The organism is Streptomyces malaysiense, from assembly GCF_000980885.2.
Lineage (GTDB): Bacteria > Actinomycetota > Actinomycetes > Streptomycetales > Streptomycetaceae > Streptomyces > Streptomyces malaysiense.
In genome coordinates this window covers 1-57,441 of record NZ_LBDA02000007.1, presented here as the reverse complement: position 1 = coordinate 57,441, position 57,441 = coordinate 1, and the positions used below count along the sequence as shown (strand labels likewise).

At 74.0% G+C, this 57,441-nt stretch carries 49 protein-coding genes (1 of these 49 only partly in view); 28 read left to right on the top strand and 21 right to left on the bottom strand.

Annotated elements, in window-relative coordinates; genetic code table 11:
- From VT52_RS03915 to VT52_RS03905, 3 genes are all read left to right on the top strand, one after another.
- Positions 1-323 carry the 3' portion of a PH domain-containing protein gene (locus VT52_RS03915; protein ID WP_046421913.1) on the top strand. Its footprint begins 142 nt before the window's first position, so the window shows 323 of its 465 coding nt (coding positions 143-465); the start codon falls outside the window, past its left edge; its stop codon occupies positions 321-323.
- A gap of 216 nt (positions 324-539) precedes the next feature.
- Positions 540-1,874: a hemolysin family protein gene (locus VT52_RS03910; protein WP_046421914.1), complete on the top strand. Its 1,335-nt coding sequence runs from the start codon at positions 540-542 to the stop codon at positions 1,872-1,874.
- Positions 1,871-2,959, top strand: a complete 1,089-nt coding sequence (locus VT52_RS03905; RefSeq protein WP_046421915.1) for a hemolysin family protein — start codon at positions 1,871-1,873, stop codon at positions 2,957-2,959. The genes VT52_RS03910 and VT52_RS03905 overlap by 4 nt, the downstream gene beginning before the upstream one ends.
- A 76-nt stretch (positions 2,960-3,035) precedes the next feature.
- On the opposite strand, the gene VT52_RS03900 is transcribed toward VT52_RS03905, so the two are convergent.
- Positions 3,036-4,898 (bottom strand): AAA family ATPase, encoded by a 1,863-nt coding sequence (locus VT52_RS03900; RefSeq protein WP_046421916.1) that lies wholly within the window; start codon positions 4,896-4,898, stop codon positions 3,036-3,038.
- Positions 4,899-5,326: 428 nt separating this feature from the next.
- Positions 5,327-5,947 carry a uridine kinase family protein gene (locus VT52_RS03895; RefSeq protein WP_079174816.1) on the bottom strand — a complete coding sequence of 207 codons (621 nt, stop codon included), beginning with the start codon at positions 5,945-5,947 and terminating at the stop codon, positions 5,327-5,329.
- 285 nt (positions 5,948-6,232) lie between these two features.
- On the opposite strand from VT52_RS03895, the gene VT52_RS03890 reads away from it, so the two are divergent.
- The 4 genes from VT52_RS03890 to VT52_RS36710 all read left to right on the top strand — a co-directional run bounded on the left by VT52_RS03890 (position 6,233) and on the right by VT52_RS36710 (position 10,694).
- A complete protein-coding gene (locus VT52_RS03890) occupies positions 6,233-7,189 on the top strand; it encodes a hypothetical protein (protein WP_206306432.1) in 957 nt (318 codons plus the stop codon).
- A gap of 78 nt (positions 7,190-7,267) precedes the next feature.
- Positions 7,268-8,809, top strand: coding sequence for an amino acid permease (locus VT52_RS03885; protein ID WP_046421919.1), 1,542 nt, complete (start codon positions 7,268-7,270; stop codon positions 8,807-8,809).
- Between the two features lie 256 nt (positions 8,810-9,065).
- Entirely contained in the window at positions 9,066-10,451 is a 1,386-nt protein-coding gene (locus VT52_RS03880) for a peptidase C39 family protein (protein ID WP_107481234.1), read from the top strand.
- Positions 10,452-10,553: 102 nt separating this feature from the next.
- Positions 10,554-10,694 carry an SCO1431 family membrane protein gene (locus VT52_RS36710; RefSeq protein ID WP_107481233.1) on the top strand — a complete coding sequence of 47 codons (141 nt, stop codon included), beginning with the start codon at positions 10,554-10,556 and terminating at the stop codon, positions 10,692-10,694.
- A 9-nt stretch (positions 10,695-10,703) separates the two neighbouring features.
- Here VT52_RS36710 and VT52_RS37775 read toward each other — a convergent pair whose 3' ends face one another.
- Positions 10,704-10,865, bottom strand: a complete 162-nt coding sequence (locus VT52_RS37775) for a hypothetical protein (protein WP_167377651.1) — start codon at positions 10,863-10,865, stop codon at positions 10,704-10,706.
- Between the two features lie 612 nt (positions 10,866-11,477).
- Between VT52_RS37775 and VT52_RS03875 the strand changes: the two genes are divergently transcribed.
- Complete coding sequence (locus VT52_RS03875; protein WP_046421920.1) at positions 11,478-12,650, top strand: acyl-CoA dehydrogenase family protein; 1,173 nt, start codon at positions 11,478-11,480, stop codon at positions 12,648-12,650.
- Here the strand turns inward: VT52_RS03875 and VT52_RS03870 are convergent.
- Both VT52_RS03870 and VT52_RS03865 read right to left on the bottom strand, forming a co-directional pair.
- Positions 12,613-12,870: a hypothetical protein gene (locus tag VT52_RS03870; RefSeq protein WP_071387355.1), complete on the bottom strand. Its 258-nt coding sequence runs from the start codon at positions 12,868-12,870 to the stop codon at positions 12,613-12,615. The two genes, VT52_RS03875 and VT52_RS03870, sit on opposite strands and share 38 nt — an antisense overlap.
- Positions 12,871-12,970: 100 nt before the next feature.
- Positions 12,971-13,405 carry a uroporphyrinogen-III synthase gene (locus tag VT52_RS03865; protein ID WP_046421921.1) on the bottom strand — a complete coding sequence of 145 codons (435 nt, stop codon included), beginning with the start codon at positions 13,403-13,405 and terminating at the stop codon, positions 12,971-12,973.
- Between the two features lie 215 nt (positions 13,406-13,620).
- Here VT52_RS03865 and VT52_RS03860 point away from each other — a divergent pair, with 215 nt between their 5' ends.
- The 4 genes from VT52_RS03860 (at position 13,621) to fxsA (ending at position 17,752) form a co-directional block, all read left to right on the top strand.
- Entirely contained in the window at positions 13,621-14,061 is a 441-nt protein-coding gene (locus VT52_RS03860; RefSeq protein ID WP_031174425.1) for an Lrp/AsnC family transcriptional regulator, read from the top strand.
- A 92-nt stretch (positions 14,062-14,153) separates the two neighbouring features.
- Positions 14,154-15,743 (top strand): amidohydrolase, encoded by a 1,590-nt coding sequence (locus VT52_RS03855; protein ID WP_046421922.1) that lies wholly within the window; start codon positions 14,154-14,156, stop codon positions 15,741-15,743.
- 608 nt (positions 15,744-16,351) lie between these two features.
- Positions 16,352-17,149: a polyprenol monophosphomannose synthase gene (locus VT52_RS03850; RefSeq protein WP_046421923.1), complete on the top strand. Its 798-nt coding sequence runs from the start codon at positions 16,352-16,354 to the stop codon at positions 17,147-17,149.
- 42 nt (positions 17,150-17,191) lie between these two features.
- Complete coding sequence (gene fxsA, locus VT52_RS03845; protein WP_046421924.1) at positions 17,192-17,752, top strand: FxsA family membrane protein; 561 nt, start codon at positions 17,192-17,194, stop codon at positions 17,750-17,752.
- Positions 17,753-17,867: 115 nt separating this feature from the next.
- Here the strand turns inward: fxsA and VT52_RS03840 are convergent, their stop codons facing one another.
- From VT52_RS03840 to yczE, 4 genes are all read right to left on the bottom strand, one after another.
- Positions 17,868-18,242 (bottom strand): RNA polymerase-binding protein RbpA, encoded by a 375-nt coding sequence (locus VT52_RS03840; RefSeq protein ID WP_003977404.1) that lies wholly within the window; start codon positions 18,240-18,242, stop codon positions 17,868-17,870.
- Positions 18,243-18,508: 266 nt separating this feature from the next.
- Positions 18,509-19,873: an MFS transporter gene (locus VT52_RS03835; protein ID WP_046421926.1), complete on the bottom strand. Its 1,365-nt coding sequence runs from the start codon at positions 19,871-19,873 to the stop codon at positions 18,509-18,511.
- Positions 19,874-19,928: 55 nt separating this feature from the next.
- Positions 19,929-20,696 carry a glycerophosphodiester phosphodiesterase family protein gene (locus VT52_RS03830; protein WP_046421927.1) on the bottom strand — a complete coding sequence of 256 codons (768 nt, stop codon included), beginning with the start codon at positions 20,694-20,696 and terminating at the stop codon, positions 19,929-19,931.
- A complete protein-coding gene (gene yczE / locus VT52_RS03825) occupies positions 20,693-21,316 on the bottom strand; it encodes a membrane protein YczE (RefSeq protein ID WP_420856256.1) in 624 nt (207 codons plus the stop codon). The genes VT52_RS03830 and yczE overlap by 4 nt, the downstream gene beginning before the upstream one ends.
- Positions 21,317-21,447: 131 nt before the next feature.
- On the opposite strand from yczE, the gene VT52_RS03820 reads away from it, so the two are divergent.
- Positions 21,448-22,959 carry an SCO1417 family PLP biosynthesis transcription factor gene (locus VT52_RS03820; protein ID WP_046421929.1) on the top strand — a complete coding sequence of 504 codons (1,512 nt, stop codon included), beginning with the start codon at positions 21,448-21,450 and terminating at the stop codon, positions 22,957-22,959.
- A gap of 60 nt (positions 22,960-23,019) precedes the next feature.
- Here VT52_RS03820 and VT52_RS03815 read toward each other — a convergent pair whose 3' ends face one another.
- Both VT52_RS03815 and VT52_RS03810 read right to left on the bottom strand, forming a co-directional pair.
- Positions 23,020-24,630, bottom strand: coding sequence for a membrane protein (locus tag VT52_RS03815; protein WP_046421930.1), 1,611 nt, complete (start codon positions 24,628-24,630; stop codon positions 23,020-23,022).
- Between the two features lie 49 nt (positions 24,631-24,679).
- A complete protein-coding gene (locus tag VT52_RS03810; RefSeq protein WP_046421931.1) occupies positions 24,680-24,874 on the bottom strand; it encodes a hypothetical protein in 195 nt (64 codons plus the stop codon).
- A gap of 264 nt (positions 24,875-25,138) precedes the next feature.
- Here VT52_RS03810 and VT52_RS03805 point away from each other — a divergent pair, with 264 nt between their 5' ends.
- The 5 genes from VT52_RS03805 to VT52_RS03785 all read left to right on the top strand — a co-directional run bounded on the left by VT52_RS03805 (position 25,139) and on the right by VT52_RS03785 (position 30,638).
- A complete protein-coding gene (locus VT52_RS03805) occupies positions 25,139-25,531 on the top strand; it encodes an ankyrin repeat domain-containing protein (protein ID WP_046421932.1) in 393 nt (130 codons plus the stop codon).
- A gap of 300 nt (positions 25,532-25,831) precedes the next feature.
- On the top strand, positions 25,832-27,250 hold the full coding sequence (locus VT52_RS03800; protein ID WP_046421933.1) for a hypothetical protein: 1,419 nt from the start codon (positions 25,832-25,834) through the stop codon (positions 27,248-27,250).
- A 147-nt stretch (positions 27,251-27,397) separates the two neighbouring features.
- Positions 27,398-28,558 carry a glycosyltransferase family 4 protein gene (locus tag VT52_RS03795; protein WP_046421934.1) on the top strand — a complete coding sequence of 387 codons (1,161 nt, stop codon included), beginning with the start codon at positions 27,398-27,400 and terminating at the stop codon, positions 28,556-28,558.
- Complete coding sequence (locus VT52_RS03790; RefSeq protein ID WP_046421935.1) at positions 28,555-29,754, top strand: glycosyltransferase; 1,200 nt, start codon at positions 28,555-28,557, stop codon at positions 29,752-29,754. Before VT52_RS03795 ends, VT52_RS03790 begins: the two co-directional genes overlap by 4 nt.
- Positions 29,751-30,638 (top strand): SGNH/GDSL hydrolase family protein, encoded by an 888-nt coding sequence (locus VT52_RS03785; protein ID WP_079174815.1) that lies wholly within the window; start codon positions 29,751-29,753, stop codon positions 30,636-30,638. The genes VT52_RS03790 and VT52_RS03785 overlap by 4 nt, the downstream gene beginning before the upstream one ends.
- Before the next feature lie 144 nt (positions 30,639-30,782).
- On the opposite strand, the gene VT52_RS03780 is transcribed toward VT52_RS03785, so the two are convergent.
- The 5 genes from VT52_RS03780 to VT52_RS03760 form a co-directional block, all read right to left on the bottom strand.
- The gene (locus VT52_RS03780) at positions 30,783-31,652 is read right to left on the bottom strand and encodes a 5-oxoprolinase subunit C family protein (RefSeq protein WP_046421936.1); all 870 of its coding nucleotides are present in this window, start codon (positions 31,650-31,652) and stop codon (positions 30,783-30,785) included.
- Entirely contained in the window at positions 31,649-32,266 is a 618-nt protein-coding gene (locus VT52_RS03775; protein WP_046421937.1) for a 5-oxoprolinase subunit B family protein, read from the bottom strand. The genes VT52_RS03780 and VT52_RS03775 overlap by 4 nt, the downstream gene beginning before the upstream one ends.
- Positions 32,263-33,021 (bottom strand): LamB/YcsF family protein, encoded by a 759-nt coding sequence (locus tag VT52_RS03770; protein WP_046421938.1) that lies wholly within the window; start codon positions 33,019-33,021, stop codon positions 32,263-32,265. The genes VT52_RS03775 and VT52_RS03770 overlap by 4 nt, the downstream gene beginning before the upstream one ends.
- Before the next feature lie 95 nt (positions 33,022-33,116).
- The gene (locus VT52_RS03765; protein WP_206306431.1) at positions 33,117-33,956 is read right to left on the bottom strand and encodes a putative hydro-lyase; all 840 of its coding nucleotides are present in this window, start codon (positions 33,954-33,956) and stop codon (positions 33,117-33,119) included.
- Complete coding sequence (locus VT52_RS03760; protein WP_046421949.1) at positions 33,953-35,257, bottom strand: MFS transporter; 1,305 nt, start codon at positions 35,255-35,257, stop codon at positions 33,953-33,955. The genes VT52_RS03765 and VT52_RS03760 overlap by 4 nt, the downstream gene beginning before the upstream one ends.
- A gap of 126 nt (positions 35,258-35,383) precedes the next feature.
- Here VT52_RS03760 and VT52_RS03755 point away from each other — a divergent pair, with 126 nt between their 5' ends.
- From VT52_RS03755 to VT52_RS03740, 4 genes are all read left to right on the top strand, one after another.
- Entirely contained in the window at positions 35,384-36,085 is a 702-nt protein-coding gene (locus tag VT52_RS03755) for a GntR family transcriptional regulator (RefSeq protein ID WP_046421939.1), read from the top strand.
- 135 nt (positions 36,086-36,220) lie between these two features.
- Positions 36,221-37,732 carry a hypothetical protein gene (locus VT52_RS03750; RefSeq protein WP_420856255.1) on the top strand — a complete coding sequence of 504 codons (1,512 nt, stop codon included), beginning with the start codon at positions 36,221-36,223 and terminating at the stop codon, positions 37,730-37,732.
- A 66-nt stretch (positions 37,733-37,798) separates the two neighbouring features.
- Complete coding sequence (locus tag VT52_RS03745; RefSeq protein ID WP_046421942.1) at positions 37,799-38,677, top strand: hypothetical protein; 879 nt, start codon at positions 37,799-37,801, stop codon at positions 38,675-38,677.
- A gap of 55 nt (positions 38,678-38,732) precedes the next feature.
- Positions 38,733-43,376, top strand: a complete 4,644-nt coding sequence (locus VT52_RS03740; protein ID WP_046421943.1) for a hypothetical protein — start codon at positions 38,733-38,735, stop codon at positions 43,374-43,376.
- Positions 43,377-43,433: 57 nt separating this feature from the next.
- Here VT52_RS03740 and VT52_RS03735 read toward each other — a convergent pair whose 3' ends face one another.
- Complete coding sequence (locus VT52_RS03735; RefSeq protein ID WP_206306430.1) at positions 43,434-44,213, bottom strand: IclR family transcriptional regulator; 780 nt, start codon at positions 44,211-44,213, stop codon at positions 43,434-43,436.
- A gap of 163 nt (positions 44,214-44,376) precedes the next feature.
- On the bottom strand, positions 44,377-44,817 hold the full coding sequence (locus VT52_RS03730; protein ID WP_063888350.1) for a hypothetical protein: 441 nt from the start codon (positions 44,815-44,817) through the stop codon (positions 44,377-44,379).
- A 407-nt stretch (positions 44,818-45,224) separates the two neighbouring features.
- Between VT52_RS03730 and VT52_RS03725 the strand changes: the two genes are divergently transcribed.
- Genes VT52_RS03725 through VT52_RS03705 form a run of 5 tightly spaced genes read left to right on the top strand, consistent with a single transcriptional unit; the run spans position 45,225 to position 53,270 of the window.
- Positions 45,225-48,128, top strand: a complete 2,904-nt coding sequence (locus tag VT52_RS03725) for a nitrate- and nitrite sensing domain-containing protein (protein ID WP_071387354.1) — start codon at positions 45,225-45,227, stop codon at positions 48,126-48,128.
- Complete coding sequence (locus tag VT52_RS03720; RefSeq protein WP_046428414.1) at positions 48,125-48,559, top strand: roadblock/LC7 domain-containing protein; 435 nt, start codon at positions 48,125-48,127, stop codon at positions 48,557-48,559. Before VT52_RS03725 ends, VT52_RS03720 begins: the two co-directional genes overlap by 4 nt.
- 9 nt (positions 48,560-48,568) lie before the next feature.
- Positions 48,569-48,964 (top strand): DUF742 domain-containing protein, encoded by a 396-nt coding sequence (locus VT52_RS03715; protein ID WP_046428417.1) that lies wholly within the window; start codon positions 48,569-48,571, stop codon positions 48,962-48,964.
- A 24-nt stretch (positions 48,965-48,988) separates the two neighbouring features.
- Positions 48,989-52,684 (top strand): hydantoinase B/oxoprolinase family protein, encoded by a 3,696-nt coding sequence (locus VT52_RS03710; RefSeq protein WP_046428420.1) that lies wholly within the window; start codon positions 48,989-48,991, stop codon positions 52,682-52,684.
- Entirely contained in the window at positions 52,665-53,270 is a 606-nt protein-coding gene (locus VT52_RS03705) for a GTP-binding protein (RefSeq protein ID WP_046428423.1), read from the top strand. The genes VT52_RS03710 and VT52_RS03705 overlap by 20 nt, the downstream gene beginning before the upstream one ends.
- A gap of 41 nt (positions 53,271-53,311) precedes the next feature.
- Here the strand turns inward: VT52_RS03705 and VT52_RS03700 are convergent, their stop codons facing one another.
- The 3 genes from VT52_RS03700 to VT52_RS03690 all read right to left on the bottom strand — a co-directional run bounded on the left by VT52_RS03700 (position 53,312) and on the right by VT52_RS03690 (position 56,701).
- Entirely contained in the window at positions 53,312-54,967 is a 1,656-nt protein-coding gene (locus tag VT52_RS03700) for a GGDEF domain-containing protein (protein WP_046428425.1), read from the bottom strand.
- 118 nt (positions 54,968-55,085) lie between these two features.
- A complete protein-coding gene (locus VT52_RS03695; protein ID WP_046428432.1) occupies positions 55,086-56,276 on the bottom strand; it encodes a lipid-transfer protein in 1,191 nt (396 codons plus the stop codon).
- Positions 56,273-56,701: a Zn-ribbon domain-containing OB-fold protein gene (locus VT52_RS03690; RefSeq protein WP_046428427.1), complete on the bottom strand. Its 429-nt coding sequence runs from the start codon at positions 56,699-56,701 to the stop codon at positions 56,273-56,275. The genes VT52_RS03695 and VT52_RS03690 overlap by 4 nt, the downstream gene beginning before the upstream one ends.
- A 165-nt stretch (positions 56,702-56,866) precedes the next feature.
- Between VT52_RS03690 and VT52_RS03685 the strand changes: the two genes are divergently transcribed.
- On the top strand, positions 56,867-57,400 hold the full coding sequence (locus VT52_RS03685; protein ID WP_046428435.1) for an NUDIX domain-containing protein: 534 nt from the start codon (positions 56,867-56,869) through the stop codon (positions 57,398-57,400).
- Positions 57,401-57,441 lie beyond the last annotated feature (41 nt).

The window sequence follows — 57,441 nt, the reverse complement described above, 5'->3', positions numbered from 1 at the left end:
AGCGGATGAGCTTCGTGGTCACGGGGGCGCTGATCTTCTGGGTGCTCGCCCGGCTGGCCCGGGTCAGGGTCGTGGCCGACGAGAGCGGCGTCACCGTCGTGAACATCGCCGGCAAGCGGCGCCTGGACTGGGCGGAGATCCTCCAGGTGAACCTCCGTCCGGGCGATCCCTGGGTGTTCCTCAACCTCAGCGACGGCACCAGCCTGCCCGCGCTCGGCATCCAGCCGGGCATCGCCAGGAAGCGGGCGATCGCCGACGCCAGGGCGCTGCGGGCGCTCGCCGAGGCCCGCTCGGCCGTTCGCCCGGGGGCGGATCAGGGCTGACTCGGGGCCGACTCCGGGTCTCCCACCCTGCCCGTCCGGCCCTCGTCTTGATTAACCTGGTGGGCGGAGGCCGAGCCGATCGCGCCTTCCGCCCCTGTGCGCCGCCCGGTGCCAGGGGTTCCTGCAACCCGAGGAGTGAATCCCTCCGGCGATGGACGGATCGTCCTGTAGTACCTGCGCCGCCCCCACCCGACATATCGGGGAGGCGGCGGCATCGTGACCACCCCCCTGCTGCTCCTCGCAGCCGCGTTCGTGCTGATTCTGGCCAACGGATTCTTCGTGGCGGCCGAATTCGGCCTGGTGACGGTCGAGCGCCCCGAGGCCGAGAAGGCCGCCGCCGACGGCGACAAGCGCGCCCGTACGGTCGTGGACGCGCTGAAGGAACTCTCCTTCCAGCTCTCCGGCACCCAGCTCGGCATCACCATCACCTCCCTGGTCGTCGGCATGCTCGCCGAACCGGCCCTGGGCCGGCTGCTGAGCGTCCCGTTCGGGGCGCTCGGCCTTCCGGACGGTGTCGCCTCCGGCGCCGCCGTGCTGGTCGGCATGCTGCTGGCCTCCGCGATCCAGATGGTGATCGGCGAACTGGTGCCCAAGAACTGGGCGGTCTCCCGGCCGCTCCAGGTCGCGCGCTTCGTCGCCGGACCCCAGCACCACTTCTCCCGCCTGTTCCGGCCGGTGATCGCCGCGCTCAACACGGTCGCCAACCGGCTGGTGCGCGCCCTCGGCGTCGAACCCGCCGACGAACTGGCCTCCGCCCGCACCCCCGGCGAACTGGTCTCCCTGGCCCGGCACTCCGCGCGGGCCGGTGCCCTGGAACAGGACACCGCCGACCTGTTCGTGCGCACCCTCTCGCTGGGCGAGCTGACCGCACAGCACGTCATGACCCCGCGCGTGAAGGTCAGCGCGCTCCAGGACTCGGCCACCGCCGAGGACGTGGTCAACCTCACCCGGGCCACCGGGCTGTCCCGCTTCCCCGTCTACCGCGAGAAGATCGACGAGATCGTCGGCATGGCCCACCTCAAGGACGCCCTCGCCGTCCCGGCGCGCGACCGGCTGCGTACCCCGGTCGGCCGCATCGCCCGCCCCGCGCTGCTGGTCCCCGAGACCCTGCCCGTCCAGCCCATGCTGGCCCGGCTGCGCAGCGAACAGCCCATCGCGGTCGTGGTGGACGAGTACGGCGGCACGGCCGGCGTGGTCACCCTGGAGGACATCGTCGAGGAACTGGTCGGCGAGGTCCGCGACGAGCACGACGCCAAGGACGTGCCCCAGCTGACCGCCGCCCCGCCCGAGGACGGCAGGCCCGCCTGGGACGTGGCCGGCAGCTGCCGGGTCGACGTCCTCCAGCGCATAGGCCTGGACGTGCCCGAGGGGCCGTACGAGACCGTCGCGGGACTGGTCGCCGACCTGCTCGGCCGGATCCCCGTCCCCGGCGACCGGGCCGAACTGCCCGGCTGGCGGCTCGCGGTCCGCCAGGTCGGCCACTACCGCGCCGAACGGGTCCGCCTGGTCAGGACGGCCCCGGCGGCGAACATCGCGGAGGCCGTCCGATGAGCGTGCTCCAACTGGTCCTCGCCGCGCTCCTGGTGCTGGCCAACGGCTTCTTCGTGGGCGCCGAGTTCGCGCTCGTGTCCGTGCGCCGCAGCCAGATCGAACCGCTCGGCACCGCCCAGGCCCGGCAGGTGCTGTACGGCCTGGAGCGGCTGCCGCAGATGATGGCCGCCGCGCAGTTCGGGATCACCCTGTGCTCCCTGACGCTCGGCGCGGTCGCCGAGCCGACCGTCGCGCACCTGCTGGAGCCGGTGTTCGAGGCGCTCCACCTCCCCGACGGCGTGATCCATCCGCTCGGCTACGTCATCGCGCTGGCCGCGGTGGTCTTCTTCCACCTGGTCATCGGCGAGATGGTGCCGAAGAACCTCGCGATGGCGGCGCCCGAGAAGGCGGCGCTGTGGCTCAGCCCCGGTCTGGTCTGGTTCGCCCGGGTGTGCAAGCCGATCACCGTGTCGCTGGGCGCCGTCGCCCAGGCCGTGCTGCGGCTGTTCCGGGTGGAACCCAGGGACGAGGTCGAGGCGGTCGTCACCAGCGAGCAGCTCAACCGGCTCCTGGAGGACTCCGGACAGGCGGGCCTGCTCGACCCGGAGGAGATGGAACGCCTGGAGGACGCCCTGGAACTGGGCTCCCGCCCGGTCACCGACGTCCTGCTGCGCCGTGAGTCCCTGGTCACGGTGACGCCCGCGGTCACCTCCGGGGAGATCGTGCGGCTCACCGCGCGCACCGGGTACTCCCGCTTCCCGGTCGCGGCGACGGAGCAGGGCGCCTTCATGGGGTACGTCCACGTCAAGGACGTACTCGACCTGGAGGACTCGGAGCGGGCGGTGCCGCAGAACATCTGGCGCCCGATGACGACCCTGCGGGCCGAGCTCCCCCTGGACGACGCCCTCACGGTCATGCGCCGCGCCGCCACGCACCTGGCCCAGGTCGCCGACGCGTCCGGCAAGGTGCTGGGGCTGGTGGCGCTGGAGGACGTCCTGGAGATGCTGGTGGGCGAGGTGCGCGATCCCGCGCACCGGGAGATCGCCGACATGCGGCTGACGGAACCGAGGGTCAGCGGCGATTCGGAGCAGGCGCTCGCCACGTAGCGGTGGTGCGGGGAGCCGCGCGGCCGCGGCCCGGCGGCGGGCCGCCCGCTCGGCTCCCCGCGCTCCCTCGAGGCGCCTACGTGGGCGACGGGTCCTGCGGCCCCCGTCCCGACAGCACCTCCCCGTACGCCTGCATCAGGTCGGCCAGCCGCAGCGTCGCCAGGTCGTCCCGGGACAGCGACCCGGCGTAGGTGGACAGCCGCAGATCACGGTAGGCGCAGCTCTTCTCGTACAGCGTGCGCAGGAACCGCCCGTTGCCCAGCTCGTCGATCCACCCCTGCTCGACCACGTGCCCGGCGATCGACCGCAGCTCCTCCAGCGCCTCCTCGTCCCACTGGTCCCCGTTCTCCGCGGCCAGCACCTTCCCGATCTCGGTGAGTTCCCCGGGCCGGTACGAGGGGAAGTCGACGCGGCTGGTGAAGCGGGACGACAGTCCGGGGTTGGCCGCGAGCAGCCGGTCCATTCCCTCGGGATACCCCGCGAGGATCACCACGAGGTGGTCCCGGTTGTCCTCGGCCCGCTTCAGCAGCACCTGGAGCGCCTCGTCCCCGTACGCGTCCCCCTTGCCGTACCCGGAGTTGGAGAGCGAGTACGCCTCGTCCACGAACAGCACCCCGCCGATCGCGGAGTCGATCAGCTCGTTGGCCTTCACCGCCGTCTGCCCGAGGTACTCGCCGACCAGATCGGCCCGCTGCGCCTCCACGAGGTGGTCCCCGCCGAGCAGCCCGAGGGCGTAGAAGACCCGGCCGAGGATGCGCGCCACCGTCGTCTTGCCGGTCCCGGACGGCCCGGAGAAGACGAAGTGCCGCTTCGGCGGCTGCACGGGCAGCCCCTGCCCGGCCCGCAACCGTGCCATGTTCAGCTGTGCGGACAGCGCCTTCACCTGGCGCTTGACCGGTTCGAGCCCGACCATCCGCTCCAGCTCGGCGAGCGCCTGTTCGAGCAGCGCGGGATCGGTGGGCCCGGTGGGCAGGGGCGAGCCGGGCGTCCCGCCCCGGTCACGGACCCCCGGCTCGGAGACGGCCGGCAGCGGGCCGGTCGGCAGCTCCGGCTCCGGCAGCCGCAGGTCCCGCCCCTCGGAGCCGAGGAACGGATCGAACCCGTCGGTCCCGTCCACCGCGTCCTGCCCGGCGCCGGTCAGCGTGATCGCGGCGAGGCCGGCCGCGTCGTCGTACCCGTCCCCCTCGGCGATCGCCGCGAGCCGCGCCGAGGTGTCCATGAAGGCGGGGTCCACCCGGTGCACGGCCCGGTAGAGGGGGAGCGCGGCGGCGGAGCGGCCGGTGCCCTCGTGCGCCCGCGCGAGCCAGTAGCGCAGTTCTTTGCGCTGCGGCTGCTCGCTGCGGCATCGCATCAGCGCCGCCGACAGCAGCGGTTCGGCCTGGCCGTACATCTCCAGGCGGACCCTGGCCATGCCGCCGAACAGCCCGGCCTCTATGCCGAGCAGGGGATCGTCCAGCAGCGGATCGGTGTGCCGTACCAGCTGCTCCCAGTCCTTGACCAGGTAGGAGCGGCAGGCGTGCAGAAAGCGGACCTGGGGATCGGTGTCGACCGGGGGCAGCCCGGCCAGCGCCCGGTCCAGCTCGGGCACGTGCCGTCCGTCCAGCCAGTGCGAGGCGTGCGCCAGCAGCAGATCGCGCGGGCTCTCCAGCACCGGCTGCACCCACCAGCCCAGCCAGTACCAGGAGTTGATCGTACGGCGGTGCCGGGTGCGCTGTTCGCCGAAGCGCTCGCGGTGCCGGAACATCCGCAGCAGCGCGGTGGTGGTGTCGACCCGGAGCGCGTGCAGTCCGAGCCAGCCGTCCGCCATGCCCGGGTCCATCCGCACCGCGGCCCGGAACTCCTCCTCCGCCTGCGGATAGGCGCCCATGGTGTAGGCGTCGACCCCGCGCAGCCAGGCGAGGTCGGCCGGGGCCTCGGGGCCCTGCGTGCCGAAGTCCATCACGTCCCCCACAGACCGTGCCCCCGTGGTTCACCGCCGGACGGTCGCCCGGCGGCCGCCGCGGCCGAACCGCCGTGCCGCGGACCGGAGTTGCAGGTGCGCGAGGCTGTTGCCGAAGGTCGCACCAAGGGCATCGTACCCGCGCGGGTACCGCGTGCCGAAGGGTGCGGCACCAGCCGTTCGGCGAGGTGGGGGCGGAAGGGTTCCGGACGCTTCGGTGACCGAAAGTGATCGGATCGGCGCGCAACGGGCCCGGAAATCGGTGCGCGGGCAGAACGAAGCCCCCGATCACGGGGGAACAACCGGGGGCTTCGCGTCTTCGGGCGGCTTCGAATCGCCGCACATTGAGAACGTAAGACCTGTACGACCCCCGGGTCAAGCGAAGTTGGGGCACTTCGGGAAGTTGGCCGACAAGAGCCTTCACATTTTCACCACATGGGAGTGGAGCCATCACTATGGGTCACTCCTTGGCCCGATCCCCGGTGTCGCGCGGGCCCCGGCAGCACCTCGTACCCCTGGTCGGCCTGGCGCACCAGAAGCCCGGCGTGGGGGCGGGTGGGGTCATCGGCGAAGTGCGCGCGCTCGGCCTCGACCCAGCCGTCCCAGAACTCCCGCTGGGCGGCACCGTCCCGCAGCCGGCCGCGCGCCCAGGACTCCTCGCGGGGCAGTTCCATCCACAGCAGTTCGGCCAGGAACGGCCGCAGTGCGCGGCGGCCCGCGCCGACGCCCTCCAGCAGGATCACCGGCTCGGGCGGCAGTGGGAGCGCCGGTCCGAACGCGCGGGCGTTCCAGTCGTAGGGGAGGTAGGCGGCGGCCTCGCCCCGGGACAGCGGCTCGATCACCTGCGCCGTCAGCCGGTCGGTCCACGCGAACAGCCGCTCATGGCTGGCGATGTCGTCGAGATGGAGCACCGGCGCCCCGCCCAGCGCGGCGGCCAGCCGCCCGGCGAAGGTGGACTTCCCGGAGCCCGCGTGCCCGTCGACGCCGATCAGCCGGACCGGCCCGAGGGAGGGCGGGAGCCCGCGAAGGTGGTCGGCGAGGTGCTGAATGACGATTCCCGAAGGTGTGACGCGGTGCGGGGGTTTTCCGGAATGAGTCTAGTAGTGGCGCATGACGGCCGGGCCGCCGAGGGTGCCCCGCGAAAGAAAGTTACCTCTTGAACCATCGCTCGTCCGGGCCCTCCGGCGCACTTCCATAAACATTCTCGAATCGCTGACCGATATGTCGAATTCGGCGTTCCGGGGGTCCGCCGTGCTGAGTAAGGTGCCTCCTGCGCTACCGCGAGAAGCGGCGGCCGGGGACACGGGACACGGTACGGGGACAAGGCAGGGGACATGGCCGCGGAGTTATTCGAAGGGCAGTATGTGTGGCATCCGGCGGCCGACGACCGAGTCCTGGCCGGCGTTTGCGTCGATGTCCGCGCGGGCCGATATCGGCACGCGTACGAGGCGCTGGCCGAGACGCGTCAGGACTTCGCCCTGCGTGCCCACCGCTCCCTGGTCCTCGCCTCCGAGGCGGCCGGCACCGACCTGGTCGAACGCTGGCTGGACGAGGAGCCCTCGCCCGAGGCAGCCCTCATGTGGGCCCGGGTCGCCGTCCAGCGCGCCCTGCGCGCCGCCGACGGCCACGACGACCGTGCCGAGGCCCTGGAACGCATAGCGCTCGCGGCCTGTGAGCGGGCCGCCGCCCTGGCCCCGCGGGACCCCACCCCCTGGGTCGCCAAGCTCGCCATGGCCCGGCTGCACCGGCTGCGCGACCCCGCCCCGCAGGGCCTGCTCACCGCACCGCCCGGCCCCTGGCGCCTGTTCGCGCACATCCTCACCCTGGACCCGTGGCACCGCGAGGCCCACCACCGCTTCCTCTCCGCCTTCTTCGCCCGGCACGGCGGCTCGGTCAACGCCGCCTGGGACGTGGCCGCCTTCCTCAGCCAGCGTGCGCCCGCCGACTCCGCGCTGCGCCTGCTGCCCCTGGTCGCCCTGGTGGAGGGCTACAACCCGACCCAGCTGCTCGCCGACCGTGTCTGGGAGCAGCCCCAGTGGCGCGCCACCGCGATCGCGATCTACCACAACTGGCTTCCGGCGGTGCCCGGTTACCGCTTCACACCGGTGCTCGACCTGGCCTACCTCGCGCACGCGCTGGTCATGGGCCAGCGCGAGTTCGAGGCCCGCGCGGTCTTCACGGCGATGGGCCCGTACGCCTCACGCATGCCCTGGAGCGCCTTCGGTGACCCCGCCGAGCAGCTCTCCCGGGCGCGCCGCGCCTGCGGACTGCCCGTACCCGGGCCCGCCTGACCCCCTTTGCTCGTCACCCGTCCCCCCTCATCGAGAGCCGCCCCGAGCGCTCGAGAGGCACGAGAGAAAGGCCGATCTGTGTCAGAACGGATGTCCGCTCCCCGGGCCAGAGCCCGCGCCGGAGAAGACGCGGTCGTGCTCGACGACGACGCGACCCTGCACGCGATGGGTTATCCGCGGAAACTCACCCGCCGGTTCAAGGCGTTCGACAATTTCGCGATCTCCTTCACCATCATCAATATTCTTTCGGGTATCTTCTCGTCCTTCGGATTCGGTATGAACGCGGGTGGCCCCCGCATTCTCGTGTTCGGCTGGATCGGTGTCTCGATCATGGTGCTGCTCATCGGCGCGGCCATGGGCGAGGTCGCCTCCGCCTATCCGACGAGCGGTGCCCTCTATTTCTCCGCCGGTAAACTCGCCAAGCGGCACAAGGGCGCTTGGTCCTGGTACACGGGCTGGTTGAACTTCGTCGGACAGATCGGCGGCACCGCCGCCACCGGCTACGCGGCGGCCACCTTCATCCAGGCCTTCGTGCAGCTCCAGTGGCCCTCCTACCAGCCGACCGTCCACCAGACGGTGCTGATCACAGCCTTGATCATCGTGCTCCAGGGGCTCGCCAACACCTACACGGTCCAGCTCGTCGCCGTCCTCAACCGTATTTCGGTGTGGTGGCTGCTGATCGGACTCGTCGTGATCGTGGGCGCACTCATAGTGATACCGGATCACCACCAGTCCGCGTCGTTCGTCACGCATTTCGAGAACAACACCGGCTTCACGAGCGGACTTTACGGTGGCATGCTCGGTCTGCTGGTCACCAGCTGGACGTTCACCGGCTTCGACGGCAGCTTCCACATGTCCGAGGAAACGGTGCGGGCCACGGTCAACGCGCCCAAGGGGATCACCCGCGCGATCGGCTATTCGGCGATCACCGGTCTCATCCTGATGCTGGCACTGGTCTACAGCATTAGGGACTACGCCGAGGAGGCCGCGGGCGGCGCGCCGCCCGTCCAGATCCTGATCGACGGCCTCGGCCTGACCACCGCCAAGGTCATGCTCCTCATCGTCATCGGCGCGATGCTCTTCTGCGGCCTCGCCAACCTCACCAGCAACACCCGGCAGATCTTCGCCTTCTCCCGCGACGGCGCGATGCCCGGCTCCCGGCTGTGGCACTCGGTCTCGCCGCGCACCCGTACTCCCGTCAAGGCGGTCTGGCTCGCGGTGGCCTGCTCGCTCGCCCTCATCGTGCCCGGCTGGTGGTCGCACACCGCCTTCACCGCGATCGTCAGCGTCAACGTGGTCGGTCTGTTCCTCGCCTACGCCGTCCCGATCTTCCTGCGGCTGCGGCTCGGTGACGCCTTCGAGCCCGGCCCGTGGAACCTGGGCCGCTGGAGCAAGCCGGTCGGCTGGCTCGCCGTGATCTGGATCGCGCTCAGCAGCGTCCTGTTCATGCTGCCGCAGGCGTCCCCGATCACCGTGGACTCCTTCAACTACGCCCCGATCGCGCTCGCCGTCGTCCTGCTCGTGGCCACGGTCTGGTGGTTCGCCACCGCCCGCCGCCGTTTCCAGGGCCCGATCAGCTACGGCCGTCCCGACGAGATCGCCGCCATGGACCTCGTCTGACCTGGTCCGGTCCGGTCCGGTCCACCGGTCCGTTCCGGCCCGCACGCGTCCAGGCCCCGGCCCCGGCACCGCTTCCGCGGTACCGGGGCCGGGGCCCTCGTCCCTCCCGCGCCCGTACCGCCACCGGACGAGACCAATATTCATTGGCGCGGCATCCGCCCAAGTGCTGGCCGGGGCCCCGCGGCTGCTCCATAGTTGGCGCACGACGTGCACATGATCCAGCCATGACTCCGGACACCTGGGGGTAATCGCGCCCATGAGCAGAGCCCAACAGCCGTCCCGCAGGACCGTACTGACCGTCGCGGTGGCCGCCGCGATGGCCGGCGCCGCCACGCCCGCCGCGGCCGCCGCCCAGCGGGGGACCGCCACCGCGCGGGCGCTCGTCGCCGGGGAGCACGGTCCGACCGGGGCCCGTCCCATCGACTACCACGCCTGGACCACCTACAGCGAGTGGCGTACGGGCACCGCCCAGGGCGCCCGCGCGGTCTCCGGCCCCCGCCCCGGCGTGGTCATGGGCGCCCCCGCGGGCACCGTCGACTACACCGACCCGCACACCGGCACCACCGCGGCCTGGGAGTACGCCACCTGGACCTCCCCGCGGTACCGGCTCACGGTCCCCGCCACCGAGGTCGTCTCCTCCTGGAACGCGCACACCCCCGACGGCACCTGGCTCCAGGTGGAGCTCAGCGGGACGTACTCGGACGGTGGCGACACGCCCTGGTACGTGATGGGCCGCTGGGCGGCCGGCGACCAGGACATCAAGCGGACCTCGGTGGACGGCCAGAGCGACGGCAGGAGCAGCATCTGGACCGACACCTTCGCCATCGACGACGCGAGCACCGGGCTGCGCCTCGTGTCCTACCGGCTGCGCCTGACCCTCTACCGCAGGCCGGGCACGCTGCTCACGCCGACGGTGTGGCGGCTCGGCGCGATGGGCTCCGACATCCCCGACCGCTTCACCGTCCCGGCCTCCACGCCCGGCCTCGCGCAGGAACTGGTGGTGCCGCGCTACTCGCAGGAGATCCACAAGGGCCAGTACCCGCAGTACGACAACGGCGGCGAGGCGTGGTGCAGCCCGACCTCCTCGCAGATGATCGTGGAGTACTGGGGCGGCCGGCTCACGGCCGACCAGCTGTCCTGGGTCGACCCGTCCTACGCCGACCCGCAGGTCGACGCGGCCGCGCGCTTCACGTACGACTACCAGTACGAGGGCTGCGGCAACTGGCCGTTCAACGCGGCCTACGCGGCGACCTTCGAGGAGCTCCAGGGCGTCGTCACCCGGCTCGCCTCGCTCACCGACCTGGAGACGCTGGTCGCGGCCGGCATCCCGGCCATAACGTCCCAGTCGTTCCTGAAGACGGAGCTGACCGGGGCGGGTTACGGCACGTCCGGACACCTCATGACGGTGATCGGCTTCACCGCGGACGGCGACGTGATCGCCAACGATCCGGCCTCGCCGGGGGACGACGCGGTACGGCGGGTGTACCGGCGCCGGGAGTTCGAGAACATCTGGCTGAGGACGAAGCGGTACAACGCCACCGGCGGGGTGTCCTCCGGTACCGGCGGGGTCTGTTACCTCTACTTCCCGGCCCGTCCGAGCGCCCACCAGCGCAAGGCCCTGGCCGCGGTGGGTGTGAGCTGACCGTGTGAGCAAGCTCATCGCCGCGTACGCCGTCGCGGGTGGCAAGGTGGACGGACGGGTGGGGGAGACCGCTCTGCACGTCCGACCTCTGTGAGTACCAGCATGACCGCACACTCCGCCACCGCCACCCGCGTCCGCACCGGCGGTCCCCGCGACGACAGGCCCGAGATCCTCGAACACGTGCTGGGCTGGGTGCTGGTCGTGGTCACCGCGATGCTGGTCACCCGGCTGGGCCTGCTCTGAACCCGGCGCCTACTCCAGGGACTTGATCAACCCCGGTGCGTTGCCGTGCTGGAGGGCCCCGTCCCGGCCCCCGCTGACGGCCCCCGCCCCGACGAGCAGCGCCGCACCGATCACGGCCGCACACACAGCCGAGACCAGCGTCCGCACCCGGAACCCCTGGGAATGCCGCATCGTGCCTCCTCGCATCCGTGGGAGAAACACCCGCACGCGCCTGACGCGCCGGTCCAGCACCGTAGGAGGACTAGACCAGTAGGTCAATGTCCGGGGAGCTGTTTCCGGCCGCCGGGCTGTCCCATGATCGCGGACCCGCCTCCTTCCTCCCGCGCCCGGCCGCGGCCGGGCCGGGCGTTCGGCTGTCCGGGCGTCGCGGGCTCCGCCGGCTCCCGGGTACGGCCGTCCGGGGTCCGGGCCGGGTGCTCCCGCGCCCCGGCTCCCGCCGGACTCCTCACACCCCGGCTCGGCCGCCGGGGTCCCGTGGTGCCCCCGGCCGCCCCGGGCCCCGGGTTCGTTCCCGGCCCTCCGCGCCACCGGCCCCGCCGGTGTCCCCATCCGCCCCGGAGGGCGCGCCGCGGCACCCCCGTCCGGCGCCCGGCTGGAATGTTCGAGTGAGCGGTCGTTAACTGGTGACGGGAGTCCGATGTTCGGGCATACTCAGCGCAGCCGCTGGTCAGCGGGCTTCCGTGATCCGGAGTGCGCACCGTGGCCGTAACGGAACGATCAGGCGGAGCCGCCCTGACCCGTGGGCCGTGCCGCCGGTTCCCCACCAGGGAGGAGACCGACGCCATGTCCGACCGCGACCCGCAGCCCGTGGAGCGTCATCTGCCGACGGACGAGGCGAGGGACCTGCTCGCCCTCGTCCGGGAGATAGCCCGGCGTGAGATCGCCCCGAAGGCCGCCGAGGAGGAGGACGCGGGCCGCTTCCCACGCGAGGTCTTCACCCTGCTCTCGGAGTCGGGCCTGCTCGGCCTGCCGTACGAGGCGGAGCACGGCGGCGGTGACCAGCCCTACGAGGTCTACCTCCAGGTGCTGGAAGAGCTCGCCGCGGCCCGTCTCACCGTCGGTCTCGGCGTCAGCGTGCACACCCTCGCCTGCTACGCGCTCGCCACCTACGGCACCAAGCAGCAGCAGGTCGAGCACCTCCCGGCGATGCTCGGCGGCGGACTCCTCGGCGCCTACTGCCTGTCCGAACCCGCCTCCGGTTCCGACGCCGCGTCCCTGCGCACCAGGGCCGTGAAGGACGGCGACGACTGGGTGATCACCGGTACCAAGGCATGGATCACCCACGGCGGCATCGCCGACTTCTGCACCGTGATGGCCCGCACCGGCGAGGACGGCCCGCGCGGCATCACCGCCTTCCTGGTGCCCGGTGACGCCCCGGGCCTCGGCGCGGCCGCCCCCGAGAAGAAGATGGGCATGAAGGGCTCGCCCACCGCCCAGGTCCACCTCGACGGCGTCCGCGTCGGAGACGACCGCCGCATCGGCGAGGAGGGCCAGGGCTTCGGCATCGCCCTGTCGGCCCTCGACTCCGGCCGCCTCGGCATCGCCGCCTGCGCCATCGGAGTGGCCCAGGCCGCACTGGACGAGGCCGTCGCCTACGCCGCCGGACGGCAGCAGTTCGGCCACCCCATCGCCGACTTCCAGGGCCTGCGCTTCATGATCGCCGACATGGCCACCCAGATCGAGGCGGGCCGTGCCCTCTACCTCGCCGCGGCCCGGCTGCGCGACGCCGGCGAGCCGTTCGCCAAGCAGGCCGCCATGGCCAAGCTGCACTGCACCGACACCGCCATGAAGGTCACCACGGACGCCGTGCAGATCCTCGGCGGCTACGGCTACACCGCCGACTTCCCGGCCGAGCGCTACATGCGCGAGGCCAAGGTGCTCCAGATCGTCGAGGGCACCAACCAGATCCAGCGGATGGTCATCGCCCGTCACGTGGTGGGACCCGAAGCCCGCTGAACCAGTCCGTGCTGAACTGACCCGTACGCACCGTCGGCGCCGCCAGCCGCACCCACTCGGGGTCCTGGCGGCCCGGCAGGGTACGGCCGTGAGCCGCCCAGGCGCGCAGCAGTTCGCGGTAGATGGGCGGGTCCTGCGGAGCGGCGGACCGGTCCGGCACCGCGGGGCGCGGCACGAAGACGCGGAGCCCGCGCCCGGTGGCCGGGTACAGGGGTGTCATACCCGTGAGAACGCGGCATCCGGCGGGCAGGTCACCGCACGCCCGAATCGGGCGTCAGTCCAGGGCCGTCCGGCGCCGGACCCGGTCCGGCGCGCGGGTCTCAGGCGGCCCGGCGGCGCATCTCCGGCACCCGCATCGGGCGCGAGCCCGGACCGCCGACGTGCGAGAAGGGCTGCGTCCGCCAGTCGAGGCCCTGGGGGAGCGTCAGCAGCAGGGCGGTGTCCTGCTCCTGCGGAGTGACCGACTCGTCCGCGGGGCGGGCCTCGGCGGCCGTACGGCCCGTACCCGCGCACACGGTGAGCCCGAACGGGTTCCACGGCGAGGCGCACAGCGCGTGCTCCGGCAGGATCTCCTCGTCCGCCAGCAGCGCGATCGGCTGCGCGCAGTCCGGGCAGATCACCCGGTACATCTCCAAGGTGTCGTAGGCGTCCAGCTCGTCCTCGAAGGCGTCGGGTCCGACGCCCTCCGGCTCGGGCTCGACCACCGGCTGCTGCCGCTTGGACGCGGATCGACCAGGGCGCTTGACACTCTGCATGGGATTCTCCCCCTAAGGCTGGGCCGTGAAAGGCTCGGCGGCCACGACCACAGCAAGCACTTCCCGTCCGCTCTCGGCGGTAATCACGAGAACATCACGGAGCCTGTTCGAACGGTGTGGCGTTCGTCACATGTCGTGGGCGGATGACCATACTGCCGTCCATGGAAGGCCGTCGGCTGTCCGAGGAGATCGAACGCCCTGTAGGTTTTGGCGCCATGGAGGAGCTGGACCGTCAGATCGTGCAGCTGCTCGTCAAGGACGGGCGGATGAGCTACACAGACCTGGGCAAGGCCACGGGCCTGTCCACGTCGGCCGTGCACCAGCGGGTGCGCCGGCTCGAACAGCGCGGTGTCATCCGCGGCTACGCCGCGGTGGTCGACCCGGAGGCCGTCGGGCTGCCCCTCACCGCGTTCATCTCGGTGAAACCGTTCGACCCCAGCGCCCCCGACGACATCGCCGACCGCCTCGCCGGCGTTCCCGAGATCGAGGCCTGCCACAGCGTCGCCGGCGACGAGAACTACATCCTCAAGGTCCGCGTGGCGACCCCGCACGAACTGGAGGAGCTGCTGGCCAGGCTCCGCAGCCTGGCCGGGGTGTCCACCCGTACGACGGTGGTCCTCTCGACACCGTACGAGGCCCGTCCGCCGCGCGTCTGACGGCGCCCCGCCCGCGGCGGGCGCCCCTCCCGGCGGCGGTGCCCGCCGCCCCAGGTGCGGGACCGCCCGCCGTCCGGGAGAAACTGTCGCCTATGAGCGACCGCACCCTCCTTCTCCGCAACGGCGACGTACACAGTCCCGCCGATCCCTTCGCCACCGCGATGGTCGTGGAGGCCGGCCATATCGCCTGGGTCGGCTCGGAGGGCGCAGCGGACGCGTTCGCCGACGGGGTGGGGGAGGTGATCGACCTCGACGGCGCGCTGGTGACCCCGGCCTTCACGGATGCCCATGTGCACACCACGGCCACCGGCCTCGCGCTGACCGGTCTCGATCTGAGCGCCGCACCCTCCCTGGCGGCCGCGCTGGCCCTGGTCCGGGAGTTCGCCGCCGCCCGGCCCGGGGACCGCGTGCTGCTGGGCCACGGCTGGGACGCCGCCCGCTGGCCCGGCGGCCGGCCGCCGACGCGCGCGGAACTGGACGAGGCCACCGGCGGGCGCCCGCTGTACCTCTCCCGTATCGACGTGCACTCGGCCGTCGTCACCACCGCTCTGCTGGACATGGTGGGCGGCGACCTGCCCCGCACCGACGCGCCCCTCACCCGGGACGCCCATCACGCCGTACGCGGCGCCGCCTTCGCCGCCGTCACCCCCGCCCAGCGCGAGGAGGCCCAGCGTGCCGCGCTGGCGCACGCCGCCTCCCTCGGGATCGGCTCGGTGCACGAGTGCGGCGGGCCGCAGATCTCCTCCGAGGACGACTTCACCGGCCTGCTGGAACTCGCCGCCGGACTGCCCGGACCCCGGGTCCTCGGCTACTGGGCCGAACGGGACGTCGACAAGGCCCGCGAGCTGGGCGCGATCGGCGCCGCGGGCGACCTCTTCGCCGACGGCGCCCTCGGCTCGCACACCGCGTGCCTGCACGAGCCGTACGCCGACGCGGACCACACGGGCACCGCCTACCTGGACACCGACGCCGTCGCCGCCCATGTGATCGCCTGCACCGAGGCGGGCCTCCAGGCGGGCTTCCACGCGATCGGCGACGCCGCCGTGTCCTTCGTGGTCGACGGGGTGCGCGCCGCCGCGGAGAAGGTCGGCCTGGCCCGGATCCGGGCCGCCCGGCACCGCGTCGAGCACGCCGAGATGCTCAGCCCGCAGACCGTGGCCGGCTTCGCCGAGCTGGGCCTGATCGCCTCCGTGCAGCCCGCCTTCGACGCGCTGTGGGGCGGCGAGGACGGCATGTACGCCCGCCGGCTCGGCGCCGGCCGGGCCCGCACCCTCAACCCCTACGCCGCCCTGCTGCGCTCCGGCGTCCCGCTGGCTTTCGGCTCCGACAGCCCCGTCACCCCACTGGACCCCTGGGGCACGGTCCGCGCCGCCGCCTTCCACCACACCCCCGAGCACCGGGTCTCCGTGCGCGCCGCCTTCACCGCGCACACCCGGGGCGGCTGGCGGGCGATCGGCCGGGACGACGCGGGCGTCCTGGTGCCCGGTGCGCCCGCCGACTTCGCCGTCTGGCGCACCGGCGAGCTGGTGGTGCAGGCCCCCGACGACCGGGTGGCCCGCTGGTCGACCGACCCGCGCTCGGGTACCCCCGGGCTGCCCGACCTCACCCCGGGCGGCGAGCTGCCGCGCTGCCTGCGCACGGTGGTGGCCGGCCGGACGGTCTTCGTACGGCCGGGCGAGTGATCTCCGGGGGTGGCGCGGCGGCCGCCCTGCGCCCCGGCCGCCTCGCGCGACCTGCACATCCTCCGCATCGCTGCCAGGTGGCGCGAAGGATACGCAGGTCAGGGGCCTGTTGACAGTCGGGCGCGGAGGGCCGGTAGGTTCGTCCGAGTCCACCACCGGACGCCCGACCGGGAAGCGTTCGCGCACCTCCCCGCCGCGCCGCTGGGTCAGGGACGGAGCCCCGCACCGGGGCACCGCCACTGGCAGCCAGGCTCAGCGCCCGCGCCGGCGGGGAAGCGTTCCAGCCGGTCGGCCAGGTGTGACCCCGGGTGGGGCCCGGCCTCAGTAGACAACGGCTCTCGGTCGATCCGCAGCCAGCGGGTCCCAGGTCGGCCCGAAGGGCGCCGGGCCCCCATCCGCAGCCCGGGGGAGGCAACCCATCCGGGTTCGGAATCATCCGAACAGTCGTAAGAGGAAGGGAACGTGTCGCAAACAGGCCGGGAACATCCCGAAAAGCACGTTCTTACCCCACTCTTGTGCAATCGACACCACCATACGTACGAGCTGTCACGTCCACCCAGGCGGCGGCCACTATGGTGGACGCCTGCGTACGACCAGAAGGGGCAGCAGTGAACGACGGCGACGGGACCCTCGCGGCCAAGGCCCAGGGGAGGCAGTTCGGTCCGCTCGGCACGGCCTTGGTGATCATCCCGACCTACAACGAGGCGGAGAACATCAAGACCATCGTCGGCCGGGTGCGCAAGGCCGTCCCCGAGGCGCACGTGCTGATCGCGGACGACAACAGCCCCGACGGAACCGGCAAGCTCGCCGACGAGCTGGCCGCCGAGGACGAGCACGTCCAGGTGATGCACCGCAAGGGCAAGGAGGGCCTCGGCGCCGCCTACCTCGCGGGCTTCCGCTGGGGTCTGGAGCACGACTACGGCGTGCTGATCGAGATGGACGCCGACGGCTCCCACCAGCCCGAGGAACTGCCCCGGCTGCTCACCGCCCTCAAGAACGCCGACCTGGTGCTCGGCTCCCGCTGGGTGCCCGGCGGCCGGGTGGTCAACTGGCCCAAGTCCCGCGAGTTCATCTCCCGCGGCGGCAGCCTCTACTCCCGGCTCGCCCTCGATCTGCCGCTGCGCGACATCACCGGCGGTTACCGCGCCTTCCGCGCCGAGACCCTCAAGGGGCTCGGCCTGGAGGAGGTCGCCTCGCAGGGCTACTGCTTCCAGGTCGACCTCGCCCGCCGTGCGGTCAAGGCCGGCTATCACGTGATCGAGGTCCCGATCACCTTCGTGGAGCGCGAGCTGGGCGACTCCAAGATGAGCAAGGACATCCTGGTCGAGGCGCTGTGGCGGGTCACCGCCTGGGGCGCGGGGGACCGCGTCGCCAAGCTCACCGGCAAGGACAGGCACACCCCGTAGCCCCTTATCCGGCGCTGAGCCGGAGCCAGGCACACTGGGGGTATGACGACTGGCGCTCCGACCTCCCCGTACACCGCCCGGCCCCGGCGCTCCCGGCTGCGCAGGTATCTGCCGCTGGGCCTCGCCGTGTGGCTGGTGCTGGAGATCTGGCTGCTCACCCTGGTCGCGGGCGCGGCGGGCGGCATGACCGTGTTCCTGCTGCTCGTGGCCGGTGCGGTGGCCGGCTCCGTGGTGATCAAGCGGGCGGGCCGGCGGGCCTTCGAGAACCTCAACGAGGCGCTCCAGCGGGGCGGCTCCCCCAAGCGCGGCGAGGGCAACGGACTGACGATGCTCGGCGGCCTGCTGCTGATCATCCCGGGCATGATCTCCGACCTCCTGGGCCTGCTCCTGCTGCTGCCGCCGGTCCAGAAGGCCGTGAGCCGGATCGCGGAGAACACGGTCGGGAAGCGGCTGCGCGCCGCCGCCCCGGGCAGCCTGGGCGACGCCTTCCAGCAGGCCCGTATGCACCGCCCCGACGGCAAGGTCGTGCAGGGCGAGGTCGTCCGTGAGGAGCGCGCCGAGCGTCCCGGACCGGACGAGCGGCGGCCGCCGCTGACCCGCTGACGACCCCGCGGGCCCGCCCCGGCCTCCACGGAACACAGCAGACCGCGGGCGCCGTACGTCCTTGAAGGACGTACGGCGCCCACGGTCTCGTGTTTGTGCGCTCGCGGCTTGCCCGCTATGCCGACTTGCGGCTGTCCCGGGGATGCACGGCGATGTTCATCGCCCCCGAACGCAGCACCGCCAGGCGCTCCTCGAGGACCTCTTCGAGCTCCTCGCGGGTGCGCCGCTCCATCAGCATGTCCCAATGGGTGCGCGCGGGCTTGGCCTTCTTCTCCTCCGGGCCGTCACCGTCCACCAGGAGTGCCTGGGCCCCGCAGACCTTGCACTCCCACTCCGGCGGGATCTCCGCCTCGACCGAGAAGGGCATCTCGAACCGGTGCCCCTTCTCACATGCGTACTCCACGGCCTGGCGCGGGGCCAGGTCGATGCCGCGGTCCGTCTCGTAGCTGGTCACCACGAGGCGCGTACCGCGAAGAGCTCGCTCACTCATGAATCGTGCCTCCCGGGCTTGTCGCCCACAGGACAGGTGTCGCTGTCGTCGTCATCCGGTCAACGTCCGGTCGGCGGTAAAGATTCCCGTTCCGGGTCATGCGTCGCCGTCGTAGCCGCCCCTTGTTCTACCCACAGGCGCCCGGTTTGTCACATCTACTAGCAGATGTCACCCAGCGTTTCGGCATCTTTGACGCGCAGTAACGGTACGCCTGGCAGGCCAAACGCGTACACTACCGCCCTTTCGCGCCGAGTGCTAAATCGGCACTAGACCTTGTCGGGTACCGGGTTCCCCGCCGCGGCGATCGCACGCCGCACCGGGACCCGGGCGAGCAGCGCGAACCCGATGACGAAGAAGGCCACCAGGGAGATGATCGCGGAGCGGTAGCTACCGGTCAGCTGGTACGTCACGCCGAACAGCATCGGGCCGAGCCAGCTCATCCCGCGGTCGCTGAGCTCGTACGCCGAGAAGTACTCGGCCTCCTTGCCCGGCGGCACCAGGTGGGAGAAGAGCGAGCGGGACAGCGCCTGGCTGCCGCCGAGCACCATGCCGATGCCGGCGGCCAGCAGGAAGAAGAACACCGGCGCCTTCGCGGGCAGGAAGTACCCGGCGGCGAGCGTGATCGTCCAGGCCACCAGCGAGCCGAGGATGGTGCGCTGGGCGCCGTACGTCCGCGCCAGGCGGCCCATCGCCAGGGCGCCCGCCACGGCCAGCACCTGCACCAGCAGCACGGCCACGATCAGCGTGGACTGCCCGAGCCCCAGCTCCTGGGAGCCGTAGACCGAGGCCTGGGAGATGACGGTCTGGATGCCGTCGTTGTAGATCAGGTACGCCAGCAGGAAGGACAGCGTCAGCGGATGCCGGCGCATGTCCCGCGCCGTCGCCGCCAGCTGCCGCAGCCCCGTCGAGGGGACCCCGTCCGCCGGGGCCCCGCCCGCCGCCCGCGCCCGCCGGTCGCGCAGCAGCCGCAGCGGTACGAGGGTGAAGGCACCCCACCACAGGCCCGCCGAGGCCAGGCAGATGCGCACGGCCTGGCCCTGGCTCAGGCCGAAGGAGTCGTGCGCCGAGTACAGGACCAGGTTGGCGACGAGGACCATGGAACCCGAGCCGTAGCCGAAGGCCCAGCCGCGGGAGGAGACCGCGTCGCGTTCCTCGGGCGGGGCGATCTGCGGCAGGTAGGAGTTGTAGAGCATCGCGCCGACGGCCGCCGAGGCGTTGGCCACGACGAGCAGCACCCCGCCCAGCAGATACCGGTCTCCGTCCAGGAAGAACATGCCCGTGGTCGCCGCCGCGCCGGTGTACGCCGCCGCCGCGAGCAGCGGCTTCTTGCGGCCCGTGCGGTCGGCCGCGCTGCCCGCCAGCGGCATCGCCACGACGGCCAGGATCACCGACAGGGACACCGAGTAGGCGAAGTACGACCCCGCCCGTACCGGTATGCCCAGCGGGTGCACATAGCCGCCGGAGTCCGCCGCGCGCTCGGCGACCGAGGTGAGATAGGGGCCGATGAACACGGTCAGGACGCTCGCCGAATAGACGGAGCACGCCCAGTCGTAGAAATACCAGCCTCTTTGCTGGCGCCGGAGGTCGGCGGTCTCGTCCGCCACCCCCGCGCGCACGGTGTCGATCCCCATCGTGCCCTCGCTTCCGCTCCCCTGCGAAGGCAAGGGCGGGCGGTGCCGGGTCGGTTCAGACCCAGACCCCGCGCTCCTCCATGACCTCGCGCAATGTGTCGATGTGATCGGTCATGATGCCATCCACGCCGAGGTCCAGCAGCCGGTGCATACGTGCCGGTTCGTTGATCGTCCAGACGTGGACGTGCAGCCCGCGCGCGTGGGCGGCGCGGACGAAGCGGGCGTCGACCACCGGGACGCCCGACTGGGTCTGCGGCACCTGCGCGGCCACCGCGGAGCGGCGCGGCGCGGCCGGCAGTCCCCAGGAGCGGAGCCGCAGGCTCAGCACCCCGCCGGTGCCCAGGGAGGTGGCCAGGCGGGGGCCCGCCAGCCGCTGGGCGCGCAGCACCCGCGCCTCGGAGAACGAGCCCAAACAGACCCGGTCCCAGGCGCCGGTGCGCTCCAGCAGGTCCAGCAGCGGCCGCAGCGCGGGCTCCGCCTTGACGTCGATGTTCCAGCGGACCTCGGGGAAGGTCTCCAGCAACTCCTCGAACAGCGGCACCGGTTCACGGCCGCCCACCCGAGCCCGCCGGACCTCGGCCCAGGGCAGGTCGGCGATGCGGCCCGCACCGTCGGTGACCCGGTCCAGGGTCGTGTCGTGGAAGGCCACGAGCCGGCCGTCGGCCGTGGCGTGCACATCGGTCTCGATGTAGCGGTAGCCCAGCTCCACGGCGCGGCGGAACTGCGCCGTGGTGTTCTCCACCCCGTCGGCGGCTCCGCCGCGATGGGCGAAGGCGATGGGGCCCGGGTGGTCGAGGTAGGGGTGGCGTATCGCGGTGGTCACCGACGCAGTATCGCTCCGCGGGGTGTCCTTTCGGCAACGATCGTGCTGCCGCTCGATGCCGGGGGCAGCGCGAACACCCGCAGGAAGAACTGGGCCAGCGGGCCGATGGACAGCGCGTACAGCACGGTGCCCACGCCGATGGTGCCGCCCAGCGCGAACCCGGTGGCCACGACCGTCACCTCGATCACCGTGCGCATCAGCCTGATCGAGCGCCCGGTGCGCTGGTGCAGGCCCGTCATCAGCCCGTCGCGCGGGCCCGGTCCGAAGCGCGCCGCGATGTACAGGCCGGTGGCCGCGCCGTTGAGCAGGACGCCGGCGAGCATCAGCGGGACGCGGACGAGCGGCGAGTGCGCCGGGGGCAGCAGCGCGAGCGTGCCGTCGAGGGCCAGGCCGATGAGGAAGACATTGGACACGGTGCCGAGGCCGGGGCGCAGGCGCAGCGGGATCCAGAGCAGCAGCACCGCCGCGCCCACGGCGATCGACACCTCGCCGATGCTCAGCCCGGTCCGCCGCGCGAGCCCCTGGTGCAGCACCCCCCAGGGCTCCAGGCCCAGCCCCGAGGCGACGAGCAGCGCGGAGCTCACGCCGTAGAGCGTCAGTCCGGCGTAGAGCTGGACCAATCGGCGTCCTGTATGTCCGGGAGCGGACACGGCATACCCCCCTGGGTAGTGGTAGTGGCCTGACGCGTGTCACTCTGTGGCTTGGAAGGAAACTCCATCCATGGCCAATCTGGGGAAGGTGGACTGATCTCATGGCGCAGTGGACCTCGGCAGTGGGGGCCGCGCAGCTCGCCCGGCTGCTCAACTCCCAGCAGGAACGGCCGGCCGGGCCCGGCAGCCGCCGTCCGCCCGCCTACCGGGCGCTCGCCGACGGCATCCGGCTGCTGGTTCTGGAGGGGCGCGTCCCGGTCGCCGCCCGGCTGCCCGCCGAACGCGAACTGGCCCTCTCCCTCTCGGTGAGCCGCACCACGGTCGCGGCCGCCTACGAGGCGCTGCGCGGCGAGGGCTTCCTGGAGTCCCGGCGCGGCGCGGGCAGCTGGACCGCGGTCCCGGCCGGCAACCCGGTGCCCGCGCGCGGCCTGGAGCCGCTGCCCCCGGAGGCCCTCGGCTCGGTGATCGACCTGGGCTGCGCCTCCCTGCCCGCGCCCGAGCCCTGGCTCACCCGCGCCGTGCAGGGCGCGCTGGAGGAACTACCGCCCTACGCGCACACGCACGGCGACTACCCGGCCGGGCTGCCCGCCCTGCGCGCGATGATCGCCGAGCGCTACACCGCGCGCGGGATCCCCACGATGCCCGAGCAGATCATGGTGACGACCGGCGCGATGGGCGCCATCGACGCGATCTGCCACCTCTTCGCGGGCCGCGGCGAGCGCATCGCGGTGGAGTCCCCGTCCTACGCGAACATCCTCCAGTTGATGCGCGAGGCCGGCGCGCGGCTGGTGCCGGTCGCGATGGCGGAGGGGCTCGCCGGGTGGGACATGGACCGCTGGCGCCAGGTCCTGCGGGAGGCCGCGCCCCGACTCGCCTATGTGGTCGCCGACTTCCACAACCCCACGGGCGCGCTGGCCGACGAGGACCAGCGGCGCCGTCTCGTGGACGCGGCCCGCGCGGCCGGCACGGTGCTCGTCGCCGACGAGACGATGAGCGAGCTGTGGCTGGAGGAGGAGCTGGGGGAGGGGCGGATGCCCCGCCGGGTCTGCGCCTTCGACACCGCGGGCTCCACGGTGATCACGGTCGGCTCGGCCAGCAAGGCGTTCTGGGCCGGCATGCGGATCGGGTGGGTGCGGGCGGCACCCGACATCGTCCGCAGCCTGGTCGCGGCGCGGGCGTACGCCGACCTGGGGACGCCGGTGCTGGAGCAGCTGGCCGTCAACTGGCTGTTCAGCACGGGGGGCTGGGAGCAGGCGGTCGCGCTGCGGCGGGCGCAGGCACGGGAGAACCGGGACGCCCTCGTCGCCGCGCTGCGCCGGGAGCTGCCGGACTGGGAGTTCGAGGTTCCCCGAGGCGGCCTGACCCTCTGGGTCCGCGCGGGCGGCCTGTCCGGCTCCCGTCTCGCGGAGATGGGCGAACGCACGGGCGTCCGCGTCCCCTCCGGCCCGCGCTTCGGCGTCGACGGCGCGTTCGAGGGGTACGTCCGGCTGCCGTTCACCGTTGGGGGAGCGGTGGCGGAGGAGGCGGCGGTACGGCTCGCCGCGGCGGCGCGGCTGGTGGAGACCGGAGGGACGGGGGCGGCGGCGGAGTCGCCGCGGACGTTCGTGGCGTAGCGGGCCCCGGAGGGCGCGGGTGAGCCGTGCGATCAGCGGTGCCGCACCCGCGCCTGCGGACTACTCCGCCGCCACCGGCTCCGCGGGAACCCGCTCGGGCTTGCTCAGGTCGATCGGCTCGGGCGGCCGCGCGGCCCTCGGCGGCAGCAGATCCAGCACCGCCCGCCGGTCGCCCTCGCTCGTCGCGTCGTCGTACGGATCCGGTGTCCTCGGCACCTGGAGCCGGTGCACCGGCCCCTGGCCCAGCCGCGCGTACCCGCGCCCCGGCGGCATCTGCGCCGGCGGAGTCGTCCGCGGCTCTGCCCCCAGCACCGCCGCCGCCTGCCGCGCGGACGCGGGGCCGAGGGCGACCCGGGCCCGGGTGTGCTGCCGTACCGTGTCGCTCAGCGCGTCGAGGCCGTCGTACTGCTCGGCGACGACGACGGTCACGTTCGCCGCCCGCCCGTGCCGCAGGGGCACCTGGAGCAGGTCCTGCGGGTCCTCGCGGTCGTCCACCCGCGCGAGGTGCGCGAAGACGCTCGGCCGGTCGAGGAGGATCCACAGGGGGCGCCGGGTGTCGGCCGGGGGCGGGTCACCCGCCTGCCGGGCGAGGTTGATCGCCACCAGCCGCCGTTCCGTCTCCCGCGTGGCCCACTCCAGGCTCGCCAGCGCCCCCGGCAGCGCGCACTCCACGGCCGGCACCCCGTCCCGGCCGGTCAGGCACGCGTACTCGCCGGTGCCCCCGCCGTCCACGATGAGGACGTCGCCGTGCTGGAGCGCCTGGAGGGCGAGGGAGCGCAGCAGCGTGGACGTGCCGCTGCCGGGCTGGCCGACCGCCAGCAGGTGCGGCTCGGTGGAGCGGGTGCCGGTGCGCCAGACGACCGGCGGCACGTCGCGCTGCTCCTCGTAGGGGTCCCCGTAGTCCCCGAAGGAGAGGGGGAGGGTGCGCTGAACCTCGCTCGGGTCGGTGAAGCCGAGCACGCTCTCGCCGGGCGCGGTCACGAACCGCTGGGCCACGATGTCGGCGGGCAGCGGCGGCAGGACGGTCACGGCGAGCTGGTTGGCCTCCTCGTCCCACCCGAAGCGGTACTCGCGCCCGCGCCCCGCCTTCGCGGTGAGCACCTGCTCGACCCGCGCGCGGGCCTCGGGCTCGCCGTCCGGGAAGTACGCGGGATAGCGGAGCACCAGCTGCCCGACGCGCCCCGCGTCGTCGAACTCGTGCGCGGTGAAGGCCTTCTCCCACTCCCCGCCGTGCGCGTAGAGCGGCGCGGGGTCCTCGGGGACGGAGAAGTAGGGCACCAGCGCGTCGTACAGCACCTGGAGCCGCTCGGTCCGGGATTCGTCGGGCCTCTCGGGGGCGGGCGGGGTGCGGTCGCGGCCCAGCCAGGCCGCCGCCGCCATCACGGTGACGACGGCGAGCAGCGGTCCGTACGGGGCCAGCGCCACCACCAGGACCACGCAGGCCACCAGGAAGAGCAGTGGCCCGCGCCGGTCCTTGGGGGTGGCGGCCCACCTGCCGCGCCCCGCCGAGGCCAGCAGGCGCAGCCCGCGGGACAGGGTGATCAGCGGATGGAGGACGTCGGTGGCGCTGTCGGCCGCCGTCCGGGCCAGCTCCCGGCTCCGGGCCAGCTGCGTCCGCGCGAGCTGCGCGCCGTCCTTGCTCAGAATGCGGGGGAGTGGGCGCCGGGCCACTGCTGTCTCCTGGTGGTGCGTGCGGGCGGGGCGTCGTGCCGGACCGGCGTCAGAACTTGATCCCGCCCAGGAGGCTGGCCAGGCTCTCCCCGCCGGCCTTGATGCTCGGCGCGATGGCCGTGTTCGACAGGTAGAACCCGAACAGCGTCGAGATGCACGCGTGCGATCCCTTGAGGCCGTCCTTGCGGAAGTAGAGGAACACGACGGTGCCGAGCAGGACGACGCCTGACATGGAGAGGATCATTTGGGTGCCTCCTGGTGTCGAAGGGGACAGTCACCATCAGTACTTCCAGGATCACAGCATGTGTCTATACGACAAAGAGCGCAACTGGGTGAATATCGTGACTATTCGCCCGTATGGTGGAGCCAATGCGGGGCTGTTGAGCAGGGCACTTGCGGACGGGCCCGCCCGTAGCGATCTTTACGTCGGGCACAACGGGTGATGTGAGGCACGAGCCAGTACCCTTGCGGTTCACCTGAACGGTTGTAATGAGAGGCGGTCCGGCCGATGAGCGAAGCCCCCGACCCCGAGGTCGTGGAGCTGGCGACCAAGATCTTCGATCTGGCCCGGCAGGGGCGGACCGAGGCACTCGTGGCGTACGTCGACGCGGGCGTTCCGGCCAACCTCACCAACGACCGCGGGGACTCCCTCGTGATGCTCGCCGCGTACCACGGGCACGCCGCCGCGGTGCGCGCGCTGCTCGCCCGGGGCGCCGAGGCGAACCGCGTCAACGACCGGGGCCAGACCCCTCTCGCGGGCGCGGTCTTCAAGGGGGAGACGGAGGTCGTCAAGGCCCTCCTGGAGGGCGGCGCCGACCCCGCCGAGGGCACGCCGTCGGCCGTCGACACCGCCCGGATGTTCGGTCGGGCCGATGTGCTCGAACTGTTCGGCGTCAGCTGACACAGGGCTTCTGACCAGCTAAGAAACGGAAAACGGGGGAGGCGGTACAGGGCCGCCGGAAATACGGTCGCGGCAGCACACACCGCGGGTCATCATGACGACGTGATTCACGGACGCGATGGCTGGGCAGGTGTTGCCGCACCGCGCGGACCGTGATGCGGTCCGCATGGGCCACCGACGAGAGGCAGAGAGAAATGGGTTGCAGCAAGCAAGAGACGGCGGGCGCTCCGACGTTGTGTCACACGGCCAGGTAGTGCGTGTTCCCCGGTTGCGTCGACGCTTGATGTGAGGCTGTTTCCCATGTTCGATCCGGTCATAGCGCCCAGCGGTACGCTGCTCGGCCTGCTCCAGCGGGGCCGCGGCGACGGCACGCTGCACGCGCTCACCGCCCCCCGCGCGGAAGCGCTCGCGGCCCTCAACCACTGCGTGCTGCGCGATCCCCGCCACGACTGGCAGGTGGAGAACCGCTCCCTGTACTACGCCCGGCTCTTCCTCGACCTGAGCGGCGAGCTGGACGCCGTCGAGGCACACCTCTTCGACCCCGAGGACCACCTGGAGACGGACGAGTCCCGCACCGGCCTGGCCCTCGCCGTGCTCGGCCACCTCGCCTCGTACGGCCGCCGGGACGCCCTCGACCTGCTGCGCCGGTACGCCGCCCAGGGCGCCAACTGGGCCTGGGCGCTGGACGAACTGGCGCTGCGCGACGACGACGCGGGGCTGCGCGCCCTCGCGGTCCCCGTGCTCGCCCGGTTCCCCGCCGACCCCGAGGGCGAGGCCGAACTGGCCACCGCCGTGCGCGACGCCTTCGAACCCCGGCCCTGGCGGCTGTGGGCCGAGGACCCGCGCGACGGCATCGGCGCCCGGGTGCGCGCCGCCCACGAAGCCGGATGCTTCGACCGCTGGCAACGGCAGATGCGGCCGGCCGGGCCCCGCCCCGGCTGGAGTGTGCGCGCCGTCTTCGAGTGGGCCCAGCAGGGCCTCGACCGCGGCGCCGCCCGCCATGTGCCCGCCGCCCGCTGTCTGGTCGCCGTGGCCGGGCCCGAGGACCGGCCGGAGATCCTCCTGGCCGCCCGCGCCGGCACCGACGGGGCCCGCTGTACGGCGCTGCGCTATCTCGCCGACAGCAACGATCCCGAGGCGCTCGACCTCGTCGAGGCAGCGGTCGCCGACGGCACCGCGGTCGTCGTGGAGGCGGCCGTCGACGCCTTCGAACGGATGCGCAGTGTCGCGGCCGTGGACCGTGCGCGCCGCTGGGCCCAGCGGCCCGACGTGCTCGGCGCCGCCGCAGGCCGGGTCCTCGCCTGCCGCGGTGGTGCCCAGGACAGCCCGCTGGTGCTCGGCGCCCTGCGCGAGGCCGTGCGCGGCGAGGGTCCCGACGCGCCCACGCTGTGGACCCTGGTCGACGGCGCGGGACGCCTCGGCATCGCCTGCGCGGCGCCGGTGCTGCGCCACGTCTACCGCGAGACCGCCTCCTCCCACCTCCGCGGCCGGGCCGCCCGTGCCCTCGCCGCCACCGATCCGTCCTTCGCCGCCGGCTTCGCCGTCGAATGCCTCTGGGACTGCGAGGAGACCACCCGGGAACTCGCCGCCCGCCACGCCGAGACCGGCGACAACCGGGTCGTCGAACGCCTCCGCCGCCTCGCCGCCGACCCGGCCGAGGAGGACGAGGTCCAGACGGCGGTCCGCAGCCGCTTCGGGCCGGACATGTCGGCGGGCTGACGCGAGGCCGGCGAGGCCGCGTACGCGACGCGCGCCGGCGCACACGACCCGGCGCGTCCGCCCGCGGAGCACAACGCTCATGGGACGTTCCCCGGGCGGAAAGATCGACGTTGACGCGGCCACGCCCGGTGCGGCGACAACACCCGTATGCGTGTCGTCATCGTGACCGAATCCTTTCCCCCCGATGTGAACGGCGTGGCCCACTGCGCGCTCCAGACCGCCCGGCACCTCGTCGACCGCGGTCACCAGCCACTCGTCGTCGCCCCCGCACCGTCCCCCCTGTCGTCGGCCTCGCTCGAACAGGGTGGCGCCCCCGGTGGCCGCGGCACGGACGCCCCGTGTCCGGTCGTCCGCGTCCCCTCCCTCCCGCTCCCCGGCTACCCCCAGGTCCGCGTCGCCCTTCCCAGCAGGCGGCTGGCCGCGGCCCTGGTGACGCACCGGCCCGATGTGGTGCACCTCGCCAGTCCCTTCGTGCTCGGCGCCCGCGGGATGGCGGCGGCCGCCCGGCTCGGCCTGCCCGCCGTGGCCGTCTACCAGACCGACCTCGCCGGTTACGCCCGCACCTACATGGGCGCCGGAGAGGCCGCCGCCTGGCGCCGGATCCGCTCCGTGCACGCCGCCGCCGACCGCACCCTCGCCCCCTCCAGCGCCGCCCTGGGCGATCTGGAGACGCACGGGGTGCCCCGGGTGCGGCTGTGGCCCCGGGGCGTGGACACCGTACGCTTCCGGCCGGACCGTCGTGACGGGGAACTGCGGCGGGAACTCGCTCCGAACGGCGAACTGATCGTCGGCTACGTCGGCCGGCTCGCCCCGGAGAAGCACGTCGAACTGCTCGCCGGGGTCTGCGCCCTGGACGGCGTCAGGCTCGTGGTCGTCGGCGACGGACCCAGCCACGCCCACCTGACCGAGGCGCTGCCCGGCGCCGCCTTCCTGGGCCGCCGTACCGGCGACGAACTGGCGCGGATCTTCGCCTCGCTGGACGTGTTCGCGCACACCGGTCCGTTCGAGACCTTCTGCCAGACCGTGCAGGAGGCCATGGCCAGCGGCGTCCCCGTCGTCGCGCCGGCCGTCGGCGGGCCGCTGGACCTGGTCCACCACGGCCGCACCGGACTGCTCGTGCCGCCGCGCGACGCCGAGGCCGTCCGCGACGCCGTGCGCGCCCTGGCCGGGGACCCCGCGCGCCGCGCCGCGTTCGGCGCCGCCGCTCGCACCCTGGTCGAGGACCGCACCTGGGCCGCCGTGGGCGACCGGCTGATCGGACACTACGAGGACGTGCTCGCCGGGCGCCGGACGGCGGTGGCGGCATGAGCGCCCGGCCGCTGCGCATCGTCCGGCTCGCCAACTTCGTCGCGCCCGCCTCCGGGGGGCTGCGCACCGCCCTGCGCGAGCTGGGCAGGGGCTTCCTGGCGGCGGGCCACGAACCGGTGCTGATCGTGCCCGGCGCCCGGCACACCGACACCGACACCGAGCAGGGCCGCGTCATCACCCTGCCCGGACCGCCGCTCCCCGGCACCGGCGGCTACCGCGTGCTGACCGGCAAGCGCCGCCTCGCCGCCCTCCTGGAGGACCTCGGACCCGACCGGCTGGAGGTCTCCGACCGCACCACCCTGCGCTGGACCGGCCGCTGGGCCCGCCGGGCACGCGTGCCCGCCGTGATGGTCTCCCACGAGACCGCCGACGGCGTGCTGCGCACCTGGGGCCTGCCCGAAAACCTGTCCAGACGAGCCGCGGACGCCCTCAACACCCGTACCGCGCACGTCTATTCGCGGGTGGTGTGCACCACCGAGTACGCCGAGCGCGAGTTCGTCCGGATCGGCGCGCGCAATGTCGTACGCGCCCCCCTGGGCGTCGACCTGACGGCCCGCCACCCCGCACTGCGCGACCCGGGCGTGCGCACGCGGCACGCGCGCGGGGGAGAGGCTCTGCTGGTGATGTGCTCCCGGCTGTCCGTGGAGAAGCGTCCCGGCACCGCCCTGGACACCCTGGAGGCGCTGATACGACGCGGACGACCCGCGGTGCTGGTGGTCGCGGGGGACGGGCCGCTGCGGGGCCGGCTGGAGCAGCGCGCCCGGGAACGGGGGCTGCCGGTGACCTTCCTCGGCCACCTCTCCGACCGGGCCGCGCTCGGCGCGCTCCAGGCCGCCGCCGATCTCGCGCTCGCCCCCGGACCCGCCGAGACCTTCGGGCTCGCCGCCCTGGAGGCGATGGCCTGCGGCACGCCCGTGGTGGCCAGCGCCTCCTCCGCGCTGCCCGAGGTCATCGGGACGGCCGGGGCGACCGCGGCCGGCCACGGGGAGGCGTTCGCCGACGCCGTCGAACTGCTCCTGGACCGGCCCGAGGCCGAACGCCGGGAGGCGGCACGCGCGCGAGCCGAGTGCTTCGGCTGGGGCACGGCGGTGGAGGCGTTCCTCGCCGCCCACGACGCGCAGGTGCTGGACCGCGCCGAGGGCCGCGGGGACGGCCGCGCCGGCACCCACCGGGGCGTTCCGGAGGGCGTGGCATGAGACCGGTCCGCTTCGTCGCCCTCGGGGACTCGCTGACCGAGGGCGTGGGCGACTTCACCGAGGCCGGCCCCCGGGGCTGGGCCGCGCTGCTCGCGCCCTCGCTCGGCGCGGGCACGGAGTTCACCAACCTCGCGGTCAGCGGCGCGCAGACCCGGGACGTGCTGGAGCGGCAGACGCCGGCCGCTCTCGCGCTGCGCCCCGATCTGGTCGCGGTGCTCGTCGGCGTCAACGACACCCTGCGGCACACCTTCGACGTCCACGCGGTCGCCGCCCGCCTCGACCAGGTCTACGCGGCCTGCGCCCGTGCGGGCGCCACCCTGCTGACCGCCTGCCTGCCCGACCCCGGGGCGATGCTCGGCCTGCCGGGCGCCCTGGCCGCCCCGCTGGCCCGGCGCCAGCGGGCGGTCGACGCGGTCGTGCACGCCCTGTCCGACCGGTACGGCGCGGTGCACCTGCACGCGTCCGACGGCGGCTGGATCGCCGACCGCGCCCTGTGGAGCGCGGACCGGCTGCACCCCGGCGAACGCGGGCACCGCCGGCTGGCCGCCCGCTTCCACGCGCTGCTCACCGAAACGGGCCACGCCACCGGCCGACCCCCCTCGCAGGAACCGGAGTTCCCCGCGCCGACCCGCACGGCGAGCCTGCTGTGGCTGGCCACCGCGGGCACCGCGTGGGCGGCCCGCCGCTGCCGGGACCTGCTGCCTCAACTCCTCTCCCTCGCCACCGAGGAACTCCGCCACCGCGCCCGTGGCACCACGGCCCACCTCGACCTGCGCATGACGACCACGGTCTCCGCCGCGCTCGCGGCCTTGCCGGCGCCTCGTCCGGCCCCGCGGGATGAGGTGGAGCGCCGCACGAGCCGGCTGGGGGCGGAGGCCGGCTGAGCGGTCGTCCGTGGTTCGCGGGTGTGGAGAGGGGGGCCTTCGGTGCTGTCCCAGGGGTGCGCTGGGGAAGATGCTCATGGCCCGCTGAGGCCGGGTGCTGGGATGCGTCGCGGCCCGTGGCCCGTGGCGTGGTCGGCCGACCGGTCAGCGGCGGCCCGTCGGAACGAAGCGGAGCGGGGTTCCCGGTGCCGCCTGGGCCGCTGCCGGGAGGTCGGGTGGGTGCACCACGGCGATCACCGGATAGCCGCCGGTGGTCGGGTGGTCGGCGAGGAAGACCATCGGGCGGCCGTCCGGCGGTACCTGCACGGCGCCCAGCACCATCCCCTCGCTGGGCAGTTCGCCCTCCCGGGCGCGTTCCAGGGCGGGGCCCTCGGTGCGCAGACCGATGCGGTTGCTCGCCGGGGACACCCGGTAGGCGCGCGTGGTCAGGTCGCGGCGTCCGCGTGCCGTGAACCAGTCCGCGCGCGGGCCCGGCGTCACCCGGAGCACCAGTTCGGCCGGCGGGCCCGGCCGCGGGGCGGTGTCCACGCGTGCGGGCGGTGCGGCCGGGAGGCCGAGCGGCAGCACCGTGCCCTCGGCGAGCGGGGCCGGGCCGAGTCCGGACAGCAGGTCGGTGGCGCGGCTGCCGAGCACCGGCTCCACGGTGATGCCGCCGCGCACGGCGACGTAGCTGCGTACCCCCGCCGACACCGCGCCCACCTGGAGGAGTTCACCGGCGGGCAGCACCACGGGCGCGCCCCACGCCGCCGGGCGGCCGCCGACCGCCACCGGGCACGGCGCCCCGCCGACCACCACGGTGACCGTCGAGCGGGAGCGCAGCGCACACCCGTCCAGCGTCGTCTCCAGGACCGCGGCGTCCGGCCCGTTCCCGGCCAGCCGGTTGACGAGCGCCGCCGCCGGCGGATCCAGCGCGCCGGAGCGGGGCACCCCGAGATGTGCGTACCCGGGCCGCCCGATGTCCTGCACGGTGGTCAGCAGGCCGGGCCGTACGACGACGAGGGCACGGTCGCTCATGGCCCCTCCACCGGCGCGAACCGCACCCGCGTGCCCGGGGACAGCAGCGCGGCCGGGTCGCGGGTGTGGTCCCAGAGCACCGCGTCGGTGGTGCCGATCAGCTGCCAGCCGCCCGGCGAGGTGCGCGGGTACACACCGGTGTAGGGCCCCGCGAGCGCCACCGCGCCGGGCGGGACCGCCGTGCGCGGAGTGGCCCGGCGCGGGACGGCGTAGCGGGCCGGGAGCCCGGTGAGATAGCCGAAGCCGGGCGCGAACCCGCAGAAGGCCACCGTGAACTCGGTGCCCGCGTGGATACGGACCACCTCCCGCTCGGACACCGCCCAGTGCGCGGCGACGGCGGCGAGGTCGGGGCCGTCGTAGCGCACCGGGATCTCCACCGGGGGGCGCGCCGGGGGCTCGGGCGACTCCCCTTCGAGCGAGCTCAGTTCGGATGCCCAGCGGGCCGGGTCGGGCAGCCCGTCCAGCAGGACCGTGCGCGCGGCCGGCACGATCTCGCGCACGGTCAGCGTGCCCTGCACGCGGCGCCGCAGCAGCGCCGCGTGCAGGGCTCCCGCCTCCTCGGCCGAGTCGGCCTCGATGAGCAGCGCCTCCCGGCCGGCCGGCAGCGCCCTCATGCGAAGGCCTCCACCCGCACGTCCGCCCCGACCAGCCGGGCCCGCACCCGCCGGGCCAGCTCCACCGCGCCGGGCGTGTCGCCGTGCAGGCACAGCGAGCGGGCGCGCACCCGGACCCGGGCGCCGGAGAGCGCGGTGACCGTGCCGGAGACCGCGAGCCCCAGCGAGCGCCGCACCACCGCCTCCGGGTCGGTCACCACCGCGCCGTCCCGGCCACGCGGCACCAGCGTGCCCTCGTCGGTGTACGCGCGGTCCGCGAACGCCTCCGGCACGGCCGGCAGGCCCGCCTTGCCGGCCAGCGCCAGCAGCCGGGAGCCGGGCAGGCCGAGGACCGGCAGCGCGGGGCCGGCGAGGAGCACGCCGTCGATCACCGCGTCCGCCTGCTCCTCGTCCCGCACCACCCGGTTGTAGAGCGCGCCGTGCGGTTTGACGTACGCCACCCGGGCCCCGGCGGCGCGCGCGAACACCTCCAGGGCCCCGATCTGGTAGGCGACTTCGGCCGTCAGCTCGGCGGGTGGCACCTCCATCGCGCGCCGCCCGAACCCGGCGAGGTCCCGGTAGGAGACCTGGGCGCCGATCGTCACCCCGCGTTCGGCGGCCAGCTCGCACACCCGGCGCATGGTGGCCGCGTCCCCGGCGTGGAAGCCGCAGGCCACGTTGGCGCTGGTGACGACGGACAGCAGCTGCTCGTCCTCGGTGAGCCGCCAGCGGCCGAAGCCCTCGCCCAGATCGGCGTTCAGATCGATCGTGGTCATGGTCGTTCCGTGCCTCCGTGTGTCGGACCGGGTCGGACCGGGTCGGATCGGGTCGGGTCGCATCGGGTCGGGTCCGGCGCGGTGGCCGGTCGGGGTCAGCCGACGCCGACCAGCCGGTACTGCTCGTCGCGGGCGTCGGTCAGGAACATCTGGCCCGGCGCGTGGGTGATGGCGAACGGCGGCCGGGAGGCCGTCACCGCCGCCTGCGGGGTCACCCCGCACGCCCAGAACACCGGGATGTCGCCCTCCTCCATGACCACCGGGTCGCCGAAATCCGGCCGGCCGAGGTCCGCGATGCCGAGCGCCGCCGGATCCCCGCAGTGCACGGGGCCCCCGTGCACGGCCGGCAGCAGACCGCTCTCCCGGATCGCCGCCCCGAGCCGCTCCGGCGGCACCGGCCGCATGGACACCACCATCGGCCCGCTCAGCCGGCCCGCCGGACGGCACGGGCGCCCGGTGACGTACATCGGCACGTTGCGGCCCTGCTCGACATGGCGGATCGGCACCCCCGCCCGGCTCAGCGCCCACTCGAAGGTGAAACTGCATCCGAGCAGGAACGCCACCAGGTCCCCGCGCCAGTGGGGCCGGGCGTCGGTCGGCTCGGCGACCAGCTCGCCGTCCCGCCAGACCCGGTAGCGCGGCAGATCGGTGCGCAGGTCGGCGCCCTCGGCGAGCACCGTCGTGGCGGAACCGGCGTCGGTGACGTCGAGCACCGGGCAGGGTTTGGGATTGCGCTGGCAGAACAGCAGCATGTCGTAGGCCCAGTCGGCGGGCACCGCGATCAGGTTGGCCTGGGTGTGCCCGGCCGCGACCCCGGCCGTGGGGCCGGTGAGACCCGCGCGGAACCGGGCCCGCGCGGCCCGCGGGCTCCAGCCGGGCGCCCGCTCGTCGAGCGTGGTGACGGGACGGTCCTCGACGCGCCGCACCCGTGTCATGCCAGCTCCTTGCCGCGCGTCTCGGGCAGCCCGAGCAGCGCCAGCGCCGCGATCCCGTAGCCGACCGCGCCGAAGACCAGCGCGCCGCCGACGCCCCAGCTGTCGGCAAGGAAGCCGACCAGGGTGGGGAAGACCGCGCCCACCGCACGGCCCGTGTTGTAGGTGAAGCCCTGTCCGGTACCGCGCACCGCCGTCGGATACAGCTCGCTGAGGTAGGAGCCGAAGCCGCTGAAGATGGCCGACATGCAGAACCCGAGCGGGAAGCCCAGCACCAGGAGCACCGTGTCGGCGCCGTGCGGGATGTGCGCGTACGCCAGCACGCACACCGCCGACAGCAGCGCGAACAGCCAGATGGTGGCGCGCCGGCCGAGCCGGTCGGTGAGGTGGCCGCCGGTCAGGTAGCCGAGGAACGCGCCGGAGATGAGGAGGGCGAGGTAGCCGCCGGTGCCGACGACCGACAGGCCGCGGTCGGACTTCAGGTACGTCGGCACCCAGGTGGCCAGCGTGTAGTAGCCGCCCTGCACGCCCGTGGACAGCAGGCTCGCCAGCAGCGTGGTGCGCAGCAGGCCCGGGGCGCCGGCCCGGCCCGGCCGGAAGATCGCGGTGAACGAGCCGCGGCGCGGGTCCTGTTCGCGGGCCGCGAGGGCGACCGGTGCGTCGTGCACCCGGCGCCGCACCCACAGCACCAGCAGCGCGGGCAGCGCGCCGGTCCAGAACATCACCCGCCAGGCCAGGTCGTCGCCGGCGAAGGAGAAGACCAGGGTGTAGACGACGGCGGCCAGCGCCCAGCCGACCGCCCAGGAGCTCTGGACCGCGCCGAGCGTGCGGCCCCGGTGGCGGGCGGAGGCGTACTCGGCGACCAGGATCGCGCCGACCGCCCATTCGCCGCCGAAGCCGAGACCCTGGAGCGCGCGGAAGACCAGCAGCGTCCCGAAGTCGGGCGCGAAGCCGCAGGCGACGGTGAACACCGCGTACGTGAGCACCGTGATCACCAGCGCCCGGACCCGGCCCACCCGGTCGGCGAACACCCCGGCCAGGGCACCGCCGACCGCCGAGACCACCAGGGTGACGGTGGTGAACAGCCCGGTCCGGCCGCTGTCCAGGCCGAAGTGCGCGGAGAGCGCCACCATGCTCAGCGGCAGCGTGAAGTAGTCGTAGGAATCGAGGGCGTATCCGCCGAAAGCCCCGGCGAACGCGCGCCGCCCGTGCGGGCCGAGGTCGCGCAGCCAGCCGAACGCGCCGTCCTGAGCGGTGTGTTCGAGCGCGGTCGCGGGGGCGGGGGGAGGAGGGGTCGTGCTCATGGGCACCTCGCAGAGGGGGACGGAGGGTGCGGTGAAGTGAGCCGTGTCGAGCACCGTAGAGGATCGTTCAACGATCCTTCAATACCCGTGTTGTCTCGTCCCGATGACTACGCTTGAATTCCGGGCATGGCAGAGCAGCTGGCGGGACTGGCCGACGACCGCGCCCTCCTGGGCCGCACGAGCACGGCGGAGAGGGTTTCGGACATCCTCAGGAGCCGGGTCGCGGACGGGTACTTCCCGCCCGGCACCCGGCTGTCGGAGGACAGCATCGGTGGCGCGCTCGGCGTCTCCCGCAACACCCTGCGCGAGGCGTTCCGGCTGCTCACCCATGAACGACTCCTCGTCCACGAGCTCAACCGGGGCGTGTTCGTGAGGGTCCTGACCGTCGAGGACGTCGAGGACATCTACCGCACCCGCGCCCTCGTCGAGTGCGCCGTCGTGCGCGGCCTCGGCGAGCCGCCCTACCACCTGCGGGGGCTCTCCGACGCGGTCACCGCGGGCGGGACGGCGGCCGCCGAGGACGACTGGAAATCGGTGGGTACGGCCAACATCCACTTCCACCGGGAACTGGTCGCCCTCGCCCGCAGCGCCCGCACGGACGAACTGATGCGCAGCGTCTTCGCCGAACTCCGCCTCGCCTTCCACCTGGTGGACGACCCGCGACGGCTGCACGAGCCGTACCTGACGCGCAACAGGGAGATCCTGGACGCGCTGGAGGCGGGGGAGCGGGGCGCGGCGGAAGAACTGCTGGAGACCTACCTGGCGGACTCCTCGGAGCGGGTGGTGGAGGTCTACCGCCGCAGGGTCGGCGAGGACGGCACCCCGTGAGGGGCGCCGGGCCGTGCCGGCCCGCGGCCGCGCCGCGGCGCGCCGGCACCCGATTCCCGGCCCGCGTCCCCGTCGGCCTACCGGCAGAGCGTCTCGTTTGGGTAGATGTCAGACCGAGGACCTACTCTGTGCACCGTGACTTCCGAGACCGTTCCGCCCCAGCTCAGCGCAGCGCAGCGCCCGGCTCCGGGACCCGCAGCCGACGAGGGCCTCGCCCGTCGGCTGCGCGCGCTCGCGTGCACCGCGCCGCTGCACGACCTGGACGCCCGCAAGGGCAGCCTCGCGGGCGAGTACTCGGTGTACGGAATGGCCGAGGTGGCCCTCGCCGCCATCGACCTGGTCACGCTGAACATGGACTTCGACACCGGTGCCGACCACGAGCAGATCGTCGCCCGCCTGATCCCCCGCATCGCCGCCCAGGCCCCGCGGCGCCCCGCCGCCGAGCACGAGCGCGTGGCCCGCTGGGTCCTGGAGAACCTGATCAACGTCGGCAGCGTGGACCGCGGCTTCCGCGCCGTCTACGGCACCTTCGCGGCGGACGGCACCTACGTCCGCCGCGACTACGACTTCAAGCTGATCGAGGAGGTCCCGGGCCCCGGCGGCACGGTGTACCTGCGCACCACCGACGAAGCCGTCAACGTCCTGGTCGGGGCCCTCGACACCGACGTCACCAGCGCCCAGATCGCCGCCGAGGTCAAGCTGGAGGTGCTGATCAACCGGGGCCGGCTCGCCGACGCCCAGCTCGCCGCCGAGCAGGCCCGCTACCGCACGGTGCAGTACTCCGAGACCCTGCGCCGCGCCCTGGACGCCACCCGGCGCAACGTGCGCGCGGTCGACTGGCTGAGCGCCGTGCCCGACATGATCGCCGAGGCCCTGGAACACGTGGCCGACCGCTACCGGCACGAGAACGCGATCCTCACCAACATCCGCAAGGCCCGCGACGAGACCGAGGAGCCCGAGCACAAGCGGCGCGCCGCCGAGCTGGTCGACATCGTCAAGGACTGCATCCGCCGGCACACCCAGCTCCAGTCCCGGCTGCTGGAGGCGGGCCCGCTGTTCCGCGCGGAACAGGACCGGCAGGCCTTCGCCACGCCCGCGAGCACGGCGGGGATAGACCTGTACGGCCATCTGGTCGCCCCGGTGCTGACCCTCCCCGCCGAGCGGGCCACCCGGGTCACGGACGCCTTCTTCGCCCGCGGTACCGGCCTTCGCACGCCCGTCTCGGTGCGGGTCGCCGACCTCGTGGAGATCCTGCTGACCCCACCCGTGGAACGCGAGCACCTGGGCGCAAAGATGCCCGAGCCCGACCTGATCGCGACGCCGGACGACAGCCGGTTCAGCGAGGAGCAGCTGGCCACCGCCATGGAACTGCTCGACCTGCCGGCCGACGCCCCGCGCAGGCTCTCCGGGCTGCTGGCCGAGGCCCGGCGCACCGGCGACCCCGATCTGGCCTACCTGGTCGCCCTGCTCGCGGTGCACGCGGCCAGTCCCGCTGTCGGCACCGCCTACCGGCAGGGCGAGGAGAAACTGCTGTTCGCCGTGGACGACGGCACCGAGCTGGACGACCACGAGTTCGGCGGCGCCGATCTGATCGTCGGCATGGCGCTGCTGGACGCGGCCGGCATGGCGGCGGACCGAGCGGCATGAGCGGCCCGCGGGTGAGCGGCCCGCAAGCAGCATGAGCAAGTCAGAGAGCGACAAGGAGTCAAAGCCGTGAGCGAGCACGTCGAGTGGAGTGACACCGAGGCCCCGGTCCCGCCGGCCACCGCCGCCGTCACCCCCGCCGACGCCGCCGACGCGGCGCGGCTCGTCGCCTACGGGCTCCAGCCCAAGCTCCAGCCCGCCCGCGACCAGGACTACACCGAACTGCTGCGCCGCTACCGCGAGGACCCGGCGTTCGCCCGGCTCGCCGACGCCGTCGCCGCTGGTCTCGGGCTCGTCGTCCTGGAGGTGTCCCCGCGCGCGGGCATGGCCGTGACGGCCGCCGAGGACTCGGTGTTCGCCGTCCGCATGGGCGACTACGCGCGTCGCACCACCGCCGACTCGGGCGACCGCTTCCTGCACGGACTGGCCCACCTCGCCGTCGCCGCCCTCGCGTTCCCGCGCCCCGAGGACCTGGCCGACGACGGCTACATCGGCCGCGTCACGGTCAACGGCGTCGACGCGTTCGTCCGCCAGGCCTGCCGCCGCCTGGAGGAGCGCGCCGAGGAGCAGGGCGAGAACACCGACCCGGCCACCGACGCCCCCGGCCTGGAGGCCGCCTGGCGGATCTGGGCCAGACGCAGCGCCACCGGCGCCACCAAGGACGCCCGCCGGCCCGCCTCCTCCACCACCGGCATCGTCGCCAAGGCCCTCGCCTTCCTCACCGACTCCGGCTTCCTCCAGCGCACCGGCGACGAGGGCGGCGGCACCTACCGCACCACCGCCCGCTACCAGCTCCAGGTCCGCGACATGGCCGGTACCGCCGCCATGGCCGAACTCATCGAGCTGGGCGTGGTCCCGGTCACCGACGGCACCGCCAGCCTGCTGCCCGCCGAGGACACCGACGACCTGGAGCTGGTGGCCGACGCGGGCCTCCCCTTCCACTCCTGACGCGCCCCGCGCCCCCGAACGACCGCACCTTTCACCAGACTTACGAGAGTCCGCCATGTACGAGCTGTCCCGGGTCCGCCTCTACTCCATCGGGCCCGCCGGTGCGCGCTACGCCGACACCGTGCTTGACCTGCGGGGCGTGGGCGAGCCCGTGCCCGATCCGGCGCCCACGCAGGCGGAGTTCTTCGAGGAGGAGCCATCCGGCCCGCCGCGCCGCCCCGCGCCCGCGGGCGTGCTGTTCCTGGAGAACGGCGGCGGCAAGTCCGTCCTGCTCAAGCTGATCTTCTCGGTGATGCTCCCCGGCCACCGCAACACCCTCGGCGGCGCCAGCTCCGGCGTGCTGCGCAAGTTCCTGCTCGCCGACGACTGCGGTCACGTGGCCCTGGAGTGGCAGCACGTGCAGACCGGCGAGTGCGTGGTCGTCGGCAAGGTCAGCGAGTGGCGCGGCCGCCAGGTCTCCAACGACCCGCGCAAGTTCGCCGAGGCCTGGTACTCCTTCCGGCCCGGCCCCGGACTCAGCCTGGACAACCTCCCGGTGGCCGAGTCCACGGCCGTGCGCCCCGCCGCCGAGGGCGCGTCCGGCGCCCAGGGCCGCCGCCGCACCATGAAGGGCTTCCGTGACGCGCTCACGGAGGGCGGCAGGACGTACCCGCACCTGGAGGTGCACTGGGAGGAGATCCACGAACGCTGGACCGAGCACCTCGGCGACCTCGGCCTCGACCCCGAGCTCTTCCGCTACCAGCGGGAGATGAACGCCGACGAGGGCGAGGCGGCCGGCCTCTTCGCGGTCAAGAAGGACTCCGACTTCACCGACCTGCTGCTGCGCGCGGTCACCGACACCCGGGACACCGACGGCCTCGCCGACCTGGTCAGCGGCTTCGGCAACAAGCTCGGCCGGCGCGCCGAGCTGATCGCCGAACGCGACTTCACGGCCGGCTCGGTCGACCTGCTCGGCCGGATCGTGGCGGCCGCCGACGCCCGCGGCCGCGCCCGGGACATCCACGCCGGCGCCGAACGCCGCACCCGTACCCTCGCCCGGCGACTGTCCGCACGCGCCGTGCGGGAACGCGTCCGGGCCGCCGACCTCGCCCAGCGGGTCACCGCCGCCGCGTACTCCGTCACCCACTCCGAGGGCGCCCGCGAACGCAGCTCCCTGATCGCCGCCGAACTGGCCTACCGGCACGCCTCGCTGGCCCTCGCCGCCGCCGAGAAGGCCGCCGCGGCGCAGAAGCGCGAACTGGCCGACGCCCGCACCCTGTACTCCGCCTGGCAGGCCGCCGAGGCCGTGCTGCGCCACCGCGCCGCCGCCGACCGCGTCGCCCGTGTCGCCGCCGCCATCCAGGAGGCCGAACGGGACGCGGCCCCCGCCCTCGCCGCCCGCGCCAAGGCCGCCGTGGACCTCGTACGGGCCCTGCACGCGGCCGCCGGGAGCGCCGAGGACCTGGCCAACGGGGAGGAGGAGCGCTCCGCCGTCCTCCAGGAGGCCGGCGACGCCGCCTACCGCGACTCCACCGCCGCCGCCACGGAGGCGCAGCGCGCCCGCAGCGAGGCCGGCCACCTGCGCCAGCGGCTCACCGAGGTCGAGCAGGAGACCGCCGAGGCGGTCCGCGCCGGCTGGCTGGACGACAGCGCCCCCGACGCCGACCCGGCACGCGCCGCGCTCGCCGCCTCGGACGCCGAGAAGACCGCCGTCACGGCCTGGGACACCGCCCGCGAGGCCGCCCGCGCGGCCACCGAGCACGCCCGTGAGACGGCCGCCGCCGAGTCCCGCGCCGAGCTGACCGCGGCCCGCGCCGCCGACGCCGCGACCGCCGCCGAGCGCTCCCACGACGCCGAGCGCCGCCTCGCTGACGCGCTGGCCGCCGAGGAACGCCTCGCCGAACTCCTCGGCCTGCCCGGCGCGGCGTCCCGCGCGGGTCTGCCCGCCCAGCGCACCGACGAAACCGACGGCGCCCCGCGCCCCGGCCAGGACGGCCTGCCCGCAGGCCCCCTCACCGCCGCGGAACTCGACCGCTGCGCCGACGAACTGCGCGACCTCCTCGACGACGCGGTCGGCACCGCCGAACGCCAGCTCTTCGACCTGCGCACGGCCGCCGCCGACGACTCCCGCATCCTCGGCGCGCTCGGCGACGGCGGACTGCTGCCACCGGGACCCGACGTCCTCGCCACCGTCGAGTTCCTCGGCGAGCACGGCATCCCCGCGCTGCCCGGCTGGCGCTATCTCGCCCAGGCCGTCGACCCGGCCGACCACGCCCGGGTGCTCGCCGCCCGGCCCGAACTGGTCGACGGCGTCGTCATCACCGACCCCGACACCCATGCCCGAGCCCGGGAGGCACTGGCCGACGCCGCCCTGCTGCCGCGCTCCGCCGTGGCCGTCGGCACCGCCGCCGCCCTGCTCGCCCCGACCCCCGCCGGGGACGCCGCCCCGGACGGCGTGTTCCTGGTGCCGCCTAACCCGGCCATGCACGACGAGCACGCCGCCGACCAGGAGCGCCAGGCCCTGCGCGCCCGCGCCACCGAGCGCGACGAGGAGATCCGGGCCCTCGCCGCCCGGCTCGGCAAGGACCGCGAACTCGCCGCCCGGCTCAGCTCCTGGCGCACCGGCTGCCCCGCCGGCCGCCTGGTCGAACTGGCCCGCGCCGCCGAGGAGGCCCGCGCCTTCGCCGAGGAGGCCGAGGCCGAGCTCGCCGAGGCCCGCACCCTGCGCGCGGAGGCCGAGGAGAGCGCCGCCGAGGCCGTCCGGGTCCGCGACGAACGCCAGGAGGCCGCCCAGAAGGCCCGGCGCGCCGCCGACGCCCTCGCCGGACTCGCCTTCCGGCTGCGCGAACGCGCCGGCTGGCAGGCCCGGCTGCGCGAACTCGCCGACGAGGCCACCGAGTCCGAGGCACGCGCCCAGACCTGCCTGGACCGCGCCCGCGCCGCCGACGAGGACCGCCGCGCCGCCCAGCGCGCCGCCGACGACGCCCGCCGCACCGCCCGCGCCCTGCGCGCCGAGCGCGCCGAGATCGCCGGCGCCCCCGACGACGTACCGGTCGAGGAGGCCGGCACGCCCGAGGCGTCGCTGCCCGCGCTGCGCGAGGCCTACCGGGCCGCGTCCCAGGTGTACGAGAAGGTCGGCGTCGGCGCCGACCTGCGCGCCGAGCAGGCCCGCGCCGAGAGCGACGAGAGCGCCGCCCGCGCCGAACTGGACCGGCTCAGCAACAAGGTCCGCACCCGCGCCGAGCAGCTCCTCCAGTCGCCCGACGGCTCCGACGGCCCCTCCCGGCAGGCGGCCGCCGCCCGCGCCGAGGAACTGGTGCAGCTCCTGGAGACCCGCATGTCGAACGCGAGCGAGCAGCTCGGCCGGCTGCGCGGCGAGGCCGAGCGGCACGCCCCCGAGGACGGCGAGGCGCACACCGAGCTGCCCGCGGACCAGGAACCGCGCGACGCCGAGCACGCCCAGGCGCTGCTGCGCACCGCGACCACCGAACTCGCCACCCGCACCGAGGCGCTGGCCCAGGCCCGCGACGCGCACGGCGAACTGCTGGCCGCCCACCGCGCCGCCGAGGACGCGGCCGGTGGCTTCGACGAGATCGCCGCGATGCTCCGCGACCTGCTGCGCGAACAGCCCGGCGAGGAGGAGCAGGAGGAGACCGAGCCGTACCCCGGCGACCTGGAGGAGGCACGGCGGTCCGCCGCCGAGACCCGCCGCTCGCTGCGCGGCTGCGCCGCCGACCTGTCCGCCGCCGAGGCCGGTGTGCGCGAGGCCGGCGACGTGCTGGTCCGGCACGCCAACTCCACGCGCTACGAGCAGGTCCGCACCCCCGCCCGGCAGCAGATCCGCGAGCTGCCCGCCGCCACGCTGCCCGAGCACGCCCAGAAGTGGGCCGACGCCTTCGCGCCCCGACTGCGCGTCCTCACCGACGAGCTGGCCCAGCTGGAACGCAACCGCGACTCGATCGTGGACCGGCTGCGCGGCCTCGTGGAGTCGGCCCTCGCCACCCTGCGCTCCGCCCAGCGGCTCTCCCGGCTCCCCGAGGGGCTCGGCGAGTGGTCCGGCCAGGAGTTCCTGCGCATCCGCTTCGAGGAACCCGACCAGGCCACGCTCACCGAACGGCTCGGCGAGGTCATCGACGAGGCCACCCGGGCCGCCGTCAAGAAGAACTCCGACATGCGGCGCGACGGCATGTCCCTGCTGCTGCGCGGTGTCGCGGCGGCGCTCCAGCCCAAGGGCGTGGCCGTCGAGATCCTCAAGCCCGACGCGGTGCTGCGCGCCGAGCGGGTGCCCGTCGGGCAGATGGGCGACGTCTTCTCCGGCGGCCAGCTGCTCACCGCGGCCATCGCCCTGTACTGCACGATGGCCGCGCTGCGCTCGAACGACCGGGGCCGCGACAAGCACCGGCACGCGGGCACGCTGTTCCTGGACAACCCCATCGGCCGCGCCAACGCGACCTACCTCCTGGAACTCCAGCGGGCCGTGTCCGACGCTCTCGGCGTCCAGCTCCTCTACACCACGGGCCTCTTCGACACCACGGCCCTGGCCGAGTTCCCGCTGGTCGTCCGGCTGCGCAACGACGCGGACCTCCGGGCGGGACTGAAGTACATCAGCGTCGAGGAGCACCTCCGCCCCGGCCTGCCCCAGCAGCCGCAGGCGGGGGAGGCGGTGCACAGCGAGATCACGGCGACGAGGATGTTCAGGAAGCCGGCGGTGAACGCCTGAGGGGCGCGGACGGCAGCCCGCCCGGCACGGCGCGCGCGGTCTCCCCGTGGCCGCCGCTCAGAAGCCGTACCCCATGCGGCGGGACAGCTCCGTGCCCGCCGCGACCATGCGCCGGGACACCTCCGCCAGCCGCTCCGGGGTCAGGCGGTACACCGGGCCGGAGACGCTGATCGCCGCGATCACCTCGCCGTCGTGCGACCGCACCGGAGCGGCCACCGCGGCGAGGCCGGGCTCCAGCTCTTCGACCGTCACGCCGTAACCCCGCTCCGCCACGGCGGCCAGCTCGGTCCGCAGCGTCCCGGCGTCGGTGACGGTGTGTTCGGTGAACCGGTGCAGGGGCCGCCCGAGCAGACCGTCGCGCGCGGTGGGCGGCTGGTGCGCGAGCAGCACCTTGCCGCTGGAGGTGGCGTGCAGCGGGGTACGCCGGCCCAGCCAGTTCTGCGCGGCCACCGAGGCCGTACCCCGGGCCTGCATGATGTTGACGGCGGCGTCCTCGTCCAGCACCGCGAGGTTCACGGTCTCGCCCAGTTCGTCGGCGACCTCGCGGCAGACGGGGACGCCCTCCTGGGAGATGTCCAGCCGCACCGCCACCGCCCCGGCCAGGCGCAGCACGCCGGCGCCCAGGTAGTACTTGCCGCGGTCCTTCGCCTGCGCCACCAGACCCCGGTGCTCCAGGACGCCGAGCAGCCGGAACGCCGTGGACTTGTGCACGTCCAGTTCGGTGGCGATCTCGGAGACGCCCGCCTCGCCGTCCCGGGCGAGGATCTCCAGCACGCTCACGGCGCGGTCGACCGACTGCACCGCCCCGGCCGCCTGCTGCTTCTGCGCGTGGGCCATGGCTGGGCTCCCACCACCTGTCGGCCGGTCCGGAATCTGTCGCGCGCAGCGCCCGTGTCCGCGCCACGCGGAACGTCATCGTACCGAAGTGGCCGATTCCAGTCGGTGTCCGAGCGGGTTCCGGGCGCACCGCGGCACCCGAGGGTTCGCCCCGGGGTCCGGCTCAGGGGTGCGACAGCCGCCCCGTGCCGCCCCGCCGCCGTATCCGCTCCTGCTCCCGCAGCGCCCGCCGCTCCTCGCGCCGGCGCGCCCGCCGCTCGCGGCGCAGCGCGCGGGCCGTGCTGCTGGGCTCGGAGACCACGCCGTACCGCTGGTTCCACACCTGGCGGGTCACCCACACGTCGACCACGGCCCAGGTGGCCACCACGGTGCTCACCACACTGCTGATCACCATGGGGAACGCCGGCCAGGACTCCGCCATGGTGCACAGGAACGCCACCATCGCCTCTATCAGCGTGACCGAGATGATGATCAGCGCCCGCACCGCCGCCGTCCGCACCGGATCGGGCAGCGGATGCCGCCGCGCGGGCTCCTCGACCCACAACGGCCGCTGCTCCCGCCGCACCCCGTACCGCTCCGCAGTGCCCTTCACCGTGTCACTCACTCCCCACCGCCCAAGGACCCCTCGCCCCGGTGCCCGAAGCCCCGACTCCCCAGTAGCTGCCCGGCTTGCGCGGATTTACGCGGCTGGGGCGCGGGACGGGGTCCGCGCGACCCGATCCGCCCCCGACTTCCGTGGAGAAGGACGAACAAAACCCCGCGAAGATTCCCGCCTTGGGAAAAATTCCGGCCAACCGCCGTTCCCCGCCGCGGGGTCCGGCTCCCGGGCGCCCGTCGGAACACGGTGGCAATCTCCCGCAATGCCCGGACAACTCGTCCCGTACCGCCGCCGCTACGGAGGTTCACCTTCCGGACATGCCTTCGAGTTACCTGTATGGCGGTAGTAGGCTCGCGCCGTTTGTTGACGCACATGCGCACCCCCGGCCCGCGGGGGTCGAGCTGGGGGAGGCCATGCGCTTTCGCGGGAAGTCGATCCGCCGGAAGATCGTGGCGCTGCTTCTCGTGCCGCTGCTGTCCCTGACCGCCATCTGGGGTTTCGCCACGGTGGTCACCGGCCAGGACGTGGCCCAGCTCTTCCGGGTCTCCGATGTCATGCAGAACATCGGCTATCCGACCGAGGACACCGTCCGCGTGCTCGAACAGGAGCGCCGCCAGACCCTCGTCTACCTCGCCGACCCGCGCGTCTCGAACTCCCTGCCGGCCCTCCAGCGCACCCGTACCGCCAGCGACCGCGCGATCGCGAAGGTCCGCGAGAACGCGCGCGAGCGCCATCTGCGCCACGGCCTCGGCACCCAGGGCAGCGAACACCTCACCGCCGTCCTGGACGCCTTCAGCGGCCTGGACTCGCTGCGCCACAGCGTCGAGAGCGGCACCATCAGCCGCGCCCAGGCCCTCGACCTCTACAACCGCCTGATCGACCCCTGCTACGCGCTGCTCGCCGGGCTCGACGGCATCGACGACGTCGAGATGGACAAGCAGTCGCACGCCCTGGTCAACCTCACCCGCGCCCGTGAACTGCTCTCCCGGGAGGACGCCCTGCTCGGCTCCTCCCTCGTGGTGGGCCGGCTCACCCGGGAGGAGGTCCGCGAGATCTCCGACCTCGTCGCCCAGCGCACCCTGCTGTACGACATCAGCCTGCCGCTGCTGCCCGCGGCGGAACGCGAACGCTACGAACGGTTCTGGGACAACGCCGGCACCGCCCCGCTGCGTTCGGCCGAGCAGTCCGTCGTCGAGCACGGCTCCGGCACCCCCGACGGTGTCACCGCCAAGAGCTGGGACTCCGCCGCGGGAAGCGTCCTGACCGACCTCGGCACCCTGGACGACCAGGCGAGCGACCGCTTCCAGGACCGCATGCACCCCGTCGCCGTGCGGGTCATCGCCCAGGGCGCGGTCGCGGGCCTGCTCGGCCTGCTCGCCCTGCTCTTCTCCCTCGTCCTGTCCGTCCGGATCGGCCGCGGCCTCATCCGCGACCTGCGCCGGCTGCGCCTGGAGGCGCACGAGGCGTCCGGCGTCCGGCTGCCCGGCCTGATGCGCCGTCTGTCCGCCGGTGAGCAGGTGGACGTGGAGACCGAGGTCCCGCGTCTGGAGTACGACCAGAACGAGATCGGCGAGGTCGGACAGGCCCTCAACACCCTGCAGCGCGCCGCCGTCGAGGCCGCCGTCAAACAGTCCGAACTGCGCGCCGGCGTCTCCGAGGTCTTCGTCAACCTCGCCCGCCGCAGCCAGGTGCTGCTGCACAAGCAGCTCACCCTCCTCGACACCATGGAACGCCGCACCGAGGACACCGACGAACTCGCCGACCTCTTCCGCCTGGACCACCTGACCACCCGTATGCGCCGGCACGCCGAGGGCCTGGTGATCCTCTCCGGGGCGGCGCCGTCCCGGCAGTGGCGCCGCCCCGTGCAGCTGATGGACGTGGTCCGCGCCGCCGTCGCCGAGGTCGAGGACTACGAGCGGGTCGAGGTACGGCGCCTGCCGAGGGTCGCCGTGACCGGCCCGGCCGTCGCCGATCTCACCCACCTCGTGGCCGAACTCCTTGAGAACGCCACGGTGTTCTCGCCTCCGCACACCGCCGTCCAGGTCATCGGCGAGCGGGTCGCCAACGGCTTCACCCTGGAGATCCACGACCGGGGACTCGGCATGACACCCGAGGCGCTGCTGGACAACAACCTGCGCCTCGCCGAGACCCCCGAGTTCGAACTCTCCGACACCGACCGGCTCGGCCTGTTCGTGGTCAGCCGGCTCGCCCAGCGCCAGAACGTGCGCGTCTCCCTCCAGCCCTCGCCCTACGGCGGCACCACCGCGATCGTGTTCATCCCCGACGTGCTGCTCAGCGACGAGGTCCCGGACACCAACGGGATCGGCTTCCGGCTCGACCGGGAGCGCACGGCGAAGAACTCCGGGCGCGCCGCCGGCGGCTCCCGGGCGCCGCTGCCGCTGACCGGTGTGCCCACCACCGTCCTGGACGGGCCGGTGGAACTGGAGGCGCCCGTCGACCTCGACGCCCTGGACGACTTCCCCGGCGCCCTGCCGGACGAGGACAGCGAGCGCGGCGGGCTCTTCCGGCACCGCCGCGCGCTGACCCGCGGCGGTGACGAGGGCCCCGCGCGGGAGTCGGGACACGACGGTCCGGCGGGGGAGCCGAGCGGCGAGCACGGCCCCGTACCGCTGCCGCGCCGCCGGCCGCCCAAGCTGGTCAGCTCGCACGGCAAGCCGGTCACCGGCCGGCGCGCCCACCGCGCCGAGCCCGCCCACGGCGACCCGACGGAGACGGACGACCGCGCGGACGGCCAGGCGTACGGCGCCGGTACGGGCGCGTCCGGCCCGGACCGGGACGCCCGCGGAGCCGGCCGCGAGCCGCACCGGGCCGGGCCGGTGCCCCCGCCGCGCCGGGCGACGGCCGCCCTGCGCCCGGCGGAACCGGCCGACCGCGCCGGGGAGGACGGGCCGGCGCCGGCCGGTGGACCCGCACCGGCCACCGGTCCCGACGGGAGCACCCGCCCCGGCATCCCCTCGCTGCCCCGGCGCACCCGCCCCGCGGTGAGCGCCCCCGGCGGCCCGGACACCCCCGGCGGCTCCGCCCGCGCACCCAAGGACGGCGACGGAGCCGCCGAACCCGGCGACGGCGCCCTGCCCCGCCGGGTGCGGCAGGCCAGTCTCGCCCCTCAGCTCAGGCAGGACCCGGAACGGCGTCCCGGGCGCACCGGCGCGCCCGCCGACCGGGACGCCGACGAGGTCCGCAGCCGGATGGCCTCGCTCCAGCGCGGCTGGCAGCGCGGCCGGGAGGAGAATGCCACGGGCGAGACCGCCCGCACCGGCACAGCACAAGGAACCACTAAGGGGGACGGTCGATGACCGCACCGAAGGCGACCGACCACACGGCGACGGGCGACGGAGAGCTGAACTGGCTCCTGGACGACCTGGTCGACCGCGTCGCGAGCATCCGCAAGGCCGTCATTCTCTCCGGCGACGGACTGCCCACCGGCGTGTCCAAGGACCTGACCAGGGAGGACGGCGAGCACCTGGCCGCCGTGGCGTCCGGCTTCCACAGCCTCGCCAAGGGCGTGGGCCGCCACTTCGACGCGGGTGGCGTCCGCCAGACCGTCGTCGAACTGGACGACGCCTTCCTGTTCGTCACCGCCGCGGGCGACGGCAGCTGCCTGGCCGTCCTGTCCGACGCCGACTCCGACGTCGGCCAGGTCGCCTACGAGATGACGCTGCTGGTCAAGAGGGTCGGCGTGCACCTGGGCGCCGCCCCCCGCACGGGCCTGCCCACGGGCGGGTAGTGGGATGGCATGAGCGAAGACGGTCAGGTGAGCAGCCACTGGTTCGACGACGACGCCGGACCGGTCGTCCGCCCCTACGCCATGACGCGCGGCCGTACCACCAGTACGGCCCAGCACCGCCTCGATCTGATCGCGGTGGTCGTCACGGAGCCCGCCGCCGGGGACCCGGAGACGGATCCGACGCTCTCCCCCGAGCACGTGGACATCGTGGGCCTGTGCCGCGGCACCCCACAGTCGGTCGCCGAGCTGGCCGCGGAACTCGACCTGCCCATCGGCGTCGTCCGGGTCCTCGTCGGCGACCTCGTGCACGCGGAACTCGTCCATGTCACCCGGCCGGTGCCCCCGGCCGAGCTGCCGGACGAGAGTATTCTGCGCGACGTGATCAACGGCCTGCGGGCACTGTGACCGGCGCGGAAGCGGAGTACTGACGTGACAGGCTGGCAGTTCTGGGTCGACCGAGGCGGCACCTTCACCGATATCGTCGCGCGTCGCCCGGACGGCCGCCTGCTCACGCGCAAGGTGCTCTCCGGCAACCCGGCCCGCCCCCACCCCGGGGCCGGCCCGGACCCCGGCACCGGTGTCCGGGGCCACGACCACCGCCCCGCCCCCGACGCCGCCGTCACCGGCATCCGCGCCCTCCTCGGCGACTCCCCGGAGCCCGTCGAGGCCGTCCGCATGGGCACCACCGTCGCCACCAACGCGCTCCTGGAGCGCACCGGCGAACCCACCCTCCTGGTCGTCACCCGCGGCTTCCGCGACGCCCTGCGCATCGCCTACCAGAACCGGCCGCGCATCTTCGACCGCCGTATCGACCTGCCCGAACCGCTCTACGCCCGGGTGATCGAGGCCGACGAACGCATCGCCGCCGACGGCACCGTGCTGCGCGCCCCCGACCTGGAGGCGCTCGCGCCCGCCCTCCAGGAGGCGTACGACGACGGGATCCGCGCCGTCGCCGTGGTCTGTCTGCACAGCCATCTCCACCCCGCCCACGAACGCGCCATCGGCGAACTCGCCACCCGCACCGGCTTCCCCCAGATCTCCCTGTCCAGCGAGGTCAGCCCGCTGATGAAGCTGGTCCCGCGCGGCGACACCGCCGTGGCCGACGCCTACCTCTCACCGGTGCTGCACCGCTACGTCCGCCAGGTGGCCGACGAACTGCGCGGTGTGCGGCTGATGTTCATGCAGTCCAACGGCGGGCTCACCGAGGCGGGACAGTTCCGCGGCAAGGACGCCGTCCTGTCCGGACCGGCCGGCGGCATCGTCGGCATGGCCCGGATGTCCCAGCGCGCGGGCTTCGACCGGGTCATCGGTTTCGACATGGGCGGCACCTCCACCGACGTCTCGCACTTCGCCGGCGCCTACGAGAGGGTCTTCGACACCCAGGTCGCGGGCGTGCGGCTGCGCGCCCCGATGCTCGACATCCACACCGTGGCCGCGGGCGGCGGCTCCGTGCTCCGCTTCGACGGCTCCCGCTACCGCGTCGGCCCCGACTCGGCCGGCGCCACCCCCGGCCCCGCCTGCTACCGGGCCGGCGGCCCGCTCACCGTCACCGACGCCAATGTGATGCTCGGACGGATCCAGCCCGCCCACTTCCCGGCCGTGTTCGGGCCCGGCGGCGACCAGCGGCTGGACGCCGCGCTCGTCCGCGACCGGTTCACCGGCCTCGCCCACGAGATCCACCGGGCCACCGGCGACGACCGCACCCCCGAACAGGTGGCCGAGGGCTATCTGGACATCGCCGTCGCGAACATCGCCAACGCGATCAAGCGGATCTCCGTCCAGAAGGGTCACGACGTCACCCGCTACGCGCTGACCACCTTCGGCGGCGCGGGCGGCCAGCACGCGTGCCGGGTCGCCGAGTCGCTCGGCATCCGCACCGTCCTCGTACCCCCCATGGCCGGGGTCCTCTCGGCGCTCGGCATCGGCCTCGCCGACACCACCGCCATGCGCGAACAGTCCGTCGAGGCCCCCCTGGAGCAGGCCGCCATGCCCGGCGTCCGCGCGGCCGCCGCCGGCCTGGAGGCCGCGGCCCGCGCCGAACTCGTCGCCGAGGACGTCCCCAAGGACCGTATCCGGGTCACCCACCGGGCCCAGCTCCGCTACGACGGCACCGACACCGCCCTCACCGTCGAACTGGCCGGACCGGACAGCATGCGCGACGCGTTCGAGGAGCGCCATCGCGCCACCTACTCCTTCACCCTCGACCGCCCGATCGTCGTGGAGGCCCTCTCCGTCGAGGCCACCGGCGTCACCGCGCCCCCCGATCTGAGCGCCCTCGCCCCGTACGAGGGACGGCCCGCCGCGCCCGAGACCGTCCGCCTGCACACCGGCGGTTCCTGGCGCGAGGTCCCCCTGCACCGCCGCGAGGCCCTTCCGCCCGGCGAGACCGTCACCGGCCCGGCGATCATCACCGAGGCCGGTGCGACGACCGTCGTGGACGAGGGCTGGCGGGCCGCGGCCACCGGCGACGGGCACCTGCTCATGGAACACGCCGCGGTCACCGGGGGTTCCCGCCTGGGCACGGAGACCGACCCGGTTCTCCTTGAGGTCTTCAACAACCTCTTCATGTCGATCGCCGAACAGATGGGCGCGCGGCTGGAGTCCACCGCCCAGTCCGTCAACATCAAGGAACGCCTCGACTTCTCCTGCGCCCTGTTCGACCCGGACGGCAACCTGGTGGCCAACGCCCCCCACATCCCCGTCCACCTGGGCTCCATGGGTACCAGCGTCAAGGAGGTCATCCGCCGCCGGGGCGCCTCGATGCGGCCGGGCGACACCTACGCGGTCAACGATCCGTACCACGGCGGCACCCATCTGCCCGACGTCACCGTGATCACCCCGGTGTTCGACACCGGTGCCCCGGACCCGGGGAGCCGGCCCCGGATCCTCTTCCACGTCGCCTCCCGGGGCCACCACGCCGAGATCGGGGGCATCGCCCCCGGTTCCATGCCCGCCCACAGCCGCACCATCGGGGAGGAGGGCGTCCTCTTCGACAACTGGCTGCTCACCGAGGGCGGCCGCTTCCGCGAGGAGGAGACCCGGCGCCTGCTCACCGAGGCCCCCCACCCCTCCCGCAACCCCCGCACCAACCTCGCCGACCTGCGCGCCCAGATCGCCGCCAACCAGAAGGGCGTCGACGAGGTCCGCCGCATGATCGGCGAGTTCGGGCTCGACGTCGTACAGGCCTATATGCGGCACGTCCAGGACAACGCCGAGGAGGCGGTCCGCCGCGTCATCGACGCCCTGGACGACGGCGAGTACGCCTACGAGACCGACGCGGGCGCCGTCATCCGCGTCCGGGTCCGCGTCGAGAGGGCCGAGCGCCGCGCCACCATCGACTTCACCGGCACCTCCGCGCAGCTCCCCACCAACTTCAACGCCCCCTTCGCCGTCGTCAACGCGGCGGTCCTGTACGTCTTCCGCACCCTGGTCGCCGACGACATCCCGCTCAACGACGGCTGCCTGCGCCCCCTGGACATCGTCGTACCGCCCGGCTCCCTGCTGGCCCCCGAGCCCCCGGCCGCCGTCGTCGCGGGCAACGTGGAGACCTCCCAGGCCGTCACCGGCGCCCTGTACGCGGCGCTCGGCGTCCAGGCCGAGGGCTCCGGCACGATGAACAACGTCACCTTCGGCAACGAACGCCACCAGTACTACGAGACCGTCGCCTCCGGATCCGGCGCGGGCGACGGCTTCCCCGGCGCCGACGTCGTGCAGACCCACATGACCAACTCCCGGCTCACCGACCCCGAGATCCTGGAGTGGCGGCTGCCCGTCCGCCTGGAGGAGTTCGCCGTCCGGCACGGCAGCGGCGGCGCCGGCACCTGGCACGGCGGCGACGGCGCGGTGCGCCGCATCCGGTTCCTGGAGCCCATGACCGTCTCCACCCTCTCCCAGCACCGCCGCGTACCGCCGTACGGCATGGCGGGCGGCGCCCCCGGGGCGCTCGGCGCCAACCGTGTCGAACGGGCCGACGGCACGGTCACCGATCTCGGCGGCAGCGGCTGCGCCGACGTCGGCCCCGGCGACGTACTCGTCATCGAAACCCCTGGTGGCGGCGGCTACGGCCGGCCGTCGCCCGAACCCCAGCAAGCAGGAGAAGTGAACGATGGCCCTCGGGCGTCCTGAGCACGGCAATTTCCCGGTCGAGCCCGTCACGCTCAAGATCCTGGTGGCGGGCGGCTTCGGCGTGGGCAAGACCACCCTGGTCGGCGCGATCAGCGAGATCCGGCCGCTGCGCACCGAGGAGCGGCTCACCGAGGCCGGGCGCCCGGTCGACGACACCAGCGGGGTGGAGGCCAAGGACACCACCACCGTGGCCATGGACTTCGGCCGGATCACCCTGCGCGACGACCTGGTGCTGTACTTGTTCGGCACGCCGGGACAGCAGCGGTTCTGGTTCATGTGGGACGAACTGTCCGAGGGCGCGCTCGGCGCCGTCGTGCTCGCCGACACCCGTCGCCTGGAGGACTGCTTCGCCGCCGTCGACTACTTCGAGCGGCGCGCCATCCCCTTCCTGGTCGCCGTCAACTGCTTCGACGGCGCCGCCCGTTACCCCTCCGAGTCGGTCCGCCGGGCGCTCGACCTGGACGCCGGGGTGCCCGTGGTGCTGTGCGACGCCCGCGACCGGGACTCGGCCAGGGACGTGCTCATCGGCCTCATCCAGCACGCCATGCGGTACACGGCGGAGCACCGCCAGCCGGTCGGCGGCTGAGGCACGGGGCGGTCCGGGCCGGCCGACCGCGCGGGCGCCGCTCACCGCGGGCGCTCGACGGCCGCCGCCCGGCCGGCCCGCGCCGACGCGTCCGCCCCGCCGCCCCGCCGCACCTCATGACCGGCCAGGCCCGCGCGGCCGAGCACCCAGCTCGCCCCGTCGAGCGCCTTGGCCGCCTGTTTCAGCGGCGCCAGCCGGGCGGCGGCCTGGCGGTGGTCGTGCACGCTGCCCGGCCCGCACACCACGGTCGCCAGCGAGAGCGTGACCGGCCACCCGCCCGCCGACCAGGGTGCGTCCAGCACCGCCGCGACCAGCGCGCCGAGCGTCTCCTCGTCGGCCAGCACCAGGAAGTCGTCCCCGCCGATGTGCCCCACCCGCGCCTGCCCGGCGACCGCCCCGGTCAGCGCCCGTCCCACCGAGCGGATCAGCTCGTCGCCCGCGGCGAAACCGGCGCCGTCGTTCACCTTCTTGAAGTGGTCGATGTCCAGCCAGCTCAGCGCGAACGGCCGCCCGTCCGCGATCCGCCGGTCCACCTCGCCGGTGATCGCGTCCGAACCCGGCAGCCGGGTCAGCGGATTGAGCCCGGCCGCCTCCTCCACCCGGCTCTCGGCCAGTGCCCGCACCAGGTCGGCGAGCCTTACGACGCCCACGCACCGCCCGTGCCCGTCCAGCACCGCCACATCGTCGCTGGTCCGGTCCCGGCCGCCGATCGCCACCACGTCCAGCACCTCCCAGCCGGTGGCGTCCGCCCCGACGGTGCGCGGCGCGTCCCCGAGCCGTGCGGCGGGACGGTCGGCGTACAGGGCGTGGCCGTAGCGGCCGGACATCGACAGCAGGAAGCGCGAGCGGTGCACCGACCGCACGGGTCTGCCCGCCTGGTCCACCAGCAGCACCCCGGAGACGTCCGGCGAGCCGGTGAGCAGGGCCCGCACCTGCCCGGCCGACGCCGTCACCGGCAGCACGGCGGCCGGGCGCACGAACTCGCGCACCGGCGGCCCGGCCCTGGGCACGGGGGGCGCGGCGGGGGCGGAGGGCGGCACATAGACGTCCGCCGCGGGGAGCCGGGCCGGCGGCGCGAACAGCTCGCCCTGCGCCAGCTGCGCCCCCGCCGAGACCGCCGCCGCGTACTGCCCCTCGGTCTCCACCCCCTCGACGGCGACCAGGGCGTCCAGCCCCTCGCACAGTGTGCGCATGGCCCGTACGGCGGCCGGCCGGGCCAGCAAGGAGGCGTCCAGCTTGACCAGGTCGGGGGAGAGGTCGGTGAGCAGCCGCAGCGGCACATCGCCGTCCCCGACCCCGTCCGCGCTGATCCGGAACCCCTGCTCCCGCAGCGCGGCCACCGCCTCCAGCAACGCCCGGTGCGGCACATGCGTGTACGGCGGCACGACGTCCAGCGTCACCTCCCAGGGCCCCCGGTCCGCCGCCCGCACCGCGTCGTGCAACGGGGTGAGGCCGCCCAGGTCGGCGAGCGTGGCCGCGAACACGTTCACGTGCAGCGGCAGCAGCCGCTCCTTGCGCATGGCCGCGCGCAGCGCCGACACGGCCAGGGCGCGGTCCAGCACCGGGTCACGGCGGGCCTCGGCCAGGATGTCGCCGGTCTCCGGGCGGGCGAATGCCTCCAGCGCGGCGACCGCGCCCGTCCTCAGGTTCACCAGCGGCTGGAAGGCGAAGCGGAGAGTGTCCGTCCAGGAGTGCACGGGAGCATGATGGCGCCGCGCGTGGACGCCCAGGGTCAGTTCATGAGACGTTCACACAGGATTCCTGGTCGATCACAGAGCGTGGGCAGGCGCGTCGGCCGCCGGCGCGTCCTGCCCCTCACCGCACCGCCACCACGGACGAACCGTGCCCGAAGAGGCCCTGGTTGGCGGTGATGCCCACCCGGGCGCCCTCGATCTGCCGCTCGCCCGCCGCGCCCCGCAACTGCCAGGTCAGCTCGCATACCTGGGCGACGGCCTGGGCGGGGACGGCCTCACCGAAGGAGGCGAGCCCGCCGCTGGCGTTGACGGGTGTCCGGCCGCCCGGTGCCGTCGTGCCCTCCCGCAGCAGCTTCGCCGCCTCGCCCGCGCCGCACAGCCCCAGATCCTCGTACCACTGCAGCTCCAGCGCGGTGGAGAGGTCGTACACCTCCGCCAGGTCCAGGTCCCCGGGGCCGAGGCCGGCCTCCTCGTAGGCGGCGCGGGCGATGGAGGCGCGGAAGGTCTCCTCCGGGGGCTCCACCGCGACCGCCGGATCGGTGGCGATGTCCGGCAGGTCGAGCACCGGGTTCGGGAATCGCGGCGTCACCGTGGAGACCGCGCGGATCCGCACCGGCCGCGCGGCGCCGTGCCGGCGCGCGAACTCCATGGAGGACAGCACCAGGGCGGCACCGCCGTCGGAGGTGGCGCAGATGTCCAGCAGCCGCAGCGGATCGGCGACCACCGCGGAGGCGGCGACCTCCTCGGCGGTGACCCGCCTGCGGTAACGGGCGTACGGATTCAGCGCTCCCATGGCGGCGTTCTTCACCTTGACCAGCGCGAAATCCTCCGGTGTGTCACCGTGCACCGCCATCCGCCGGCGCGCGTACAGCCCGAAGTAGGCCGGGTTCGTGGCGCCCAGCAGCCAAAAGCGCAGCCAGTCGGGGTCGTCGGGCCGGTCCCCGCCCGCGGGCCGGAAGAAGCCCTTGGGCGCCGCGTCCGCGCCCACCACGAGCACCACGTCGGCGAGTCCGGCGAGGATCTGCGCCCGCGCCGCCGCGATCGCCTGCGCCCCCGACGCGCAGGCCGCGTACACGCTGGTGACCCGCGCGCCCTGCCAGCCCAGCGCCCTGGCGTACGATGCCCCCGCCACGTATCCCGGGTAGCCGCCCCGTACCGTGTCCGCGCCGACGACGGAGCCCACGTCCCGCCAGTCGACACCGGCGTCGGCGAGCGCCGCGCGGGCGGCCGCCGCGCCGTACTCCACGAAGCCGCGCCCCCACTTGCCCCAGGGGTGCATGCCCGCGCCGAGCACGGCGACGTCCCCCGTCATGACGCCGCCCCCGTCGGCCGCCAGTTCCACGTCGTCGCGCTCTCCGCCTCGCCGCCGCCGTGCAGCACGCCCTCGACGGCCTCCACCTCCATCCCCACCGCCAGATCGGCGACGGTGATCCCGGGGGCCGCCTGCCCCAGTACCACGATCCGCTCGGCCGCCAGCTCGACCGCGATCAACGCGTACGGTTCCCAGGGGAGTTCCGCGTCGCTCGCGAAGGGGGACGGAGGGCGGTACCGGGCGTCGGTGTACGACCAGACGCGCCCCGTCCGGGACAGCGGGGTCTCCTCCAGGGTGCCGCCCGCGCAGTGCGGATTGCGGCAGTGGACGTCCTCGCGCGGGAAGAAGACCGAGGCGCAGGACGAGCAGCGGGTGCCCAGGAGGCGGAATCCGTCCCCCTCGCCGGTGAACCAGCCGGTGATCACGGGTGTCCTGGTGTGCGGCAAAGCCCCTCCCGACGCAGTGGATCCGGCCTGTCTGACGGAGCGTCAGAAGTCTGCCACGCCCGACGGGAAAAGGGCAGAGCGCGCCCGTACCGGACAACACCACTTTCGGAAGACGTCCTTCCCGTGATCGGATACAGTCCGCGCGTGTCCGAGAATCAGCGACCCATTGCCAACTCCGCCCCGGGATCACACTGTTCCGCCTGCGGGGTGCCCTATGGAGAGGGCGTCACCGGCTGGCCGCGCACCTGCCCGTCCTGCGGCACGGTCGCCTACCGCAACCCGCTGCCCGTGGCGATCGCGCTCCAGCCCGTGTGCGACACCGAGGGCACCGCCCTCGTCGTCATCACCCGTACCGTCGCCCCCGCCCGCGGCGGCACGGCCCTGCCGGGCGGCTACGTGGACGACCGCGAGGACTGGAAGCAGGCCGTCGTCCGCGAGCTGAGGGAGGAGACCGGCATCGACGCCGCCGCCCGCGACGTCCGGCTGGTCGACGCCATGAGCTCCCCCGACGGGCATCTGCTCCTCTTCGGCCTCCTCCCCGCACGCCCGGCCGACGTCCTCCCCCCGTCCGCCCCCACCGCCGAGACCGGGGGCTGGCACCTCCTGCGCCGCCCCGGGGACCTCGCCTTCCCCCTCCACAGCGCCGCCGTCCGAGCCTGGTTCGAGGGCCGCTACTGACCCGCCGGCCCGGCACACCCGGGTACTCGCGGCCCGTCGGC

Coding starts and splice junctions, on each gene's coding strand:
- VT52_RS03800 (WP_046421933.1), top strand. CDS start 25,832: ATGTTCGATCCGGTCATAGCGCCCAGCGGTACGCTGCTCGGCCTGCTC.
- VT52_RS03900 (WP_046421916.1), bottom strand. CDS start 4,898: ATGGACTTCGGCACGCAGGGCCCCGAGGCCCCGGCCGACCTCGCCTGG.
- fxsA (WP_046421924.1), top strand. CDS start 17,192: ATGACGACTGGCGCTCCGACCTCCCCGTACACCGCCCGGCCCCGGCGC.
- VT52_RS03865 (WP_046421921.1), bottom strand. CDS start 13,405: ATGCAGAGTGTCAAGCGCCCTGGTCGATCCGCGTCCAAGCGGCAGCAG.
- VT52_RS37775 (WP_167377651.1), bottom strand. CDS start 10,865: ATGCGGCATTCCCAGGGGTTCCGGGTGCGGACGCTGGTCTCGGCTGTG.
- VT52_RS03890 (WP_206306432.1), top strand. CDS start 6,233: ATGGCCGCGGAGTTATTCGAAGGGCAGTATGTGTGGCATCCGGCGGCC.
- VT52_RS03860 (WP_031174425.1), top strand. CDS start 13,621: ATGGAGGAGCTGGACCGTCAGATCGTGCAGCTGCTCGTCAAGGACGGG.
- VT52_RS03870 (WP_071387355.1), bottom strand. CDS start 12,870: ATGACACCCCTGTACCCGGCCACCGGGCGCGGGCTCCGCGTCTTCGTG.
- VT52_RS03820 (WP_046421929.1), top strand. CDS start 21,448: ATGGCGCAGTGGACCTCGGCAGTGGGGGCCGCGCAGCTCGCCCGGCTG.
- VT52_RS03770 (WP_046421938.1), bottom strand. CDS start 33,021: ATGACCACGATCGATCTGAACGCCGATCTGGGCGAGGGCTTCGGCCGC.
- VT52_RS03715 (WP_046428417.1), top strand. CDS start 48,569: ATGAGCGAAGACGGTCAGGTGAGCAGCCACTGGTTCGACGACGACGCC.
- VT52_RS03810 (WP_046421931.1), bottom strand. CDS start 24,874: ATGATCCTCTCCATGTCAGGCGTCGTCCTGCTCGGCACCGTCGTGTTC.
- VT52_RS03840 (WP_003977404.1), bottom strand. CDS start 18,242: ATGAGTGAGCGAGCTCTTCGCGGTACGCGCCTCGTGGTGACCAGCTAC.
- VT52_RS03720 (WP_046428414.1), top strand. CDS start 48,125: ATGACCGCACCGAAGGCGACCGACCACACGGCGACGGGCGACGGAGAG.
- VT52_RS03905 (WP_046421915.1), top strand. CDS start 1,871: ATGAGCGTGCTCCAACTGGTCCTCGCCGCGCTCCTGGTGCTGGCCAAC.
- VT52_RS03760 (WP_046421949.1), bottom strand. CDS start 35,257: ATGAGCACGACCCCTCCTCCCCCCGCCCCCGCGACCGCGCTCGAACAC.
- VT52_RS03855 (WP_046421922.1), top strand. CDS start 14,154: ATGAGCGACCGCACCCTCCTTCTCCGCAACGGCGACGTACACAGTCCC.
- VT52_RS03835 (WP_046421926.1), bottom strand. CDS start 19,873: ATGGGGATCGACACCGTGCGCGCGGGGGTGGCGGACGAGACCGCCGAC.
- VT52_RS03755 (WP_046421939.1), top strand. CDS start 35,384: ATGGCAGAGCAGCTGGCGGGACTGGCCGACGACCGCGCCCTCCTGGGC.
- VT52_RS36710 (WP_107481233.1), top strand. CDS start 10,554: ATGACCGCACACTCCGCCACCGCCACCCGCGTCCGCACCGGCGGTCCC.
- VT52_RS03775 (WP_046421937.1), bottom strand. CDS start 32,266: ATGAGGGCGCTGCCGGCCGGCCGGGAGGCGCTGCTCATCGAGGCCGAC.
- VT52_RS03705 (WP_046428423.1), top strand. CDS start 52,665: ATGGCCCTCGGGCGTCCTGAGCACGGCAATTTCCCGGTCGAGCCCGTC.
- VT52_RS03795 (WP_046421934.1), top strand. CDS start 27,398: ATGCGTGTCGTCATCGTGACCGAATCCTTTCCCCCCGATGTGAACGGC.
- VT52_RS03880 (WP_107481234.1), top strand. CDS start 9,066: ATGAGCAGAGCCCAACAGCCGTCCCGCAGGACCGTACTGACCGTCGCG.
- VT52_RS03780 (WP_046421936.1), bottom strand. CDS start 31,652: ATGAGCGACCGTGCCCTCGTCGTCGTACGGCCCGGCCTGCTGACCACC.
- VT52_RS03875 (WP_046421920.1), top strand. CDS start 11,478: ATGTCCGACCGCGACCCGCAGCCCGTGGAGCGTCATCTGCCGACGGAC.
- VT52_RS03765 (WP_206306431.1), bottom strand. CDS start 33,956: ATGACACGGGTGCGGCGCGTCGAGGACCGTCCCGTCACCACGCTCGAC.
- VT52_RS03725 (WP_071387354.1), top strand. CDS start 45,225: ATGCGCTTTCGCGGGAAGTCGATCCGCCGGAAGATCGTGGCGCTGCTT.
- VT52_RS03695 (WP_046428432.1), bottom strand. CDS start 56,276: ATGACGGGGGACGTCGCCGTGCTCGGCGCGGGCATGCACCCCTGGGGC.
- VT52_RS03805 (WP_046421932.1), top strand. CDS start 25,139: ATGAGCGAAGCCCCCGACCCCGAGGTCGTGGAGCTGGCGACCAAGATC.
- VT52_RS03790 (WP_046421935.1), top strand. CDS start 28,555: ATGAGCGCCCGGCCGCTGCGCATCGTCCGGCTCGCCAACTTCGTCGCG.
- VT52_RS03740 (WP_046421943.1), top strand. CDS start 38,733: ATGTACGAGCTGTCCCGGGTCCGCCTCTACTCCATCGGGCCCGCCGGT.
- VT52_RS03785 (WP_079174815.1), top strand. CDS start 29,751: ATGAGACCGGTCCGCTTCGTCGCCCTCGGGGACTCGCTGACCGAGGGC.
- VT52_RS03735 (WP_206306430.1), bottom strand. CDS start 44,213: ATGGCCCACGCGCAGAAGCAGCAGGCGGCCGGGGCGGTGCAGTCGGTC.